Raw genomic sequence first — 56,670 nt, 5'->3', positions numbered from 1 at the left:
GATGATGCTGATATAACGCAGCTCAAGCTTCACAAGCTTCTCTACTACGCCAAAGGGCTGCATATGCGCAGTTCTGATGGCCTGCCGCTTTTTCCTGAGCGCATGGAAGCTTGGGCACACGGCCCAGTAGTCGTGGACGTTTATCATGACGTTAAACACTATGGAAAGCTTCCCATCGACCCCGATGAGTTCGTCTCGGATGATTTCGACTGGGATGATTACCGCGATGTTGAGCGGGATTTGATTGAGGTGTGGGACAAATATGGCCCCTACTCCGCATGGGCATTGCGGAATAAAACCCACACTGAATCTCCTTGGAAAAAGAACTTCGTCGAGGGTAAACGCGGGCTGGAAATAACGGATGCCGATCTGAAGAACTATTTCTGCTAGCCGTGGCAAGCGCGCTAGCTGGAAAGACGGGGAAGTATTTTATGTCCTCTGGATTGAGAAAGAGTACAACGATCTCTACGTGCATTAGCTCCTTTTCTAAGCCTTCGTGGCCCGCCAGCCAGGCGGCGCATTCCAAGGAATAGCTCCTTAATGCGAGAGTTTGCTCAGCACCCGATACGATGACCACCATGAGTGTTGTCGAGATGGACCCATTGATCGAGTCGCTGTACTACTGGTCCGACATCATTGGTGTCCTCCTCATGGGCATGATTGGCGGAACGATGGCGCGGCAGCGCGGCTATGACATCGTGGGCTTCTTCTTCATCGCGATGTTCTCTTCCCTCGGCGGCGGCATGATCCGTGACGTGCTCATCAACCGCGGAACCGTCGCCGCGATGAGCCAGCCGGAGTACCTCTACCTGGCGTTTACCGGAGCCATCATCGCCCGCTTCGTCTACTTCAAAGGCAAGACGTGGGACTATGTGCAGTCGCATGGTGATGCGGTGGTCTCGGCGCTGTGGGCGTCGACAGGCGCGCTCAAGGCTATTGCCTATGGCCTGCCGCTGATTCCCTGCATCATGATGGGTGTGTTCACGGCCACGGGCGGATCCATGATTCGTGATATCGCCATGGGCCGCGAGCCGGCCGTCTTCGGGGATAACACCCCCACCGTGATTCCCGCGGTGGCTTGTGCCCTGGTGGTGCTGGGCGCGGATTCGGCCGGCTACCTGGCCTGGGGAATCATCCTGGGCCCCATTGTCTCCTTCGTGATGACGATGCTGGGTATTTGGGCCGGGTGGCGCGTACCTGCCCGCCAAGAGTGGGCGCCGGTTAATGACACCGCAGCCTACGTCATGGTGATGGCGCGTAAGGCGGAGAGTAAGGGTAGGGCCGTGGGGCGTCGCCTAGAGCCCACGAAGCTGCGCTCCTGGCGCCACAACCAAATGGAAAAGGCACTGCAACGCCGTATTGAGCGCGAGGTACGAGCCGGCAAGCGGCGTGCGGAAGCGGCTATCGACGCCAACGAGTTCCTCGATTCTTTCAATGAGGAAGTCGCGGAGATGTCAGAGATGATTGAGCCTGCCACTGCGGAGGCAGAAACCTCCGACTTCGGTGTGGATCTGAGCGGTGACTCCTATGAAACCCCGAGCGCCGATGAGCCCTCACCGCGCGAGCTTCTGGATCGTATTTTGGCTGATGACCAGCTCACCGATGAACTGGTGGAAAGGCTCATGCGTCGCTATGAAAAGCGAGACGATTAGATGCTTTAAAGTATGGGTGAAAGTGAGGTGATGAACGCGTGACGTCGAGGCGTTCTTTTCTGGGGCTGCTGGGGGTGCTGGCTGTGTCGGGGGCAGTGGCACCTGCGGTGGTGAGCTGCGCTTCGGAACCGGACCGCATTGATACCTCAGGCTTAGACCTCATCACCACTGATATTTCAGAGCCGCAGCGCTCCCTCATCCCGGCTGATTCCAACGATGTGCCGGGACAGACCATCATCAACCTGGTGTATTCGGGATTAATGTATCTGGATGAAGACGGTGATACCCACTATGACATGGCGGAATCCATCACCCAGGTCGATGACACCACCTATGATGTGGTGATTCGTGAGGACGCGGTGTTCTCCGATGGCTCGAACGTTGCTGCTGAGGACTTCGTCGATACGTGGAATACCGCGGTAAACCAGTCGCTGCTGTCAGCGCACCATTTTGAACCGATCCTAGGTTTCCACGAGGGCGGCAAGACTATGCGTGGCCTGACGGTCACGGGGCAGAAGTCCTTCCGCATTCAGCTCTCTCGTCCCACGGCGGGATTCCTGGAGAGGCTGGGTTATTCGGTCTTTTTCCCCATGCGTTCCGAAGACCAAGACAAGTTGAGTGTGCGCGGAATGGAACCGATCGGCAGCGGGCCTTATGTGCTGGTTTCCTGGGAGCGTGAGAAAGCAATAACCCTCGTGCCGAACCCGCGCTATACAGGCCCGCGCAAGCCGCAAAACGAGGGAATCACGTTCGTGGTCTACTCCTCGGAAGAGAAGGCCTACCAGGATCTCGTCGAAGGCCGGTTGGACGTGCTCACGCGCATCCCGTCGGAGAGACTCGGCAGCTTCGAAAAGGAACTGGGGGAGCGTGCGCTGACTAAGCCAGGTGGCTCCATCATGGAAATCACCATCCCCGCCAATGACGCGAATTTCCGCGGTGAGGCTGGGCGCTTGCGCCGCCGCGCTATGTCCATGGCGGTGGACCGCGAAAAAATTGCTCAGGAAGTCTTCCACGACATGGTGGTTCCGGCCACCAGTTTCGTCGCGCCCCTCTTTGGCTCCACCCCGCCCGCCCCGGAAGGAGCCGACGTGCTGACCTACCAGCCGGACAAGGCCCGCGAGCTGTGGGCGCAGGCGGAAGAGCTAAAACCCTTCGAGGGCCCGTTCAGCATTGGCTATAACGTCGATGGCGGCCATAAGACGTGGATTGACGCGGTGGCGAAACAGCTGACGGATACCCTCGGCGTTCCCTCGGAGGGCCAAGAGTTTGGGACTTTGAAGGACCTGCGCAAAGAGGTTACTGCCCGCCACATCACCGGGGCCTTCCGCACGATCTGGCAGGCCGAGTTTCCAGAGGAATCGACCTTCTTGGTTCCCTTGTATGCTTCCTACTCCTCAGAGAATGAGTCAGGCTTTAGCAGCCGTGAATACGATAAGTTGCTGGAAAAGGCAGGTAAGGCACAAGACCACGAGGAAGCCCAGAAGTACTACACCGAAGCGCAGAGCTTGCTGCTGGAAAAGATGCCGGCCATCCCGCTGTGGACGACAAAGTCTTACACCGCTTACGGCGCAGATATCGTCCCCGCCGGCTTCACGTGGAAGCCCACCCCGAATTACTATCTCATCCACCGCGCTTAAAGTTCCAAGGGTTCTATCAGCCTGAAGGAGTAATCTCGGCGAAATGCTGAAGTACTACATGTTCGCCATCTGGCAGGCCATCGTGGACCATGGCTTGCCGCTGTTGGGAATGCTTCTGTTGGGCATTCTCATCCCGCGTATCGGCCGGCTGGCCGTGCGGGTGATTGAGTCCCGTTTGGATGAGAACCAAGAATCCACCAAAGCGCGCCTAGCGCTTGCCGGGGCGCTGGTCTATGTGGCGCAGGCGGTGGTGTACTTCCTGCTCGTGCTGGCTGCGCTGTCCAATCTTGGGGTGCCACCCCTCGGCGCGGCGATTCCGGCGACCGTCGTCTCGGCTGCCGTCGGTTTCGGTGCGCAGTCCATCATCGGTGATTTCCTCGCGGGTTTCTTCATCCTGTCGGAAAAGCAGTTCGGTGTGGGTGACTACGTCAGCTTCGACGGCGTGACGGGTGTGGAGGGCACCGTGGTATCGCTGACTCTGCGTACGACGACGGTGCGCACACCCACCGGCGAAGTCGTCATGGTGCCCAATGGTTCTGCCGGCGTGGTCACGAACTTCTCCCAAGAGTGGTCCCGTGCGGTGGTGGATATTGCCATCCCGGTTCATGAGGGCGATTCTTTGCCGGAGATCACCGAGCAGGTGGAAAAGATTTCTCAGCACGCCCTCGATGCCCCGGAAATCCGCGGGGATGTGGCTGGCGAGCTCGACGTCCTGCCCGCTACCGGGCTTACCGCACCCACTGCGGCTGGCCAGCCCTGGCAGGTACAGTATCGCGTCTTGGTGCAGGTGAACCCCGCCCGCCAGTGGGCGGTGGAGCGCGCTATTCGCTCAGCCCTGCTGTCCTCCTTCTGGGATCTCTACAAGCTGCCCACGGCGGAGGGCTTGCCGGGCGATGCCCTGCAGGTGCTTGGCGACGCCTCCGATACCACCACCCCCACCACCGTCATGCCGGCGGCAGGTACTGCTTCGATCTCGCAGCACAGTGCGACGTCGGATAGCGCGGCTGAGACGCAGACGGAGGTGATCACCACAGAGGCTGTGGCGGATGCCGGAGAGAAGCCTCAGGAGAACATGGATGACGGCCCAGGCCGCCCGGCGTTCTCCGATGAATCCGACGACGAGGAAGAGGACGACTACAAGGGCGGCATCTGGCGCGCCGATAAGCCGGAGACTAAGTGGCAGTATTTCTGGACGCTGGGCGGGCGCGTGCGCGCCTCCACTATGGGACTCTTCGCCTCGCTCGGCGTGGTGGGCCTGCTGCTCCTTTTCTCCGCCAACCCGGATGGGGTGGATGCCGGATGGCTATCGCCTTCGCGCTGGATGGGCGAATCAGAAGCAGCTTCTGAGTCCGCGGAACCGTCTGAGCCTTCGGCCGCACCGAATAGCACGCCGCAGGATGCCCCGGCTACTGAGCCCACGGGCCAAGAACCGACGGATGCAGGCCAGCCGGCGACGCCGACTGATAGCGCCCCGGACAGCGAGGCCACGCATGTCCCGGCGGATCCGCAGGCCCCTGCAACGCAGACCCCAGCGGAGCAATACTCCGAAACAGCTGCACCAACAGCTAATGAGCAGCCCACCGTGAACGCCACGGAGCCTTCCAGCGCGATGTAGGTCCTGTAGAAAGCCCAACAGGGTTGGAAGAGCGTCGCCGAGAGACAGCAACACCGTACAGCACTCAGGGGGCAGCACCGAGAGGTGCTGCCGGGAAACGCTTGGAGAGGCCGCACCAGAGATATGAGTGATAGGGAAGTGCAGCGGCGCAATGCGCTACACCTTATGTATCGCCAAGGCGGGGTCATTCGTTAACGAAGCGTGTGTCGGGGGGCAATCCAGCCCCAGCTCATTGCGTAATTTCCTGTGGGGAAGAACCACGGGCTATAACTTATCTTTATGACTAAGTTCTCTCGTGCGGTTCTCGCCGCCTCTGTCTCTGTTTCTCTTTGTTTATCCGCTGTTGTTCCTGCTCAGGCGGAGACTGCTGGTCAGGGAGTCGAGGCTCCTGCCGCTGACTCCTCCGCCGCTGATACTGGTGCAGATTGGTCCTCCGAGCAGGACGCTGCATCCTCCATCCAGGATGCTGAGTCCTCTGAGCAGAGCTCTGATTCTTCCAGCGAGGAAGATGATGCTGAGTTCCAGCAGTCCTCCCAGGGGGAGAAGATTGCTCTTGGCGTGGGCATTTCCGCAGCCATTCTCGCGGCAATTGCTGGCGGCGTCTACTGGGCCGTGCAGCAGCGCATCATCCCGAATCCGCTTCCAGGTCTGATTCCTTCGCCGCCGGCCCCTGCGCCGGCCCCGGCTCCCGCACCAGCGCCTGCTCCGGCACCACAGCCAGCTCCCGCGCCCGCACCAGCTCCTGCTCCGAAGCCTGCGGCCAAGCCCGCTCCCGCCCCGGCACCGAAGCCGGCTCCGGCATACTTCACTCGTTGTGCTGATGTGTGGAACGCGCTCGGCCGCCCGATCTATGCGGGTGAGCCGGGTTTCCGCTCCAAGTTCGACCGCGATGGTGATGGCGTAGGCTGCGAGCGCGATCCTCGTTAAGCTGGAGCGCATGAGCGCTTTTTCTTCTCTTGAGTCCTGGCCAGTCGATACCGTTGCTGCCGCCCTGCTGCACCGCGGCGAGGTGGTAGAGCAGCTGGGAGATACCTCCCGCCGCTTCCCGGTGGCGTCTGTGACCAAGTTGGTGGCCGCCTATGGGGTGATGGTGGCCGTCGAAGAAGGGGCGGTGGAGCTGGATCAGCCTGCAGGCCCTGACGGCTCCACGCTGCGCCATCTTTTGGCCCATGCCTCGGGGGTGGGCTTTGATACTCGTGAGCAACAAAAACCAGTCGGCGAGCGCCGCATCTACTCCTCAGCCGGCTATGAGTGGGCCGCCGAGGAAGTGGAAAAGGCCACCGATATTCCCTTTGCTGAATACCTTGCTGAAGGCGTGTGTGCCCCGCTCGGCATGCAGGCGACGATCCTGGAAGGTTCGGCCGGGCACGGCTTGGTTTCTAGCGTGGAGGACCTTGCTGCTTTTGCTGCCGAGGTACATTCGCCCAGCCTGCTCGATCCTTCGACGGTGGAGGAAATGCGCAGCGTTCAGTTCCCTGGGCTGCGCGGCATCGTTCCCGGCTATGGCAGCTTCAAGGACTGTACGTGGGGGCTGGGCTTTGAAATCCACGGCGAGAAGAAGCAATGGATGGGTGGCTTGCCGGCCGATACCGTGGGTCACTTCGGTATGAGCGGGACTTACCTGTGGGTGGCGGGTGATTGGGCCATGGTGGCGCTCACGGACCGTGACTTTGGTGAGTGGTGCAAGCCGCTGTGGGCTGAGTCCAACACGGCCATCTGGGAGGAGTGCCAGGCGCGCTAGGCACGGTTGTGCGAAGGTCCTGGACGTCGTCGCGGCGCCCTTCGGTGCGCCGCGACGGGGGTAGTGGGAGGGCTGTGATGACAACGCGCGCATGGTGCGTGCGTTAACTTGTGTGGTTCAAGTGATTTGTGGGGCGAATTTCGGGGTAGAAGTCTCAAGTCTTTGTTGAGGCTGTGGGGGCTTAAGTGCAGGTTGAGGGTTGTTGTGGCCCAAGTGGCAAGGGAAAATTGTGGTCACACAACGACGCACCGCGTGGCCACATACTGCGGCCACACCAGGCGGTGTTCGCGCCTCGGCGCGAGTGACGTGATGAAGACAAGTTCGTAGGGGAAGACGAAGCTCGTCTTGCGTCGGCGCATGCCGGCGTGCCATCACTCGCACGTCAAAGGAGTTTAAGGAGTGAATCAACGCGTTCACCCGCAGCTGGCCGGTGCCGCCGCGCCGGCCGCTTCAGCCACCCCACTTGGTAGCCCGGCGGATAGTTGGCCCAACCGTGCCTGCGGTGAGGTCTGCACAGCCGTGTTAGAGATCTCGGGCATGCCGCGCAGCCTGCGCCCCGCCATTGAGCGCGCCATGGCGCGCTGCATTCGCAGCGAAAGCGAATTCATCGTGCCCGGGGATGACCCGCTGACCGCCCAGTGGTGCACCCGCTGGCGTCGCGACCCACTGTGGGACGTTGTCAGCATGAATGCCGACAACACGATAACGACGGATACCGACAACGTAGTTAAAGGGGAAGCCGCCAACGCAGGTTGCACCGGAATCGGCTGCCAGCAAGTGCTCACCGGAACGCCCAGCGAATTGGAAGCGCTGGGCCGTGCGGTGGAGATGCTGGCGGGGGAGTATGGTTTCCGGGGCGTCGTCAAGCGCGCGGTCTAAGCCCTAGTCCGCGAAGGGATCGAGGATACGCTCCGGCAGATCCGCCACGGAATCAATGATGCGTGTTGGGCGGAAAGGATAGCGCTCGATGATGCGGTCATCGCTGATGCCGGAGCGCACCAGGATGCTGCGCATGCCGGCCTCCAGGCCAGACTTGACGTCGGTATCCATGCGGTCACCGATCATCACGGTGTTCTCCGAGTGCGCGCCAATGTTATTCAACGCACTGCGCATCATGACCGGATTGGGCTTGCCCACGTAATAAGGCTCGCGGTTGGTCGCTGCGGTGATGAGTGCCGCGACAGCGCCCGTGGCTGGCAGCACGCCCTGCGGGGCCGGGCCCGTAACATCCGGGTTGGTGGCAATGAACCGCGCGCCGTCGCGGATGAGATTGATTGCCGTGGTGATGGCTTCAAAAGAATACGTGCGGGTCTCACCCAAGACCACGAAGTCCGCGTCCCGGTCATTGAGAATCCAGCCGGCCTCGTGCAGGGCGGTGGTCAGACCAGACTCGCCCACGACATAAGCCGTGGACAGCCCCGCCTGGTTGGAGAGGAAAGCCGCCGTGGCCGTCGCGGAGGTCCAGATGCGCTCCGCCGGGATATCCAGGCCTGTGTTCTGAAGACGTGCTGACAGGTCCCGCGGGGTGGACATCGAGTTATTAGTCAGAACCATGTACTCGATGTTGTTATCCTTCAGCGCTTGGATGAATTTATCCGCGCCGGGAATCATCTCCCCTTCCTTGATGAGGACGCCGTCCATGTCCGAAAGATAAGAAATCACGAGTGTTCCTCCACATGCTCAGCAAGTTCGCCCACCGTGGTCACGGAGAGCATGGTTTCTTCATTAAGACGGACCCCGCAGGCTTCCTCGAGGCGCACGGCTAATTCGATGCGCTCGAGTGATTCAACCCCCAGGTCCTCCAACTTCGCTTCGCGCTCCAGGCCTTCCTCCACGCCGGTCACCTTTGTGATGAGGCGGGTGAGCTCACTATAGGCGTCGCCGGCGGGGGCAGAATCTTTCTCTTCTGCCGGCGCGGAGCCGAAGCGGGCTTGGAGTTGCGCTGAAAGGTCATTAGCCATGGGGCCCAGTCTAGTATTGAAATGTCATGGTTATTCGAGCACGTTCCTCCGCCATCGCCCGCAGCTGGTCGCGCCGGGTTCGCCCCCGCATGCGCGCCGTCGAGCACACCGTCCACAACGATCTGCATGATCTCACAACAAAGCCAGGGCTGACAGGAGTGAGCGACTCGGGCTTCGTGGATAACGACGGCGTGCGCGTGGCCTGGTATGAGGTGGGCCCTGAGGATGCGGAGGTCACCGCGGTTTTCATCCACGGCTATTGCCTGTCTGCTGAGAGCTTCTACTCCCAGGTCAACGACGTGCGCCGTAACTATCCAACGGTGCGCTGCCTGCTTGTCGATGTCCGCGGCCACGGCCAATCCACCCACGTCGCCCCCGCGCAGTGCACGGTGCGGGGCGCGGCCGATGACGTGCTGGCCGTGATTTCCGAGCGCGCCACCGAGGGGCCCTTGGTCCTCCTCGGGCATTCCATGGGCGGGATGATCGCGCTGAATTTATTGCGCCGCGCCCCGCGGGATGTCTTTGATCGCGTCGAAGGAATGGCGCTGGTGGCCACCTCGATGCAGCGTTTTGCCGCCGCTGGCGCGGCTCGCATCTTGGAATCGAAGACGCTGGGCATGGTCTACCGCGCTTGCCTGAAGCTGCCGAACCGGCTCAACCGCGTGCGCTTCGAGGCAGCAGCACTCATCGCCCCAGTGTTTGCGGCACTGTTGCAGGGCTTCCCGCAGATGGACAAGCTGCAATTCCACGTGGCGATGCTGCTGGATACTCCGATGTCGAGCTACGCGGGCTTCTTCGATGACTTGGTAGAGCACTCCGAGTACGGCGCAACGGCGCGGCTGCGCAGCGTGCCGGGGGAAATCGTGGTGGGCCAGCATGACATTGTGACCCCGCGCCGCCAATCGGAGGTCATTGCCCGCCACTGGCCGGACTCTACCCTGACCGTCATCGATGGCGCCGGCCACATGGTCATCCTGGAAGAGCCTAGCGAGGTCTCTAAGGCTTTGGGCAGGGTCCTCGATCGCGTGCTCGGCAACTAGTCCTCGCCGCTGATGGCTGCTGAGCCTTTTATCGGCGTTGGCTGAGCCTCCTGTGGTGGTCGAACTGCCCGTCCTGCCAAAGTTATAGCCTCTGATTCAAGATCTGGCCAGAACTTTGGCAACTAGGGCAGTTGCCCCTGGGCTGGAACATGAGTTGAGCATGAGAAAGCCCCTCCTGCTCAGGCAGAAGGGGCTAGAGCTGAAAAGCCTTAAGGCTTAGTCCTCATCGGAGGACGTGGAGACGGTGGCGGTCGGGTCGTCGAGCTTTAGCTCGCGGGCCGCCTTCTCTACGGTGCTGCGCTCCACCTTGCCCTCGCGGGCGAGGCCCTCGAGGACGCCGACGACGATGGACTCGGCGTCGATGTTGAAGTAGCGGCGAGCACCCTCACGGGTGTCGGAGAAGCCGAAGCCGTCTGCGCCCAGGACGATGTACTCACCCGGGACGTAGGGGCGAATCTGCTCCTGCAGGTCCGTGGCAAAGTCGGAGACACCGACGAACGGTCCCTCGAAGCCCTTGAGCTGGGAGGTAGCGAATGCCTCGGTCGGCTCCGTGCCCTTGCGCAGCGCCTCCTGGTTGCGGGCAGCACCGTCGCGAGCCAGCTTGACCCAGGACGTGACGGAGAACAGCGAAGCCTTGACGTCGTAGTTCTCAGCCAGGATCTCCTGGGCGCGCAGAGCCTCGTACATACCCACACCGGAGGCCAGGATGTTGGCAGGGATGGAGCCGGACTCAGCGGTGTTGTAGTGGTAGATGCCCTTGTGCAGGCCCTCGACATCGAGGTTCTCCGGCTCGGCAGGCTGCTTGACCGGCTCGTTGTACACGGTGATGTAGTACATGATTGGCTCGTTGTCCTCGCCGTACATGCGCTCGATACCGCGGGGGACCAAGTGCGCAATCTCGTAGCCGAAGGCTGGGTCGTAGACCTCCACAGCCGGGTTGGTCGACGCCAAGATTGGGGAGTGGCCGTCCATGTGCTGCAGGCCCTCACCGGTCAGGGTGGTGCGGCCGGCGGTAGCGCCGATGATGAAGCCGCGGCCCAGCTGGTCGCCAGCAGCCCAGAAGGCATCACCGGTGCGCTGGAAGCCGAACATCGAGTAGAAGATGTACAGCGGGATCATCGCCTCGCCCTGGGTGGCGTAGGAAGTAGCCGCCGCAGTGAAGGACGCTGCGGCACCGGCCTCAGAAATGCCCTCGTGCAGAATCTGGCCGTCCGTGGCCTCGCGGTAGGAGAGCATGAGGTCGTGGTCCACCGGAACGTAGTTCTGGCCGCGCGGGTTCCAGATCTTCAGGGTGGGGAACCACGAGTCCATACCGAAGGTGCGGGCCTCATCCGGGATGATCGGCACGACGCGCTTGCCCAGCTCCTTGTCGCGCATGAGCTCCTTGAAGGTACGCACCAGCGCCATGGTCGTGGCCACGTCCTGCTTGCCGGAACCCTTGCGTACCGAGCGCAGCTTGGACAGGTCTGGGGTTGACAGAGTCTCGAAGTTCTCACGGCGCTCCGGCAGGAAGCCGCCCAGCTCTTTACGACGCTCCAGCATGTACTTGATCTCCGGAGCATCTTTGCCCGGGTGGTAGTACGGCGGCAGGTACGGATCGGCCTCGAGCTGCTCATCGCTGATCGGGATGCCCTGCTTATCGCGGAAGAGCTTGAGATCCTCCAGCGTCAGCTTCTTCATCTGGTGGGTAGCATTGCGGCCCTCGAAGTTGTGGCCCAGGCCGTAGCCCTTAATGGTGTGGGCCAGGATGACCGTCGGGCGGCCGGTGCCCGCGTAGCTCAACGCCTTGTCGTAGGCAGCGTAGATCTTGCGGTAGTCGTGGCCACCGCGGCGTAGTGCCCAAATCTCATCATCGGACATGTCCTCCACCAGCTTGAGCGTGCGCTCATCGCGGCCGAAGAAGTGCTCGCGCACGTAGGCACCGTCGTTCGCCTTGAAGGTCTGGTAGTCACCATCGGAGGTGGTGTTCATGATGTTGACCAGGGCGCCGTCCTTATCGGCTTCTAGCAGCTTGTCCCAGCCACGGCCCCAGACAATCTTTATGACGGACCAGCCGGCACCGCGGAAGAAGGACTCCAGCTCCTGAATGATCTGGGTGTTACCGCGCACTGGGCCGTCAAGGCGCTGCAGGTTGCAATTGACCACGAAGGTCAGGTTATCCAGCTCATAGAGGGAAGCCATCTGCAGCAGACCGCGGGACTCCGGCTCATCCATCTCGCCGTCACCCAGGAAGGCCCAGACGTGCTGCTTGGAAGTGTCCTTAATGCCGCGCTTCTCCAGGTACTTGTTGAAGCGTGCCTGGTAAATGGCGTTGATCGGGCCAAGGCCCATGGACACAGTGGGGAATTCCCAGAAGTCCGGCATCAGGCGCGGGTGCGGGTAAGAAGGCAGGCCATTGCCCTCGCCGCGGGAGTGCTCCTGGCGGAAGCCGTCGAGGTCCTCCTCGCTCAGGCGGCCCTCCATGAAGGCGCGGGCGTAGACACCCGGGGAAGCGTGACCCTGGAAGAAAACTTGGTCACCGCCGGAGGGATCGTCCTTGCCCTTGAAGAAGTGGTTCAGACCCACCTCATACAGCGGGGCAGCGCCTGCGTAGGTCGAGATGTGTCCGCCGACGCCAATGCCTGGGCGCTGCGCGCGGTGTACCATGATGGCCGCGTTCCAGCGGATCCAGCGGCGGTAGCGCTTCTCCAATTCCTCATCGCCCGGGAACTCCGGCTCGAGGGAGGTGGGGATGGTGTTAACAAAATCCGAGGACGTCAGGGACGGCAACGGCACGCGCTTAGCGGTAGCGCGCTCAAGAAGACGCAGCATGAGGTAGCGGGCGCGCTCCGGATCGGAAGAATCTAGAAGACCATCGAGGGAGTCCATCCACTCGCGGGTCTCCTCCGGGTCGGAGTCATGCAGGTATGCTGCCACGCCATCGCGAACGATGGGAAAGTTGGAGTCGCCGTTGTGGGCGTCCAAGTCGGCCATTAAATCCTCCTGGGTCGTAGTACACAGATCTTGCTCTAGGATACGCGCCTCGTTCACGGTGGGGCACTCGGAGGCCCCCACGGGTGGTTTTATGAGGGAAAATGTCCACCTTGGGGCAAGAATGGGGGAGGTTTGACGCGAAAAAGTGCACCGTAGACGTTAAAATACTCTGCATGACATCAACTACTTCATCGGAAGGAACTCAGCGAGTGACGGGATTTGCAGCCAAGCTCGGCGTCGAGGAGGGCCAGATTGCCCTGGAACTTGGCTGGGACGAGGACTGTGACTCCACGATTTCTGAGTCCATCGAGGACGTGTTGGGGGAGGACTTCCTCGAGGAAGAGACCGACGAACTGTGTGACCTCGTGCTGCTGTGGTGGCGCGCGGAGGACGGCGACTTGGTCGATGGGCTGGTGGATGCCACCCGTCCCCTGGGTGATTCCGGCCGTATCTGGCTGCTGACCCCGGGTGCTGGAAAGCCGGGCAACCTGGAGCCGGGCGAGATCTCCGAATCCGCACAGCTGGCCGGCCTCGTACAGACCAAGGCCGAGCGCCTCGGTGAGTGGCAGGGTTCCTGCCTCGTGGCCCGCGGATACACCAAGAAGCCCTAAGGGAAATCGCAGGATTTCCCTGCTCACGCGGCATCCGCAGCGTCGAATCACACCCCGATTTGTTGCTGCGGCTGCCCATGGGCTAATCTTGTTCGAGCACACCAAGTGCACTGCGGCTTTAGCTCAGCTGGAAGAGCAACTGGTTTACACCCAGTAGGTCGGGGGTTCGATCCCCTCAGGCCGCACCAAATGAAACCCCTTTCCGTTAAGTCGGAGAGGGGTTTCGTCGTGCTCGGCGGTTGCCCGCGGGTGCTCTAGGGCGAAGGCCGCTTTGGCGGTCGGCGTAGATGCGGACTGCTCCGGCTGCTTTGAGTTGGGTGTGTTGGCGTTCGGGGGTTTGGTCAGGGTTTAACCCTAGCGAACACTTGGTATGGTTCCGGAATTAGTGTTCGGTTAGGGTATACCTCAAATGTGAAGCTTCCTAGAACAATGGCCGAACGATGTAATCCGGGTGGGGGAGACTACTAACCACACAAACCCGCGCTAAAACAGCAAACATGTATTGAGGAGGATGGCATTGACGCGTAAACAGAAAAGCGCAGCCTACTGGTCGAGCGTTACTGTCGTTGTAGTGCTGTTCATCGCAACGCTTGTAATCAATTATCTAGCAGGACTAAGTGCTGATGAATCATACTTTGGAGCACATTGGTGGCATCGTCTGGCGTGGGTTACGCCACTGTTGTTCTTGGCTTCTTTGATTTGGGCCTGGTTCGAGCACAGGAAGGTGCATCGGTATCCGCATTGACCCATATTTAGTAGGGTCGCGCGTGAATGAGAAGGAAGCCTTTGCGCTTGGGTGAAAGATGCTTTTTGCTCTAGTGGGGAGTGTCGATCGGGCCTAACCCCCGACGTGTCTACTTTCCGGGGTCAGGCCCATGTCTTCGCCCCAGTTGGGAATGCAGTTCTCAGCGGTGCAGCCAGCGGCTTCAAGAATACTGTCGGCAATCTCCATGTTTAGAAAGCCGGCAATCTCGGAAATCTCGGTTTCGGTCGCTTCTCACGTCCACGCAATCGCGTTCATGATCGTCCCCTTTGGGGGCCGAGGCTAGAAGCGTTCCTGACCGCGCTCGCGGATCTTCTCGTAGAAGTCCGGCTTGGCGGAGCCATAGCGCGAGCGGGAGCGGCGGGAAGGCTGCGTTCCAGCCGCCGGTCTTGGTCCTGAGGCAGAAGGCGCTGTGGCTTCGGGGTGCTCGCTCGCAGGCTCCTCGTGCTCGGAGATATCGACGTCTGCGGACGCATCGGGGGAGCCAGCACTGGTGGCGGCCGCGGTGGCCTCAGCCATCAGGGTCTCCTCGTCGCGGGCGCGGCGGCGCTCCCGAATCTCAGACCACACGAAGTAAGCAAAGCCCAGCGGCGCCATCACGCCGAAGGCAATCCACTGGTAGCCGTAGGAGAGGTGATTGCCACGGTCCAACTTCGGCACCGGCAGTGCATTCAGCTCACCTGGTTGCTCGGGGGAGAGTTGGAGGTAGTCGTGGGCGAGGGGGACGTCGACAAGCTCTGCTATCTGCTCCGTATTGATGGAATAGACCTGCGTGTAGCCCTGCTCCTCAATGGGGGCGGAGGAGTGCTCGCGCTCGTTGTAGCGCGCCATGCCCACGATGGTCACCTTGTCCGTGGGCGCCGGGTCGATGTGGGGCACGGAATTGCCCTCATCCGTGGGCATCCAGCCGCGGTTGACCAGGAAGGTCTCGCCGGATTCGGTTTCAAAGGGGACCAGTGACTGGAAGCCCGGGGCGGACTCCACCGGGCGCAAGCGCAGGAGAACCTCATCCTCCGGGAGGTAGTGGCCAGTTAGCTCCGCGCGCTCCCACTCCTTGTGCAAGGAACCATCCGCCGAAAAAACCTCGGTGACCGGTTGGGGGTCGGCCTCATAGGCCTCCTCAATGAGGTGGTTGCGCTCCACAATCTGATCGTCCTTATTTAGCTGCCACGGTGCCAGCACCGTGAAAGAGAAATAGGAAAAGGCGACGACGAAGATGAGAAAGAGCACCCACCCAGGCTTGAGGAATGTCTTGAGCATGATGATCAGTCTAGTAGCCGCAAAGAATTATCTAGCCGTGGTTCGTCTTAATCCACTCGAGTAGGCCGGGAACGGCGGCATCAATCTCCTCGCGGGTGCGGGCGAAATCCTCCTCCGTGCCGTAGAAAGGATCCTCTACGCTGGCATCCTCCGGGGAATTCGGATCGAAGCTGCGCATGAGGCGCACCTTCTCCTGTGGGATGCCGCGATCTAGGAGGGCATCGCGGTGGCCGGTGTCCATGGCCACGAAGAGATCCGCGTCCATGTGCTCTTCGCCCAGCTGGGCAGCCTGGTGGCCGGCACCATCGTGGCCGCCGCGGCGCAGCTCCGCCACGGCGCGCTCATCCGCGCCCTGGCCCACGTGCCAGCCGCCGAGGCCGCAGGAGTCCACGCGCGCGAGGAGATCGAGCATGTCGGTCTCCATGGCATCGCGGGTAATGATTTCCGCCATTGGTGAGCGGCAAATATTGCCCGTGCACACGAAGACGATGTGGAGCTGGTTGTTGTTCTCCGGAGGCGTCATGCAAAGGCTCCTTAAGCTAGAGGGGTGCGCTGACGAACGAAAGCTAGGATATAGCAGCGACGCGATTGACGTGAAACCTCAAGCCGTATAAGGAGCATAGGAGATGGCAGAACACACGACCGTTGGCGAGATCCGCCGCGTTATCCACGAGGCCTACCCGCCGCAGCTGGCCGAGCCCTGGGATGCCGTTGGCCTGGTATGCGGCGACCCCACGGATGAGGTGAGCACCGTGGCTTTCGCTCTGGACTGCACCCAGGAGGTGGCAGACAAAGCTGTGGAACTCGGCGCGCAGATGCTCGTGGTGCATCACCCGCTGCTTCTGCGCGGGGTGACCTCGGTGGCGGTGGATACCCCGAAGGGCAAGGTCATTCACACTCTCATCCGCAACGGCGTGGCCCTGTTGGCCGCGCATACCAACGCGGATAAAGCACGCCCGGGTGTCAACGACAAGCTGGCTGAGCTCGTCGGAATCAAGCCTGGGCGCCCCATCGTCCCGGTGGAGCCCTATGAGAACCTCGACGAGGCCTTGGGGCTAGGGCGCGTGGGCGAGCTGGAGGAGCCAGTGACTCTGCGCGAATTCACCCAGCGCGTGGCCGATGCCCTCCCGGAAACCGAGTGGGGAGTGCGCGCGGCCGGTGACCCGGATCGCCTGATTAAACGCGTGGCCGTCTCCAGCGGCTCGGGGGACTCTTTCCTGGACCAGGCGGCCGCGCTCGGAGTGGACGTCTACGTCACCTCCGATTTGCGCCACCACCCGGTGGATGAGCACCTGCGCGCCGCACACTTGGCGGAGCCGGAGGGCCCAGCCGTGGTGGATACTGCTCACTGGGCCAGCGAGTTTCCCTGGACTGCCCAGGCGCGCGATATTGTGGAGGACGCATTGCGCGTGAACACCGAGATCATCGATGTCCGCACCGACCCATGGACGATTTCTGCGCATAAGGAGAACTAAATGAAACTGCCACAGGACCTGCAGAACATCCTGCTGGAGCTGGCCACCCTCGAGCGCTCCCAGGCGCACGGTGGAACTCCCACCATCCCGGAGCAAGAGGAATACGAGAAGGCTCAGGCCGCACACGCCCGGCTTGTCGACGCCTCCGGCTCCGCCCAGCTCGCCGTTGATGACATGGAGATGGAGATCCTGCGCATCCAGGCTGATGAGCGCAAGCTGCGCCAGCGCGAGCGCGATGACAAGGCACAGCTCGGCGCCGCGACCGACCCGGAGACCCGCAAGGATCTGGAGCACGATCTCTACGCGGCCAAGTCCCGTATCGCGGATCTCATGAGCGAGCTGCAGGAAGCCCACAACGAAATCCACGCCCTGCGTGCCAACCTGGACGTCCACGGCGCAAAGGTCTCCGATTCGGAGCGCAAGCTCGAAGTCCTCAAGCGCGCGGCCGAGGCCGCCCAGGAGGCTGCGGCGAACCGCCCCGACCCACAGGTGCGCATCGGCCAGCTGCGCGAGCAGCTGCCCGCGGATGTCCTGGAAGAATACGAAACCGTGCGCGAAGAAAACGGTGTGGGGGCCGCGGCCTTCACCGGCCGCGCTTGCGGCGGCTGCTTCATCGTGTTGCCGCCGGCCGAGCAGAACGCAGTGCGCAACGCGGCGGCCGACGAGCTTCCGCAGTGCTCCGATTGCGGCTCCTACCTGGTGCGCCCGGCCTCATGAAGCTAGTCATCTTCGCTGATGGCGGCTCCCGCGGAAACCCCGGGATAGCCGGTTCTGGCACGGCGGTGTACAACGAGGACCGCTCGCAGCTGCTCAGGGAAATCGCCTACGTCGTGGGCCAGAAGTCCACCAATAACGTGGCCGAATACCACGGCCTGCTGCGTGGCCTTGAGGCCGCGGTGGAGCTGGGCGCCGACGAGGTGGAGTTTTATATGGACTCCAAGCTCGTGGTGGAGCAGATGAACGGGCGCTGGAAGATCAAGCACCCGGACATGCAAAAGCTCGCCATCGAGGCGCGCCGCCTGCTCAACCAGATTCCGCGCTTCAGCCTCGAGTGGGTACCGCGCGCCAAGAACTCGGTGGCCGATGAGCTGTCCAACGTCGCCATGGATGCCGCCGCGAAGGGCGAGCCCGTGGGCATCCTCGACATGGGTGCCGGCGACGCCATTGAAGCGGACGCTGCTCTCGATGCTGCGGGCAGTGGGGAGGCAGGGGAGACGTCGCCAAGCACTGCGTCCTCAACCGCGGCCGACTGGCGCCCCGAGCGTGGCCCAGCCACCCGCTTCATCCTGCTGCGCCACGGGCAGACGGCGATGTCCGCCGCCAAGCAATACTCCGGGCGCGCGAACCCCGAGTTGACTGAGTTGGGCAAGAAGCAAGCGCTCGCCGCTGCCCAAGCCTTGGCCGATACCCACATCGATGCCGTGGTGTGCTCGCCGTTGCGCCGCTGCCAGCAGACGGCCGCGGCCGTGGTTAAGGGCCGTGACCTGCGTGTGGAAACCGTCGAGGACCTCATTGAGGTGGACTTTGGACGCTGGGAGGGCAAGACCTTTGCTGAAGCCGACGCCGCCGACCCCGAGCTTCACGCGCGCTGGCTGAAGGATACGTCCGTGGCCTGCCCGGGCGGGGAGTCCCTGCGCGTCGTGCACCGCCGCGTCAGTGCTGCGCGCCGTAAGTTGCAGCAGCGCTACGCGGGGCAGACCGTTCTCGTGGTTTCCCACGTCAACCCCATCAAGTCCTTCGTGCGCCAGGCGCTTGATTCCGGACCGCAAACACCCAACCACCTCTTCTTAGAGCTGGCTTCTGTGAGTGAGGTTGAATTCTTCGACGGCGGCAGCACTCTGCACCGTTTCAACGATGTGGGGCATCTGGGCGCGCTGCGATAAACTAACAGGCGCGAATGAGCCGACCGGGCAAACGCGTTCCGTCGAACCGGTTCCGTTATGGGACTAGGCGCGGGCCGAGGAAAGTCCGGACTCCACAGAGCACGGTGGTTGCTAACAGCAACCCGGGGTGACCCGCGGGAAAGTGCAACAGAAAGTAGACCGCCGCGCCCTTCGCTTCGCTCCGGCGCGGCGTGGGGTAAGCGGTAAGGGTGAAAGGGTGCGGTAAGAGCGCACCAGCACCGTCAGCGATGGCGGTGGCTGGGTAAACCCCACTGGGAGCAAGGCATCACGGCCCGCCACGCTAGCGGGCCCGATCAGGCGTTAGTAGGTTGCTCGCCGAAGCCTGAAGGTAGCTGCTTGAGTCAACTGGCAACGGTTGGCCTGGATGGATGTTTGCCACCGCGCCACGCGCGCGGCACAGAATCCGGCTTATAGGTTGGCTCATTCGCGCCCTACACTTTTATTTTTTGGAACAATGGGGCGGCATGAAACTGTATGCCGCGCCCTTGGACTTTCGGCCCATCGCTGAGGAGTTTTCTGTTCCTACCGACTTCCCAGAGGAGGTCACCGCACAGGCCGCGTCCGCGCAGGACCGCTATGCCGAGCAGCGCCGCGATGCCCGGGACATCCCGTTGGTGACCATTGACCCGGCTGGCTCCAAGGATCTGGACCAGGCCGTCTTCATTGAGGCGCGCGATGGCGGCTACCGCGTGCTCTATGCCATCGCGGATGTTGCCGCTTTCATTGAACCGGGCTCCGCACTCGAGACCGAGTCCCTCAAGCGCGGCCAGACTATCTACCTGCCTGATGAGCCAGCGCGGCTGCACCCGCCGGAGCTCTCCGAAGATAGGGCTTCGCTGCTTGCCGACGTCGACCGCCCCGCCGTCCTCTGGACCTTCGACCTTGACTCCGCGGGTGAGGTGGAGGACTTCTCGGTGGAGCGCGCGCTCGTGCGCAGCCGCGCGCGGCTGGACTATGACCAGGTCCATGAGGACTTGGAGAATGGTGCGCTGCATTCCTCCATCGCCTTGCTGCCGGAAGTAGGAAAGCTACGCCAGGCCTCCGCGCTGCGCCGCGAGGCGATCAACCTGCGCCTTCCTTCGCAGCGCGTATCTGAAAGCAGCGATGGGGAAGAAGGGCACTACGAGCTGGTGATGGAGCCGCGTCACGAGGTGATGGACTATAACTCGGAGATTTCCTTGCTTACCGGAATGTGTGCGGGGCGGTTGATGGAAGAACACGGAGTTGGTTTCCTGCGCACCCTATCTGCGGCCACCCCGGAGGCCGAGGCAGCTTTTCGCTCGGAAGCGGAGGCGCTGGGCTTCGAGCTGGGGGAGCGCAGCATCTCGGAATTCCTCCATTCCGTGGATGCGGATTCACCGCGCGGGATGGCGGTGATGCGTGAGGCCCAGCGGCTTTTGCGGGGTGCGGACTACGTGTGGCTCGAAGATGGCCAAGCGGACGTGCACGCGGGAATCGGCGGCTACTATGCGCACGTGACCGCCCCGCTGCGGAGGCTTGTCGACCGCTTCGCCACGGAGGTCTGCTTGGCGCTGAGCGGTGGCTACGAGGTTCCGCAGTGGGTGCGCGAGCGCGCCGGGGATGTCATGTCCACGATGCGCTCAACATCGCAGTTGGCCTCCCAGGTGGATAAGGCGTGCTTGAACCTCACGGAGGCGACCGTCTTGGCGCCGTGGGTAGGCACCAACTTCGAAGCCGTCGTGGTTGATGGTGGGCCAAAGCGCGAGAAAGCACGGCTCTTCGTGCTGGACCCACCGGTGATTGGGCAGGCCGTAGGCCACCCAGAGACCGGCAAGGAAACGATGGTGTCCTTGGTGAAGGCCGACGTTGCGGAGCGCGATGTGCTCTTTGCCTGGCCGGCAGATTAGTCCTCGGTGATTGCAGGGCTTCCGGCAGAAAGCGGAATGACCAGCAGGCCGTCCTCGGCCAAGTCGGCCGCGAAGTTTGTGGCCCTAGCGCTCGGCACGTAGGCGATGACGGCGGAGGATGTGCCGGCGTGAGCAGAGCGTGAGGCGACGGCACCGCGGGCGGTGGCCAGCTGCGCGAGTTTTTCTGCGGAGTTGAAACCATAGACGGTGGCCAAGGCAGACTGCGACTGTGTGAGCAGCGGGAAGAGCTCGGTGCCGCGGCGGGAGCGCAAAGCACGAGCAATGCCTTCGGCGCGCTCAGTTTCCTCCGAGTAGAAGGTCAGCCATGCCGTGGCTTCGGCGATGGTCGGCTGGTTCTCGGTGCCGTGCACCTTGTGGACCGCGGCCAGCCACTCAAGGACGCGCTGGGGCGCATCCGGCAACAAGCGCAGCGACGGCGTGCCGAAGGCGCGGCAGGCGGCGTCGATGAATCGCTCGCGGGCGCGAATCTCCGTCACGGCCTCAGCGGAATCCACGTCTCCGGGCACGGCCAAGGCGAAGGCTGCAATGTCCTTGTTGATCATGTGGGGTGCCTGGGTCACGGAGCCATCGGCGTAGTCGATGATGGTGATGGAATCACCTGCGCCGCGCAGGGCAGCGGAGTGACGAGCGCGCAGTGCAGGGAATCGCGCGAAGGTGCCAACCGCTTGGGAACAGACCTCTGCGATACGGGCGCGCAGCGGGGCGCCATGCAGATCATCCGCCGTGCCGAGCAACGCCAAAGCGGTGGCGATGTCGATGGCTGCTGCGGCGCCGAATCCAGTTGAATCGGGGATGTCGTTGACCACGGTGATATCGGCACCAGCGGTTTCGCGGGTAAGGAGCTGGCGGTTAATCATGGTGTAGATGATGCCGCCGAGGCGCGCCGCGATAGCGCCTTCGGGTGCTGGGGGTTCGATGGGCTGGCCTTCAGAATCCACGCTGGGCTGCTGTTGTGCAGCGAGGGCAGAAACCTGTTCGAGGGAGATCTCGTCTTCAACGGTCTCGCCATTGGTGTACTCGAGGTGAACCTTGACGAGTCCGTCGCTGCGGGGGCTGACAGCTGCTGCCGCGCGGATATCTGCAAGCCCCATGATGGCGATGCCGCCGTAGTGGTCGATGTGCTCGCCAATGAGTGCCCAAGTGGCGGGGGCGCTGGCGACGTGTGCTGATTCAGCGCCCACGTTCTCGCGGTGTGCGGCGCGAACGCGGTCGACGGCCGGGGTCGAAGGGGCAGTCCACAGGGGCATCGGGAAGGTTCTCCTTTGCTGGTGGCGATATCCTGCCAAAGAAGTAGCAGCAGGACTAAGTGACCTATCTATTCTAACGGGCATGGTACGTAGGCGGTCTGTAGTGTGGGGTGCACTGAGTGAGAGATGAAGAGAATGGAGAAAATTATGGCTGAGGCCGATAACAAGTGGTTCTATGACCCGTCCACCGGTGAGGTATCCCAGGGCAAGGTGTCCGGTTGGGAGAACCGCATGGGACCTTATGATTCCCGTGAGGAGGCTGAGCGCGCCATCGAAATCGCGCAAGCACGCACCGCTGCAGCTGATGCTGAGGACGCCGCCGAGGACGATTACTAAAGCACCACACCGCCGAGAACGGCACGGCTGATTAAGAAACCCACTTAAGAAGTCCGCTCAACAGAAGCGGCCCACACCACCGCACGGGAGCGAAGGTGTGGGCCGCTTCGGCTTGTTGCCTCGCAGCGCAGGAAGACTAGAGGAGGAAAGCCAGCCGGCTAGCGCAGTTTCTTGCGCAGCGGCTTGAAGGCAGACTTGATGGCCTTGAAGCTATCCGAGTAGGCGTTGAGTGCTTCCAATCCGATGATGCGCTCACGCTGGTAGAGAAGGCCATAGCCGAAGGCGTCCTCACCACGGCGGCGTGCGCTTTCTGCCAACTCGAGCAGCTTATCGCGGGAGGTCACCGAATCCTGGAAGTCTCCCAAGACAGATTGCATCTGCTTGCAGGCCTTGTAGAGGTTCTTCGTCTTCAGCGTGGTAGCGGACCCAGCAGCTTCCGCGGCATAGCGCAGCTTCTTCGCTGCCTTGCGCATATCGTGGAAGTACTCCTCACGCTCGTGCAGCGTCAGCTCGGTGTTATCCCAGTTGGAGACGGCTTTCTTGTGGCGTTTGACCAGCTTGTCATAAGCCTGCTTGAGGTGCAGGGCCATCACCGTGTCGAGATCGTGGGGCTCGGCTTCCTCATCAGACTTGGCGTGCTTCGGCTCGTAGTCTTGTGCTGCTTCTTGTTCCTGAGCGGAATCAGTGGATGCCGACTCGGCGCTTTCAGAGTCTTCCGCTCCGCTATCCGCGGATGAGCTGTCTGAGTCAGCGGAGGTGTCTTCCCCGGCAACCGGCGGGTTGGCGAGGAAAGCGTCCAGTGCATCGAGCAGAGCCAGGTATTGGTCCGAATCGAGCGCGGCGATGACTCGGCGATGCGCACGGCGGTAGGCACGGCCCATGTCATGCGCAATGTGCTCGCGGGTAGCGTCATCGAGAACATCGGAGTCCTCGGATGCGAGCAGATTCTGCCAACGTTCTTCCACAACCTCGGCATCACGGGCAACGCCCAGCATGGCCGCAAGCTCCTTGAGATCTGACTCGATGCGCTTGATCTCAGGGCCCACCACAATGCCGTGGAAGGTCTGCAAGTGGCTGCGCAATTCACGGGTAGCCACACGCATTTGGTGCACCGAATCCCACTCATCCCGGCGAACCCGCGGATCGAATTCGACGAGCTTGTCCCGATTAGCCTTCAGTGCCTCCACGACTGCCGCCGCGGGGGAGCCCGGCTCCACAGTGGACGCGACGAGGGCCGGAGGCAGCTCGACGTTGTTGATGGAGTCTCCCAATGCAGACTTCAGCTTGGACGGCGAGGAGGAAACCCGAGCTCCAGAACCGATCAATAGGGAAGTGGCGTGCCGCAGCAGTTTGCTGCCTGCTTTGCTTCCTGGCAGGTCCCCGGCGAGCTCTACTTCCCACTCGCGCCATGTGCTCTGCGAACCACCCGGCAGGAAGGAGAACGCGGTGACATGGTCATCGCAGAACTCAGCAACTGGCTGTTCGTCTGCGTCAATGAGGAGCAACTCGGTGCGGTTGTTATCCACCTGTGCGATCGGCTCAAGAGGCTGGTTGCGCACGACCGATCGGACCTGGTGGAGCAACTCGTCCGGAACCTCGTATTTGCCGTCGATGGGCTCACCGAGTTCCGCGCGGATCTCAGTGCGACCTTCCGCACCGGGAATCTTGATGTGCCAGCCATCATCATTTCCGCCGGTGCGACGTCGCAGCGTGATCTTCGCGTGGGTAAGGCGGAGGTCCTCGGTGTCGTAGTAAATCGCGGACAACGAGTGGTGGCGGGTTTCTGCAACACGGGAAACCTCATCGAGGTGGGTGAGATCCGGCATGGGGGTGGTCTCATCCACGGCGAACTTGGCTTCGATTTCAAGGAACGTCTTTGGAGACATGTACACACCTTCGTCGGGGAGCGAATTGATAAAAAGGAGGCATCAAACCTCGGTACCGCCTTCTAGGTTACCTGGCTAGTAACACAAATGTGCCTGCCATTAATCGTCCTTAGCAGGTGAGTTGGCGGCGTCCGTTAAGCCCCGAGGAATCACCTCCCAAGTGGGACTTTTCTGCAGCTGATGCGCCGGCGGATACTCCTGCGTGGCTTCTCACCGCCAGGGAGACGGTGCGCGCATTGGGGTAGATTCGATCAGTCACTGCTTCGGCGTTGCGGCGGCGTTCTTCGACTGCCGATAGCGATTGCTGAGCCAGGGTAATTTCGTCTTGCCGAGTGCTGGGGCCGCTTGGTGCCGAAGCAGTCCCTTCTACGTCGTGGGAGAACAGCTTTGAATTTGCTTCCTCCAATAACTCACCGATACGGGTGGCATAAGACAGAATGAAGCTTCGGCGGAAAGACGCCACATTGCCAAGCTGGCGCGCACTCTCGGCGTGTTCGCCGTGGTGCATATGCCATTCACATTGCCGTAGAAGTGAGGCGAAAAGATCAGTAACGTGGTGAACGTCCTCTTCAGCGCCAATGACGGTGACAATCCCTTTGGGATGCAGCCTGAGGGCGGTGCATCCGTTCCGATCCGCAATGACGCTGAGCAGAGTGTTTTGTGGTTGATATAGGGAGCGCTGATATGGATGCGTGTGGATACCACCGTGTCCGAGGAACTAGTCAGTGTCTCCTCGAGGCGGTGCCGTTGTTGCAGGCTCTGCGCTTTGGCGATGAGCGCGCTGGCTTCTTCTTCATAGGGAGTGGATTCTGCTTTTCGCAAAAGATGAGAGATTTTGGCGCGGATCCTATCTTCCTTGCTGTCGCGGGATGCCCGAGAGTCGGTTCGTTGGGCCGCTAGCACTTCAACGTCCCGAAGGGGTGGCAGGAAAGTGATTGCTTCAATAAGTCGCATGAGGTCATCGGTAGACATGGTCATCGAGGCAGGCGGGGTGATGCTCAACCATTCCTTGCGCAGCGCAGTGGAACTAATCTGTGCGGGAACATGAGGGGCGGCGCGATAAATGAGTGGGTGGCAAAAACTACCCAGGACATGGAGCAGGTCTTTAGGCGACCATCCTTGCTGGGCTGCTTGGCTAATGAGCTCGATTCCTCGCTGGCTCAGGGTTGCGTGTTGTGCGTTCATGGCTGTTCCTCATCCTTCTTTATGGGTACATCTGTTCGGTTGTGTGGCCATTCAAGCATGTGAAGCCGACAGGGGACAGAGGAGTCGAAAAAATTTGCCCCCGAGATACTCTTGCCAACTGGGTTAATACATGTCGGTGCGGGGGCAAAAGAAGAAACTCTCTCCGTGGCTTCGGCGCGCGGCGGTAGGGTTTAAAGCATGAACAGCCAACACGAATTCGTCCTTCGTACAGTTGAAGAACGCGATATCCGCTTCATTCGCCTCTGGTTCACTGACATCTTGGGGGCGCTGAAATCGGTGGTAATGAGCCCCTCAGAGTTGGAATCCGCCTTCGAGGAAGGTGTTGGCTTCGACGGCTCTTCAGTGGAAGGGTTCTCCCGCATTTCGGAGGCCGACACCATCGCGATGCCGGACCCTTCAACCTTTCAGATCATGCCCTTTGACAAGGAAGAGCCCGAGCTTCTCTCGGCGCGCATGTTCTGTGACATTACTCAGCCCGATGGGCAACCTTCGTTGGTGGACCCGCGCCACATCCTGCGCCGTCAGGTAACCGAGGCGGCCAATGAGGGATTCACGTGCAAGGCGTCTCCTGAGATTGAGTTTTATCTCCTTGAGGACGCGCACGATATCAACAGGCTTGTTGCCACCGATAACGGCGGCTATTTCGACCAAGCCACGCATGATAACGCCCCGAGCTTCCGGCGCCGGTCAATGTACGCGTTGGAATCAATGGGCATCGCCACGGAGTTCAGCCACCATGAGACCTCACCTGGCCAGCAGGAGATCGACCTCCGCCATGCTGACGTATTGTCGATGGCGGACCACATCATGACCTTCCGCTACCTCATCAAAGAGGTTGCCTCCCAGCAAGGAGTGCACGCGACGTTCATGCCCAAGCCTTTCGAGGACCGCTCAGGCTCGGGCATGCATACTCACTTGAGCCTTTTCGAGGGAGATTCCAACGCCTTCCACGACCCCGATGATGAGATTTCGCTGTCCAGCACAGGACGGCAGTTCATCGCCGGCATTCTTGAACACGCAGTGGAGATGACAGCGATCACCAACCAGTGGACCAACTCCTATAAGCGCCTGATGTTTGGCAGCGAGGCTCCAGGGTCAGTGACATGGGGAATCTCTAATCGTTCTGCGCTGGTGCGAGTTCCCACCTACCGCCTTTCCAAGGAAATGTCGCGCCGAGTTGAAATCCGCTCGCTGGATTCAGCGATGAACCCTTACCTGGGTTACGCGGTGCTCCTTGCTGCTGGTTTGCGCGGAATCAGAGAAGGCTATGAGCTAGGGGATCCGGCCGAGGATGACGTCCACCAGCTGACCCGCCGCGAGCGCCGTGCGATGGGGTACAAGGATCTGCCGAGCAGCCTGGACCAAGCCCTCCGAGAATTTGAGCGCTCCGAGTTTATGGCGGAGGTCCTCGGTGAACACGTCTTTGAGTACTTCCTGCGCTCAAAGTGGGATGAGTGGCACGAATACCAGCAGCAGATCACCGCATTCGAATTGCGCAACAACCTGAATTTCTAGGAGAAGTATGCGTCCAGCATCAGTACCGTCCCCAGCTACTCTTGGTCTGACCCGGCCAACTGCTGCGGAGGATCTATCCCGCCTCGGGTGGGATAATCCGGAGTCCCTAGAACTGTTGTGGACACTGGCCGGAGCAGGCGATCCCGATATGGCCCTCAACACGTTGATGAGGATCGTCGAGGGGGCGCCTGAGATTGGCCCGGCGATGCGCGAGGACGAAACATTCCGGGTGCGACTCATCGCCCTGCTGGGCGGCTCTTCGGCATTCGGTGATCATCTCGCTGCACACCCAGAAACCTGGCACGAGCTGCAGCGGGCGCTGCCGACTCCTACCGAAATGCTGCACACGCTGCTCACAGAGGTCGGGGCGGAACCTGCGACATACGTTGAGCAACCAGACCGGCCTGACACCGCGAGCCCCGACCTGACGTCTCCCGGCACCTACCGGGCAGCACCGGGGGACCACAAAGCATCACTCAAAGTGGCCTACCGAACGCTGATGATGCGCATTGCCGCCCATGACCTCGCAGGTACATTTCACTCGCGCAAGGGCCAGTCACGCCCCCAGCCGCGAGTTGGTTTCCGGGAGGTCACTAGGCTGACCACAGCCCTCGCAGATGCCGCCTTGACGGCAGCACTCGCCGGTGCGGTCCGGGTGGTCTATGGGGATGAAGCACTCGATGCGCAGCTGGCCGTCATCGCGATGGGCAAGTGCGGCGCGGGCGAATTGAACTACATCTCCGACGTGGACGTGGTCTTCGTAGGCTCCGAGGCGACACCACGGATCACCCGCCTAGCGTCGGAGTTCAACCGGATTGGCTCGGCCTGCTTCTTCGAGGTTGACGCCAACCTGCGTCCGGAAGGCAAATCCGGTGCCTTGGTTCGAACGCTGGATTCGCACGTGGCCTACTACAAGCGGTGGGCAGAAACCTGGGAGTTCCAAGCGCTGCTGAAGGCACGGCCGCAAACCGGCTATCTGCCCTTAGGCACGGACTACCTGGAACAGATCGGGCCGATGGTGTGGACGGCCTCGCAGCGGGAGTCCTTCGTGGAAGACGTTCAAGCTATGCGCCGCCGCGTGCTGGATAATGTCCCCGAGGAGATGCGTCTTCGAGAGCTCAAGCTGGGGGAGGGCGGCCTGCGTGACGTGGAGTTCGCCGTCCAGTTGCTGCAGTTGGTGCATGGGCGCTCGGATGAATCGCTGCGCACACTCGCCACGGTTGATGCACTGGCAGCGCTCGTGCGCGCCGGGTACGTCGGGCGTGAAGACGGCACCCAGCTCATCGAGGCCTACGAGTTTCTGCGTTTGCTTGAGCACCGCCTTCAGCTGGAGCGTTTCCGCCGTACTCACACCTTGCCGGAGAAGGACGACAACAAGGCGCTCACGTGGCTGGCCATCAATTCAGGCTTTCACCCACAGGGGCATCAGTCGGCAGCGGACCAGATGAATACCCAGCTGCGGAAGGTTCGTCTGCTTATCTCTGAGCTCCACTCGCGCTTGTTCTACCGCCCGCTGCTCAATTCCGTGGCCTCGATGTCGGCGGATGAACTCAAGCTCTCCCGCGAAGCCGCACTCTTGCAGCTGGCGGCACTGGGCTATCGCCATCCGGACCGAGCTTTTGAGCACCTCACCTCCCTCGCCGCGGGGCAATCGCGCAAGGCGCGCATCCAGGCCATTCTGCTGCCGACGTTGATGGAGTGGCTCTCCAATACCGCTGACCCGGATATGGGCCTGCTGAATTACCGCAAGCTTTCTGAGGCAGCTTATGACCGGACGTGGTTCTTGCGCATGCTTCGTGACGAAGGCGTTGTCGGCCAACGCCTCATGAAGATTCTGGGCACCTCGCCCTTTACGGCGGAGCTCATTATTCGCGCCCCGGACGTCGTCAAGCAGCTCTCCGATGGCGCGGCAGGGCCCAAGCTGTTGGAAACCAAGCCCGAGCAAGTGTCTTCCGCATTAATCAATTCCACCAAGCGCCACGCGGACCCAGACAAGGCAGTATCGGTTGCCAGATCCCTCCGCCGCGCAGAGCTAGCGCGGATTGCCGCTGCTGATTTATTGGGCTTCTTGCCGGTTCAACAAGTGTGTTTTGAACTGTCCACCATCTGGAATGCTGTGCTGGAAGCCGCGCTGCGCGCCGAGGTCAGGGCGTGGAGGCTGAGCCACGAGGATGCCGAACCACCCGCCCGCATCGCCGTGATTGGCATGGGGCGGCTCGGTGGTATGGAGCTGGGCTTTGGTTCAGATGCCGATGTCATCGTGGTGGCGGAGCCAACAGGAGATAATGCCGAAGAAGAAGCTCTGCCATGGGCCATCGGCATCATTGAGAAACTGCGCCGCCGTCTGGCAAAGCCTTCCGGGGATCCGCCCTTGGACGTGGACTTGGGCCTGCGGCCAGAGGGGCGCTCGGGAGCGGTCGTGCGCTCGATCGAATCCTATGAGCGCTATTACTCGCAGTGGGGCGAGCCTTGGGAGATGCAGGCTTTGCTCCGCGCGGCCTTCGTGGCAGGAGATGAGGAGGTCGGTACACGTTTCCTCACCATGGTGGATGCCTTCCGCTATCCGCCGAAGGGTGTGAGTGAGAAGACGATTCGTGATATCCGCCGAATGAAGGCGCGCGTTGATAACGAACGCCTCCCGCGCGGTGCTGACCGCAATACCCACACCAAGCTGGGGCGCGGTGGGCTAACGGATATCGAATGGACCGTTCAGCTGCTCCAGATGATGCACGCCCACGAGGTTCCGGCGCTGCATGATCCGTCCACCCTGCGGGTGCTCGATGCCCTCGAGGACGATGAGGTTATCCCTGTCGAGCAAGTGCAGGAGTTGCGGGAGGCTTGGCTCTTGGCCACCGATGCCCGCAATGCGCTCGTGCTGGTGCGCGGCAAGCGCGTGGACCAGCTTCCGGCACCGGGCCCGCAGCTGGCGCAGGTGGCCGGCGCGGCCGGGTGGGAGCCCGAGCGTAATCAGCAATTCCTGGAGCATTACCTCAAAGTGACCAGGCACGCGCGGAAGATAGTGGATGAGGTGTTCTGGGGTGAAGCAGAATCCTTCGAGCATGACTAGCAGAAGGCAGTTGCTCCGCCCCTGACCCGAACCCTGAGCTCACCCGGATCTTTCCCTGACTTTGGAGCAAGCCCCTGTTCTATCAGGTGATCAGCCGATAGCCTTAGGTGGCAGTGAACAGTCATTATCCCCGCGCCGCACAAAGGAGCACACCATGAGCCTGAACCTGTCCCTCGACCTCAACGATGCCACTCTTGCTGATCTCGACGCCTTCCTCTCCGCTGCCCGCGCGGCTGGGTGCGACCCCGCCGCTGCGCTGAGCGTGGAGGGGACGGTGATGAGGTTGGACGTCGACAAGCCGCGCGTGGTCCCGACTGAGCCGAAGCCTGAGGGCCCGCGCCGCAACAGCCTGGATCGCTCCGTGGCGGAGTCCACCATCCGCTCCATCATCGATGCGCTGTCCGAGCGCCTCGATTCGCCACACCCGCCGCATGGAAATTCTTTTGGCACCTTTGGCCCCCGCGCGGATTAAGCCGCAAATGTGAGAGAAGTCTAAAATTGTGGCCGTGAAGTCCAAGCAGATTATCGCCGTATGGGTCCTCGTGGTGGTGGCAGTCATCACCGCCGTCGGCGCGGGCTGGTGGGCTACGGAGCGGTACCAAGTGCCGGAGGGGGCATTGACGGTGGAGCAGGTGGTCGACGGCGGCGTCCCACAAGATCCGTCGGTAGGCGCCGAGCTTGACCCGGCTGAAAAGGATCGCATTGTCTCGCTGGCGGAAGCACTGGGGATTCCATCGGAGTCAGTGCCACGCGGACTTCTGTCGGTGGCGTCGGATAGGTACCGCTCCCGTCAGATGCTTGAGGCTGATTTGGAGAAGGCCGTCGAGGCAGGCGCCATCACGAAAGATGATGCGAAAGGTGTCCTCGCCGCCTTCGATGCCGGTGTTGTCGCCCCGGTGGAAAGTCCGATCTACGTAGAGTCGACCCCCGCAGAATAAGTCTGCCCGCCACTCTCGTTGAGTGCGCTGCCATGGAGACCACAGGGACTGGCAGGTGATGCGCAGTCAATGAGGATTTGCCTTGCAGCCGTAGCTCTTAAGCTCACACGCACAGATAACGAAACGATAAAGGTTGGTGCGTTGAGGTGGAGAAACGACGAAAATTACGCGAGCTGCTCAGGACCGCAGTGGGGGTGAGCATCGCCGTTCTCGTCCCCATCGGCGGCGGGATCGGGGTCTTTGAAGTGGCCAATGGGCTGCCCCTTGAGGCGCCGTTGAGCGCCTTGGCCTTTCAGTAATTCAGCCCTTTACTAACCCACTTGCACGATTCTGGCGTGCGGCCCTTCCTCCTCGCCCCGGCTGCGCAGGATGTGGGTGATGAGAACACCCACGATGCCAATGCACCACACGCCAAAGACAGCCCAGGCGGCAAGCCGGAAATCATGGAAGGGATAGTCCGGCCCATTGCCCAAGTGATCGAGAACCATGCCGACGAGCTGGGCACCAAAGACGGTAGCGGTGAATGCTCCCATGTTGCCCAGGCCAGTCGCCGTCGCGACGACGCGGCGATCCAGGTTTTCACGGACAATGTCGAATCCATAATTTGCCACCGGTGTGCACAGGGACACCACGCTGATGAGGATGAACAGTGAGAGGTAGCTGCCGCCAAAGAGGAAGAACAGGACCCACATCGCGCAGTGGATAGCCACAAACCCCAAGGCCAGCCAGGGACGGAAACCCCTAGCCCGGGAGGATAACCGGCCGTGCAAGGGACCAACCAGCACCATGCACACGCTAAACCACGTCAGGACCCAGCCGGCGCTAGTCTTAGAAAAATCCATGCCCGCGGTCATCAGGGGCACTCCCCACAGCATGACAAACACGTTGGTGGCCCCCAGACCAATCCAGTGAATGAAGAATGCCTGCCAGGCTACGGGGGAGAGGAAAACGGTAGATAACAGTGCGGCAGTGCTCTCCGGCTTCGCGTTCGGTTTTTCCTTTGGCTTGGGCACGATGCCGAGTGATTCTGGGGAATCCGCAACCGCCACCGCGGCCGCAACGGCGATGAGAATGCCCACCGCACCCAAGGTAACGAAGGCCATGGTCCACCCGCCCCAGCCCAGCAGAATGGCAAAAGGCAAGGCAGACATGAACTGACCCAGCTGCCCCAGCGACGAGGTGACCTGGGTGAACATGGGGGTCCGGTGCAGCGGGAACCAATAGGGCAGGATGCGCATCACGGAGAGGAAGGCGGTGGCATCGCCCGCGCCAATGAGCAGCCGGGCGGCGATGGCTACCCAATAATTACTGGTGAAACCGAGGACCACCTGGCCTATGCCCATGATGACGGAGCCAATGACCAGCAAGCGGCGGGGTCCGAACCTATCAATGAGCATGCCCGTAGGGATCTGCGCCAGTGAATAAATACCCAGCTGCACAGAGGTGAAAACAGCAATGCGGGAGGCATCGACGTCGAAGCGATCGATGGCTTCAAGCCCCGCTACGCCAAAAGATGTGCGGCCGGTAATTGCCACGATGTAGACCAACACCGCAGCTACCCACACGGAGAGAGCCTTAGTGGTAATTACATTGCGAGGATGAGGGACCGACATGGCTGATACTTTACGCGGCACCAACTAAGATGCAGGGGGTGAAGTACATTTCGACCCGCGATACCGACCGCCAGCCCGCCTCCTTTACGGATATCCTCCTCGGAGGTCTGGCCCCCGATGGCGGCCTCTACCTGCCGGACACCTACCCCCACATCGATGACGCCACTCTGACTAACTGGCGCCAGACCTTGGCGGAGGGTGGCTACGCGGCCTTGGCCGCCGAAGTGCTCAAGCTTTTTGTGGATGATATTCCCGCCGAAGACCTCGAAGGAATTGCCCAGCGCGCCTACACTTACCCCAAGTTTGACCACGAGGAGATCGTCCCCGTCAGCGAACTGGGGGAGGGCCTTTACATTGGCCACCTCTCTGAGGGGCCGACGGCCGCCTTCAAGGACATGGCCATGCAGATGTTGGGCGAGCTCTTCGAATACGAGCTGGCCCGTCGCGGCGAAACCCTCAATATTCTGGGCGCTACCTCTGGCGATACCGGTTCCTCGGCGGAGTACGCCATGCGCGGGCGCAAGGGCATCCGTGTCTTCATGCTGACCCCGGCTGGGCGCATGACTCCCTTCCAGCAGGCCCAGATGTTCGGGCTGGATGACCCGAATATCTGCAATATCGCCCTCGATGGCGTCTTTGATGATTGCCAGGACGTGGTCAAGGCTGTTTCGGCCGACGCTAATTTCAAGGCAGAGAACCGCATCGGCGCGGTCAACTCCATTAACTGGGCTCGCCTCATGGCGCAGGTGGTCTACTACATCAATTGCTACCTCAAGATCACCACAGAAAACACCGAGAAGGTCTCCTTCAGCGTCCCGACTGGCAACTTTGGGGATATCTGCGCCGGCCACATCGCCCGCCAGATGGGCCTGCCCATCGACAAACTCATCGTCGCGACCAATGAAAACGACGTGCTCGATGAGTTCTTCCGCACCGGCAGCTACCGCCCGCGTTCCTCGGAGCAGACGTACAAAACCTCCTCGCCGTCGATGGATATTTCCCGCGCCTCCAACTTTGAGCGCTTCGCTTTTGATCTGCTGGGCCGCGATGCCGCACAGACTAAGGAGCTTTTCGGGACAAAGGTGAAGGAAGGCGGGTTTAACGTCGACAAGCAGGCACTTGACGCCGCCCACGCGGAGTACGGTTTCTTGTCCGGTTCCTCCACCCACGCGGACCGCCTCGCCACCATTAAGGATGTCCACGAGCGCTACGACGTGCTGGTGGATCCGCACACGGCCGACGGCATCAAGGTCGCCCGCGCGGTACAGGAAGAGTATGGGGTCGATACCCCAATCATCTGTCTGGAGACCGCCCTGCCGGTGAAGTTTGCGGAGACCATCAAGGAAGCCATTGGCAGCGAGCCGGAGGTGCCGGAGCGTTTCGCCGGTATCTTGGACGCCGAGCGCCACGTCACCGACCTGCCAAACGATGCCGCGGCGGTGAAGGATTACATCACGCAGTACATCAAGAGCACGGAGGTTTAAGCCAATGGCACAGGAACAGTTCTCGGGCCCGGAGTATTTCACCGAATTTGACCCAGAAAAGTTCATCCGTGACATGAAGCAGGTCGCGGAGATGGAGAAGGAAAATAAGGAGAATAAGGCGGACTCGGGTGAGGCTGCACCAGAAGAGGATGCCTAGGTTTCTCCTGCTTGGGGTACTCAACACAGCAGCTCTGGCGGCGGCTGGGTGCACGGTGCACACGGGCGTTGAACCCGTTCCCGAGGCCGCCTCACATCCGTTCGAGAACACCACGATTGAGCCGCCCCCGCCGCAAACACACACTCCGGGTGCGTCTCCGGTGCCGCCGGGGGCAGCATTGGATATCTCTAGCATGCAGCCCGTTCCCGGCGAAGCCTTCGACTTCAACCTCTGCACAGTGGCGTGGAGCTTTGTGCTTGACGACGGCCGCACCATCGCCGTTACCGCCTCCCACTGCGGTGAGCCCGGGGATACGGTGTGGGCGGGTGCCGCGGACGGGGAATTTATATACCCGGCCGAGCCCGTTGGCAGCATCATCTACTCCGACCTCAGCGCACCGGACACGCACCAGCTTGATTTCGCCTTGGTGGAGATAACGCGGCAGGCTGAGTTCTATGTTCCCCAGGACATGCCCACCAGCGTGGTCGCGGCCGAGCAGGAGGAACTTCCCGATGAGGTGTGCAAGCTGGGGCGCATCACTGGTGAGACCTGCGGCCCGCTCACACACGGAGAGGGGAACGGGAAACTCCAGTTTGGTGAGCGCACTGTGGATACTATCTCTGCGCGCGCCCACGTCTGCTCCACACACGGTGATTCCGGCGCACCGGTCTTTGGCGCGCCGGGCAGCCCCTATGAAGGCGTGATTGTGGGAGTTCTGTCCGGTACGACGGAAGCGGCCGCGGGTAGCGAGGGGTGCGTGCACGGCTCGGAGGCAGAGATGTCTTTTACTCCCGCCTCTGACATTGAGGCGCTCCTGCCGGAGATTCTGGCGCAGCTCTAAGACGCTAAGATAAAGCCCATGCCCACTCCTGATTATATTGTGTCCCTGCGTGAGAAAATCGGCCACGAGCAGCTCTTTTTACCCGGCGTGACCGCGGTTATTGTGCGGGCCGTGCCTACCGGCTCCGCGATCTGGGAGCTGCCATCGGTCCTGCTTGCTCAGCGTGCCGATACTGGTGCGTGGGGTCCTATCTCCGGTATCTGTGAGCCGGGTGAGGAGATTACGGCGACCGCACTGCGTGAAGTTAAAGAAGAGATTGGTCTTGACGGGCGCATCGAAGCGCTTCTTGGGGTGGGGCAGGTGGGCCCAGTGACTTACCCCAATGGGGACAATTGCATGTTCATGGATACCGCCATTCGCGTTTCCGTGCCGGATGATGCAGAGCCGGTCATCTCCGACGAAGAAAACCTTGCCGCGCAGTGGTTCTCCGTGGCGCAGATGCCGACGTCCGTCAGCGCCCGCCACCGCATGATCATCGGGGATGCAGTGGCGCAGATGAAGCACCCGCAGGGCTTCCGCCCGCGGATGGGCTACGTTAAGCGCACTTAAACTCCAGCGCAGTGCCGTTTTCTGAGGAGCTTGCCTGTGGGTTTAGAGTGTTGGAGTTGCCGTAAAATATCATCAGAAACGCATGATATGGGTTGATGCTGCCGGTGATGCTCGATAGCTTCGGAGCCATGATTTCACGCACACTGAAGAAAGTAACCACTGCAACCGCGTTCGTCGCTCTCGCCGGCGGCGTCCTGGGTGCCGGTACCGCCGGTGCGCAAGAGATGTCCTCCGTCGACTCCGTGAAGAACAGTCAGATTCAGGAGCTGAGCTCGCGTCTGTTCGGTGACTCCTTCTCCTCCTCCAAGGATTCGGAAGCACCGGAAGGCTCTGGCTTGATTGAGAAGTACGAAGACGTTGACGGCCTGCAGGAGAAGCTGCCGGCTGACGAGGCCCAGAAGGTTCTCAACGGTACTTTCACCGCAAAGAAGAACCCGGATATCTCCGTGACCTTCAATGAGGATGGCACGCTGAACTTCAACGATGGCTGCAATTCCGGTGGTGGTAGCTACACGCTGGATCAGACCGATGCCATCGTGGTGGAGAACCTGAATTCTACGATGCGTGCCTGCGGCCCGGATGAGATGGCTGATGCCGATGCGCTCAACGCCATCCTCTCCGCCAAGCCAGTGGTCATCCCCGTAGAGGGCAATACCTTTGCGCTGGGCAGCCAGGGCCAGGTCATTCAGTTTGAGAAGACCGAGAACTAAGGCTTCCTAAGCATCCAGATTTTCGCGTGGCGGGGCTAGTCCGAGACTGGGCTGGCCCCGCTTCGCTGTGCGCGCCGGCCTTCGATGAGCCAGCTAATGAAGCGGCAGGAGCAGGCAGACCAGTGCGTGATGAGGAGTACCGGGATGCTGAGCGCGATGAGGTCTAGGAGCTCAGAGCCATTCACCAGCGCTACCTGGTGCCCGCCCATGCTGATTGTTCCCGGTGGGAAGGTGCACGCCCACCACGCGGGCGAGTAGTCCACCCAGCGAGCAACATTGGGATAGAAGGTGACCATGGCATAGAACGCGAGGGGAATGGCGATCACCATGGCGGTCAGCCCGTAATAGACAGAGAAGCTACCGGGATAGAGGATCTGCATCGCGGTAGTGGATTGGCCCACCACGCCCAGCGGAACCCAGGCCGTCGCGGAGTTGGCGCCGGTGAGATTGACCTTGCCCTGCCAGGCGGCCCAGTACACGCGGATGAAGATGGGGACCGCCGTAGAAAGCGACATGACAAAAAGAACCGTGCCCATGACGTGGTATGCATGGCCATAGTCCAAGGCGAGGAAGCCGGCTACGGAGGAGGAAATCATGGGGCCAACCAGCGGCAGGCCCCAGGTAAACCGCGGCTGGCCGTCGAAGCGGGTGAGCTGAATAGCCCAGGTGATGGCGGTGACGGGGCCGCCTATCCAAAAGCCGACTAGGCGGAAGGTTCCGATATCCGTCAAACCCGACAGTGCTGCGCCGAGCGCCAGGATGCCGATGAAGTACATGGACCATTCCGCCATGGAGGTCCGGGCAAAGCTGGGCTGGCGGTAGACCGCGAAACCTACTGTCAGCATGAGGAGGATGACGCAGGACAGTGCTGCGAAGATAGCAGAACCTGTCAGCATGCCTTCCTCAACGAGCAGCCGGGAGACGATGGAGGTGCCCATGAGGCTGCCGCCCCACGCGGGGCCGGGCGGTGGCAGTTGGCGGAATTTCTCAGTCACAGCTGGCATGGTAGCTGCATCCACCAACTACTGTCCTTTTGCTGTGCTGAACTTTGCGGAATCGGTCTCTTGTGGGGTGGGCAACCTGCCCGTATATGCCTGCTAGCTTTGAGGATCGGGCTCGCGGGGTTACGGAAGCTTGGGTTTGTTATAGGTTTGAGTCAGGTCCTTCAGGCACATCCGCGCGTCGGGCCTGTATAGCCGGCATGTACCACGTTACAGCGGCTGCCAGGATAGCCACTGTGGAAGCGCTCCATGTGAGAAACTCATCTGGGGTAAACCACCATGCGGTTACAGCGAGTACACCGAGCACGAGCCATAAAGCGGGGATAAGGGGGCTAGGGTTTTCCGCCCATGGTTCTTGGGGGAACCGGCTACGCGCTTCGGTACGGATGCGCCGGGGAGTTTTTCGGGAAAGCGCCCAAACGCAGCCGACAACAAACACCAGCCCTGCGCCAGCGATGAGTAGGTCTCCCTTCACTCCGCCGAACATGAAAACGCCGACCGCGAATGCTAAAGCCACGCGTTCCGACAAGGTAGGGGGGAACTTTTGGGTCGGATCTACGTCTGGGTAGATGCTCCTGAAGATAGCTGTGTGGGGGTGGCTGTGCATGCTGTTTTCTCCCGTTTGGTTGATTTGTTGACAAACCTGTTACTTTAGGCCAGGATTACCTAACCAAGGTAAGCCTAGCCTATAGCTTTATCTGGATGAAACAAGGTTCTCAACATGATTCGCAATCTCTGGCGCTCAGCATGCGGTGTGATAATCGCAGCTCCCCTCGCTCTCGGTGCCGTTCCATTTTTTAACACTGTCCCAGTAGCCCACGCAGAGACTTCCTGCACGTGGAACTGGGGGATCAAGCAATCCTTCCGAAGCTACATCAAGGGCAATATCGCCCGCGGCGGCTGGGGAGCCAGCGGTATCGGCTTTAGCGGTGATGAAAAAGGCAACGGTGCTTTTGTGTTCCAAGCAAGCGCGCCCACGTCCTCTGGCGGTACAGTCACCATCCCGTTCCAAGGCACGCTGAACTTCACAGGACATGACGGGGTTCTCGACATGACAATGTCGGACTTCAAGGTCATTGCTTCCGGTGACCAAGCAAAAGTGACGGTTGATTACGTTTCTTATGAACTGAACCGAAGCAACTACACCCGCGGGGCCCAGATTCAAGGCGACGATGAGGTCATCGCCACCATTAATCTGCAGGAGCCTGTCAAAGACAACGGCTCGGCAGTGAACCTGGCAGGAACCACGTCCCTTAGTGCCGGGGGAGTCAAGCTTTTCACGGGCTTCTATGAGCAGGGTGAAAAACTCGATCCTTCCTCAGGCACCATTGCGTTGGATGGATCCTGCTCTGGTTCTGGCGGCTCAGGCGGCAATGGATCTGGCTCGAAACGGAAGCTGAACTCTATTACCGGCACCTTTACGGGCTTCAACAAGGAAGCCATGGCTATTTTGTCCGAAACCAATGACACCATGAACGGTATCACCACGTTTATGGGCAATACTCAGGCTTTCTTGGATGAGTTGGACTCATTCAAGAAGCGGGGCGACACCAACTCGGCGGCTTCCGGAGCGTCGGCTAGCGCATCATCTGGAACCTCCACCACTGGTAGCACCACTACTTCGGGCCTCAGCGGCAACGACCTTCCAGAAACAGTGGCAGCTGGCAGCGGAAACAGTAGTGGAGCATCAACAGCTGGCGCGTCGAACTCCGGCGCTACGGGTGCGACGGGCTCGGCGGACTCTTCGTCTGGAGCATCCGGTGCAGCCAACGAAACCTGCCAAGCCACCGGTGTGACCCAAGCTACGGCGCAGTGGGGAGTGAAGAAGTCATTCCAGTCCTATATCACCGGCTCCATTGCGCAAGGAAAATGGGAACTCTCGGGAGTCGGATACAGCAATAGTAGATTCCAGTTTTCCGGCAACTCAGGCGCAGTTAAGGACGGCGCGGGTTCCGTGCGCTACGGCGGAAGCATCCAGTTCACCGGCCACCACGGCAAGCTCGACCTCAATATTGCGAACCTAGAAATCTCCTTCAACGGTAAAACCGGAAAACTAATCGGCGACGTGCGCTCCTCCAACATGGAAGGCGAGAAGAAGGACTTCGGACGCACCGCCATCGCCGACTTGAATTTCACGTCTCTGGATGTGGGAACAGATGCCGTATCGGGTGAAGCAACAGTATCCCTGACTGACGTTGGCTCCAAGGCATTCGCCGAATTCTATGAGCCTGGAACCCAGCTCGATCCGCTAAGTTTCAACGCCAGCCTGGGCGGAAACGCTGATTGCAACGACGCTAACGGCAGCACTAGCAGCGGAGGCTCGTCCAGCGCGGGAGATAGTGCCGGCTCTGGGGCGAAGAGCAACGGTGGCGTCAACTCCGACGCTGTGGAAAACGCACTAGCCAGTGACTCCTCGCAGGGCTATGAAGATGGCTCAAAGAAATTCCAGATCAAGTCCGCGAGCTCCGCGAACGGCACCACAGATGACCCAGTTACCTACCTCCTCCTGTTCATCGCCGGGCTCATTATCGCCGGAGGCTCCACCAGCCGCCTCATTATGAACAACTCCTAGAAAGATGGCCGTGAAACTACTCCTACGTTTCCTTATCCCGCTTCTGTGCATCGTGGGCTTGACTGCCTGTGGCGTGCAAGGAAGCTATACAGACCAGCTACCGGACCCGCAGGACCTCTCCGACCCGCGCTCCTTCGAAGGTGTTACCGAGGTCAGTGACTTCGCCGATATCGAGCCCGTAAGCTCTAAAGTCCAGCCTGCACTTCCAGTGGAACTTACTGACGCTGATGGTTATGACGTCTCCGTCACGGACGTCTCGCGGATTCTGGCGCTGGATATTTATGGGACCTACACCAAAACGCTGAGTGGATTGGGGCTCGCGGACAATATCGTTGGTCGCACCGTCTCTTCCACTGAGCCGAATCTGGCGGACCGTCCCGTCGTGACTGAAGGCGGCCACAATATCAATGTTGAAGCAGTTCTAGAGCTTAATCCGACGCTCGTTATCGTGGACCACTCCATTGGGCCCCGTGATGCGATCGATCAGATCCGTGAAGCAGGTGTGACAACTGTGGTCATGGAACCGCAGCGGACCATTGACTCGGTGGGCGAAGACATCATCACGCTGGGTGACACCCTGGGGCTCCCAGATGAAGCACGCAAGCTGGCGGAGCGCTCCATCAAGGAAATTGATGAGTCGAAGGAAGCCATTAAGACCATTGCCCCTGAGGAACCAATGCGTATGGCCTTCCTCTACGCCCGTGGAAACGGCGGCGTGTTCTTCATCATGGGGGAGGGGACCGGTGCCCAGGACCTCATCGAAGGAATTGGAGGAGTCGACCTCGCTGCGGAGAACCACCTTTCTTATGCCGAACCTGCTAATGCAGAAGCGCTGGCCCGCATCAACCCGGAGGTCATCATCATGATGACCGATGGATTGAAATCCACAGGGGGAATTGACGGTCTGCTGGAACGCCCTGGTGTGGCTCAGACCATCGCTGGCCAAAAGCAGCGCATCGTCACCATCCCCGACGGTCAATCCTTGGCCTTCGGCCCTATGACCGGTCAGACGTTGGTCAAACTCGCAAAGGCTGTCTATGACCCAGATAATGCATAGCGACGTCTTCACACGGCGCCGTACTCAGCGGATATCAGTTTTCATACTTTTAGCAGTGCTTGCTGTTCTAGCAGGGCTCATCTCGATCGTCCTCGGACAGTACTACATCTCGCTTTCGGATCTGTTCCCGATTCTCGCTTTTGGGCCGAGCCAAGAGTCCCTCACAGCCAGCGTGGTCTGGAGTATTCGCCTACCGCGGTTAGTTCTGGGGCTACTCGTAGGTGCTGCTCTAGGCGTCGCGGGCACATTGATGCAAGCCATCTTTGCCAATCCTTTGGCGGAGCCATCCATCATCGGTGTGACCTCCGGTGCAGGTGTGGGGGCGGCTGTAGCGATCGTCTTCAACCTCACCTTCGCGGGAACTTTCACTGCGCCAGCGTTGGCTTTCTTAAGTGCGTTACTAGTTACCTTCATCATCTACCAGCTTGCACGCCACAATGGCCGCGTCACGGTGGTTAACCTGATCCTCACGGGTATCGCCATTAATGCCGTGTGCAATGCCATCATCTCCTTCATGGTGTACCTAGCACCGACCGCCAACCGGGAAGCCATCATTTTCTGGCAGATGGGTTCCTTCAACGGCTCCCAGTGGAAGCACGTATGGGTAGTTCTTCCCGTCGTCCTCGTTGGTCTTGCGGTAGCCCTGTGTTTAGGAAGGCAGCTTGACATTCTTGCGCTGGGCGAACGCGCCGCTGCACACACTGGAGTAGATGTGCCTATGTTGCGCATAGTGGCAATTGTGACATCCGCAGTGCTTACCGCAGCGGCTGTCTCCTTCGCTGGTCTCATCGGCTTTGTCGGGCTCATCGTTCCCCATTTGTTGCGCAGCATCGTGGGACCGCAAAACCATATCCTTATTCCTGCATCCGCCCTAGGCGGCGCGGTGCTCATCGGCTTTGCGGATGTGGCAGCACGAACCTTGATTCCCTTTGCAGACCTCCCAATCGGTATTTTTACCGCTCTCGTTGGTGGACCGACCTTCTTTGTCTTGTTGCGGCGCATGATGCGAAAGGGGGTGCACTGATGCTGAGCGTAGACAACCTCACTGTCCACGTGGATGGACATACCCTCGTTGACAGCGTGACCTTTAAAGCCCAACCAGGCGAGGTTACCGGTCTGATTGGCCCGAATGGTGCAGGGAAGTCAACGGTCCTCGGTGCGGTCGCGGGTGATATCGACTTCTCCGGTGAAATTCGCATCGGTGGTCTGTCGCCTAAAGCCCCACCCCGTGAGCTTGCACGTCAACGTGCGGTGATGCTTCAGGATGTCGCGGTGTCCTTCGAATTTCTGGTACGCGATGTCGTAGCGATGGGGCGACGCCCGTGGGGCGGAACGCCCCAGGCCAAACTCGACGATCAGTTTATCGAAGCCGCCCTCGAAACAGCGGGCGTTGCTCATCTTGCAGGAAGAGATATCAGCACGCTTTCCGGTGGTGAACGCGCGCGGGTGGCCTTTGCACGTGTCCTTGCGCAGAATGCACCGATAGTTCTGTTGGATGAACCGACAGCGGCCCTCGACATCCGCCACCAAGAACAGCTCCTGGGCTCTGTAAAAGCCCTGTCCCGTGAGGCAGGAGTAACCGCAGTTGTGGTGCTCCATGACCTGAACGCGGCAGCTGCATATTGCGATCACATCGTGTGCGTCTCATGCGGGGGGATCGCAGCTCAAGGGCGCGTGGCGGAGGTTTTTACCGGCGCCACCTTGTCTGAGGTGTACGGCTGGCCAATCTCCGTCAACGAGCTGCAGGTGCAACCGCAGCGCGCCACGCCCACAATCAATCCACTTTTCTCGCATCAACTGGAGGACTTCCATGTTTAAAAAAATCCTGGTGACCGCTATCGCAGCGACGGCGATTACCGTGCCGCAGGCTACCGCGGCAGAAGCAGAATCCTGCACCATCGAATCCGGCAATTTCAATTGGGGTGTCAAACACTCCTGGCGCTCCTACATCAAGGGACGAATTGCTAACGGTGGCTGGGAGACGACCGGAGCGGTGAAGGAAAACGGAGACCCTACGGGCGGTGATTTCACCTTCGGTTTCGAAGTCGATCCGGAAGCGTCCACAGTCTCGGTGGACGAGGCAGGAAATGTGACTGCATCGAAGATCAAGGCTAAAGATTCTTCGATTACGTTCACTGGCCACCACGGAGCACTGTACTCCAAGATGACCAACCCATTCGTGCAGACCGAAGGCGATAAGGCCCAGCTCGGCTCCGGCTACGAGGCCTACTTTGTTGAAGGCAAGCACATGACGCAGTACACCCCGGAGGACCGCGTTGAGGCCAACAAGCGCACAGGTGAAGGGGCATTCGGTCACGGTAAGGCACAGTGGAACAAGGACGGGGATACTCTCACGCTTTCGGCTTCCGACGTTATGTACGAGCGGCAGCCCGGAACGAACGATTCTGGTGACGTCGAGGGCGTTGACTTCCTGTTCATGGGTATGTACAGCCATGACTACAACCCCGAGGTGGATAGCGCGCAGCTGACCCTCAAGCTCGCCCCGGGCTGTGGCCAGAAGAAGGACAATGGCAAGGATCCGTCCGACGGGGAGAAGCCGAATCCCCAGGTTCCGTCCGAGGGGGAGAAGCCGAAGCCCCAGACGCCTTCGGAAGATAAGAACCTTAGCTCGGGTGAGAGCTCCTCTTCTAGCTCGAAGACCACCAACTTCTGGAACTACTTCCTAGGCATTGCGGCTATCGGCAGCATGATCGCAATTCTGTGGCAAGCATTTGTTAAGTCCGGTGCTTTTGACAGTGCCCGTGCCTTCTTTCAGCGATAAGCGCTAAAGCACACCGCTGACAGTTCAAGAGCGACGTAACGGGTGTGGGGTGCCGATAAGAATTGGCGCCGCACACCCACGTCGGCCTAATCCCCTTAATTTTCGATTTTGAGTTTTTCTAACCTCAACTGATTTGTAGTTTTTAAATAACACCGTGGAGAAGAACAGTGAGTACCACTCTCAATAAACCTTTGTCCGTTGCGTTGCGTGAGGCGACTGCGCGTGCGCATGAGAATGCGGAGAATTCGGCATTCATGCAGCGTCTGTTGTCAGGGGAGCTCGACAAGTCAGCCGTGGCTGATTTGGCCGGCCAATTGTGGTTTGTATATGGAGCTCTCGAGAACGCCGTTCGCAGCGTGGCGACTACTCCCATTGCCGGTGCGGTAGCGGATCCACGGCTGGAACGTCGTCAAGCTCTGGAGGTAGATCTAAAGGTGCTCGTCGGCGAAACCTGGCGTGAGGAGATTCGCATTCTTCCAGCGACGAGGACTTATAGCGCGCGCTTAGAAGAAATTGTGGGCAAGCCAGTAGAAGTGGTAGCCCATCACTACGTGCGCTATCTCGGTGATATTTCCGGTGGGCAGGTGATTGCAGCGCGTTTGGGAGCCCATTACGGAGTTCCTCCTGAGGCACTGAACTTCTATGACTTCACTTCGATTGGAAAAATCCCGCCTTATCGTACGGGATACCGCGAGCGCGTGGATAGCCTGGAGCTAAACGTTGAACAGCGTGAAGCTATGCTCTCGGAGGCAGAGCGGGCTTTCAACTTTAATTCGGGTATCTTCGCTGAATTAGGGCGCCTTCATTAGTCGGTGGAACATTAGCCTGCGTAGCCGGTAGCCCCTGTAGTTAGTTTCAGAAGCTGTGCCATTGGGTTTCCGCGCGCTGGGCTCAACATGACACAACCCACGGAATCCGTGAAGGACACCGTGGGTTGTGTCTTTGCACTGAGTGCTAAAAGAATGGGGCAGATACCCACATATCCTTTAGCAGTCGTAGTACATCTCAAATTCCTGCGGAGTCGGGCGCAGGCGGACCGGTGCGATTTCGTTCTCACGCTTGTAGTTGATGTAGGTCTCGATGAGATCCTCGGAGAAGACATCGCCCTCAGTGAGGAACTCGTTGTCCTCCTCAAGCGCTGCGATGGAGGCCTCCAGGGAGGTCGGCGCCTGCGGGATGGACGCAGCTTCTGCCGGCGGCAGCTCGTAGAGGTCCTTATCCACCGGAGCGTGCGGCTCAATGCGGTTCTTGATGCCGTCGAGGCCTGCCATCATCATGGCAGCGAAGCCGAAGTAGGGGTTGCCCGACGGATCCGGCGCGCGGAACTCAATGCGCTTGGCCTTCGGGTTAGAACCGGTAATCGGGATACGGATAGCAGCCGAGCGGTTGCGCTGCGAGTACACCAGGTTGATTGGGGCCTCAAAGCCCGGGACCAGACGGTGGTAGGAGTTCAGAGTGGGGTTAGTGAACGCCAGCACAGCCGGTGCGTGGGTCAAGATGCCGCCGATGTAGTAACGCGCCATATCAGACAGACCGGCGTAGCCAGCCTCATCGTGGAAGAGCGGCTTGCCGTCCTGCCACAGGGACATGTGGGCGTGCATACCGGAACCATTATCGCCGGCCAGCGGCTTCGGCATGAAGGTTACGGACTTACCGAACTGCTCAGCGGTGTTCTTGATGATGTACTTGAAGGTCTGAATATCATCAGCCGCGTGCAGCAGGGAGTTGAAGCGGTAGTTGATCTCGTTCTGGCCGCTGCCCACCTCGTGGTGGAAGCGCTCGATAACAAAGCCTGCCTTCTGCAGCTGCTCCACCATGGCATCGCGGACCTCGCCGTGCTTGTCGACGGGCGCCGTAGGGAAGTAGCCGCCCTTCACGCGAGTCTTGAAACCGGTGTTCGGGGTGCCATCGAAGTTGGTCTCAGAACCGCGGTTCCACCAGCCCTCATCGGTATCAACCTCGTAGAAGCCGTTGTGTACGTCGGTGCCGTAGCGAACGGAGTCGAAGATGTAGAACTCAGCCTCGGCGCCGAAGTTACAGGTATCCGCGATGCCGGTGGAGGCGAGGTACTCCTCAGCCTTGCGCGCGATGTTGCGCGGGTCGCGGCTGAAAGGCTCCAGGGTAAACGGGTCGTGGACGAAGAACTTGATGTTCAGGGTCTTCGCGGTGCGGAAAGGATCCACGAAGGCGGTCTTCGGATCCGGCAGCAGCGTCATATCGGACTCATCGATGGTGGTGAATCCGCGGATGGAAGAACCATCAAAAGCGAGGCCTTCGGCAGCTGCGTCCTCAGTAAACTCCTCGGCCGGAATAGAGAAGTGGTGCTCAGTGCCGGGGACGTCCGTAAACCGGATGTCAACGAACTTGACGTCCTCTTCCTTGATGAATGTGATGACGTCCTGGATTGTCTCAAAGGACACGGTGGTCTCCTGTTGGTTGACGTGTAGTACTCCCGACTAGTTTACAGGTATTGGCTGCTTCACTGGGGTGCCTGGGGCACCTAGATGTAAATTTTCTGCTTCGCGGAGCCGACGGCTAGATTGGTGAACATGGCAGATAACAACGACGGCTTTGAGCACGGGCAGTGGCCTGGGCAAACAATGGGCTTGCCCAAGGAGGGGCCAGGTGCCCTGGCTTCTGTAATGCGGCGCACTCTTGGCGTGCTCATTGACTGGATCTTGGCGATGATCATTGCCAATCTTCTTGAGCTCTTTACGGATTCGCTCGGCGGCCCAGCCTTCTTGGGTTATGCAGTGTGGGTAGTCATGGGCATCGTGTGCGGATGGCTCTTCGCTCGCACCCCGGGAATGGCCATGCTGGGTATGGGCGTGGCCCGCCTCGACGTGCCGGGTACCTCTGTCGGTTTGTGGCGGGCCGCGGTCCGCACGCTGCTGACTGCTGTGCTCTTCCCCGCAGCGATGGTCGATGCCGACGGCCGCGGCCTCCACGACCGCGCCACCGGCACCGCCGTCATCATGGCCTAAAGCTTGTTCAGCGCCAGCCGGTCGTATCCACTACAAGCTTCGCGCAGGGTATGGGAGCGGATGGCTTTCAGCGAACGGTATCTGGCAAATGGCACCTGACAAAAGGCATCTGTTGTATGGCGTTTTTAGGATTAAAAACGCCATTTAGGCTGTGCAAATGGCGTTTTCAGGGCTGTAGATGCCTTTTGGGAGATGCCAAGTAGAAGGTGCTTGCTGAGCAGAAGATTTTGCTGTGGCCAATGCGGGGAACAAGGCCCAGGGACGTCCTTAAAGCCAATGAAAAAGGGGTCCCTTCCGAGAATCTCGGAAGGGACCCCCTTTGGTATGGAACGAGGTGGTTTATTTGCCGCCCTTGCGCTCCTGCATGCGGCGCATGCGGCGGTTCATGCCCGCCATGTTCTGAGCCTGGCGGGGCATCGGGCCCTTCGGCAGACCCGGAGTAGTACCCGGCAGATCATCCATGGCCTCGATGCGGCGAATGTTCTCGTAGGTCTCGTTTTTATTGTAGTTGCGCGGCAGCTTCATGATGTGAGTGCGCAGCTTGGACACCGGCACCTCATCCTCACCGCTGCCCACGAAGACCTCGTAGACCGGCACGCCGCCAGCTAGGCGGTCAACGCGCTTCTTCAAACGGTTGAGAGTAGGGGCGACGCGCTTGCGGTCACCTTCGACGACGAAGATGACGCCCGAGTTACCAATCACGCGGTGCACCAGATCCTGCTGGCGGGTCGCCGCCACGCCCGGCTTGACCTTCCACACCACGCCCACGGTGTTGCGCAGCTGTTGCTCCAAAGCCCAACCGGCGACACCAGGTTGGTCCTCCACCTTCTTGTACATGTCGCGCTCGAGGCGGCGAGTGAACAGGAACATAGCGAGCATTGCGCCAAGGCCCAAGCCGATGATGAGCATGAACCACTGGCCGTTGAAGAGCAGGCCGATAAGGAAGAAGAGCAAGCCCACACCCAAGAATGCAGCCAGCATGATGGGGATGAGAGCCTTGTCCTGCTTGCGCTGCATGTTGAACGCTTGCCACATCTGTGACCAGTTCTGCTTGCGCTGGGCGCGCTTGGCTGCCCGCTCTTGCTTCTTCGCTTCCTTGAGCGATGCCTTGTCGTCGTTAGCCATGGCTCCTACTTTAGAGGTCAGAGGGTGAAAAAGAGAATCGAACTAGCGAATGGTGGACGCCGCCGAGTTCCGGTTCGCTGCACCGGCTGGGGTCTTGACCATGCGGGTCGTCACTGGGGTCTCCTCGGAGGGGCCGTACTTCTCCAGCAGAGTGGAAGCTTCTTGGGCGGTAGCGCCCTGGGAAGTCTCCGCCAGGTGCTTCAGGTTCTCCGGAAGCTCGAGACCGCGTGCCTCCATGGCTTGCACGTAGAGGCGGCCAGCACGGTAGGAGGAGCGGACCAGCGGGCCAGACATGACGCCGCCGAATCCCAGCTCCTTGGCCAGCTTGGAGTGCTCCACGAACTCCTCCGGGCGCACCCAGCGCTCGATCGGGTGGAAACGCGGACCAGGGCGCAGGTACTGGGTAATCGTGATGATGTCGCAGCCTGCCGAGCGCAGGTCGCGCAGTGCTTCCTCGATTTCTTCGGCGGTTTCGCCCATACCCAGGATGAGGTTGGACTTGGTGATCAAACCAAAGTCGTGGGCCTGGCGGATGACGTCGAGCGAACGCTCATAGCGGAAGGCCGGGCGGATGCGCTTGAAGATGCGCGGCACGGTTTCCAGGTTGTGAGCGAAGACCTCGGGGCGGGCCTCAAAGACCTCCTGGAGCAGGTCCGGCTTACCTGAGAAGTCCGGGGTGAGGTTCTCCACGCCCGTGTGCGGGTTGAGCTCATGAATCTTGCGCACCACCTCGGCGTAGAGCCAGGCGCCCTCGTCGGGCAGATCATCGCGGGTAACACCCGTAATTGTGGTGTAGTTGAGATCCATTTCTTGGATGCTCTCTGCCACACGACGCGGCTCGTCGCGGTCCAATTCCGCCGGCTTGCCAGTAGCGATATCGCAGAAATCACAGCGGCGAGTGCACTTGTCGCCGCCGATGAGGAAGGTAGCCTCACGCGATTCCCAGCATTCATGAATATTGGGGCAGCCAGCCTCCTGACACACGGTGTGCAGGGAAGCACCAGACACGCGAGATTTCATGTCCTCATACCCAGGGCCGGTGCGAACCTGGTTGCGGATCCAACGCGGCTTCTGTTCGATGGGAGACTCCGCATTCTTCTTCTCAATGCGGAGCATCTTGCGTCCTTCAGGCTTAACAGTCACGAAACCTCACTTTAGGTGTTGAACTAGTTCTTTCTAATACAAGCCCCGCGGGTGGTTGCTTTATTCCACCGAGGGTAGCCGCTACTTTTCTTGCGCGGCTTTGCGGGCTTGGCGGGCCTTCTCGTTGGCCACTTTGATGGGATCAGGGGCCGAGGCAAAGGTGTGGTCGGCCACGGTGAGTTCGCCGGAAAGGGCTTTGAGGAGGGCATCGAGAAGCGGCGCTTCTGCCTCCTCCATAGTCACCGGGCGGCCCAGCTCCAGCGACAGCGTGGACACATCCGCATCATCGATGCCACAGGCCACGATGTGCTCGTAGTACTCCAAGGTGTTGGTGCAGTTGAGCGCTAGGCCGTGCATGGTCACGCCGCGGGTCACACGAATACCCAACGCACCGAGCTTACGGTCGCGCTTCGGGGCGGCTGGGTCGGCAGCCTGGGTGGTGGAAGGAACCCATACGCCAGAGCGTCCATCGATGCGCCCAGCGGTGCTCACACCGAGTTCGCGGACGGCTTGGATGATGGCCTCCTCAAGGCGGCGGACGTAATCGACAACGTCTACCGGCTCGGCCAGCTTGATAATGGGGTAGACCACCAACTGGCCCTCACCGTGCCAGGTGATGCGTCCTCCCCGGTCGACATCAATGACCGGCAGGCCATTATCAGGCATATCCTCCGGCTGCGTGCGCTTGCCGGCGGTGTAGACGTTGGGGTGCTCCACCACGAGGATGACATCACCCTGCGTACCCGCCGCCCGCGCCGCCGCGAGCTCAGCCTGCAGATCCCAGGCCTCTTGGTAGCCCATGCGGCCCAAGCGGCGGATCTCCAGTGGCTTATCGGACGCGCGGATGGAGCGATCCGCGGGAAAGAAAGGTTCGCGGGGAGCAGTCATGAACCCGATCCTAAACCCCGCGAGATATCAGCCCGAAAGGGGCTGAGTCTGCGCTGCTCAAGCGTTGTTTTAGTCAACGCCGTTGGCGGAGGCGTACTCGTCGGCGGTCATCAGCTCGCCGGCCTCGGTGACCTCTACCTCGAAGAGCCAGCCCTCACCGAAGGGATCGTTGTTGATGACTGCGTAGTCATCGTGCACGCCCTCATTGACGGCGGTCACGGTGCCGGTGACCGGGGAGTAGAGGTCAGACACGGACTTGGTGGACTCGACCTCGCCGCAGGTCTCGCCGTGCTCGACGGTATCGCCCACGGCAGGCAGCTCAGCGAAGACGACCTCCCCCAGGCGGTCGGTGGCCACGGAGGTGATGCCGATACGGACGGTAGAACCAACGACGGAGTCAGCGGTGGCGTTAATCCACTCGTGGTCCTCGGAGTAGGAGAAATCGGAAGGAAGATTAGCCATGAGAAGGGGTGTCCTTTCGGTAGTTGACTTCAGTAGTGGAGTTTACTTATCGCGCTTGTAGAAGGGCAGCGCGGAGACTTCGAAGGGGTAGCGCTTGCCGCGGATATCCACCTCGACGGCCGCACCCGGCTCGAGTCCAGCGGCGGTATCGATGAGCGCGAGTGCTACCGGGTGCCCCAGGGTGGGGGAGGGCTGACCAGATGTCACCGTGCCCACCTTGTTCTCACCCACGTAGACCTCGGAGCCGGCACGGGCGGCGCGGCGCTGGGAGGAGACAAGTCCGGTGATAACGGCCTGCGGGCCCTCCTCAGCGCGCTGGCGCAGCACCTCAGCGCCTACGAAGTCCTGCTCCTTCTTGGCAAAGGCGCGGGACATTCCGGCCTCCACTGGGGTGATATCGCGGGTGAGCTCGTTGCCGTAGAGCGGCATGCCAGCCTCCAAGCGCAGGGAGTCGCGCGCTGCCAAGCCGCAGGGCTTGATGCCGTATTCCTCGCCGGCCTTGAGCAGCTCTTCCCACAGCTCCGGGGCATCGGAGTTGTAGACGATGAGCTCGAAACCATCCTCGCCGGTGTAGCCGGTGCGGCAGATGAAGGCATACTTACGGGCCACCTTGCCGGTCATCGCGGCGTAGTAGGGCAGGTCCATCACGGCCTGCTGCTTGGTGTCCTCTACCAAAGGGACGAGGATCTCCAGCGCCTTCGGGCCCTGGACAGCAATCATGGCCACGTCGCGGGACTCGTTCTTCAGGTCCACGTCGAAGCCCTCGGCGCGCTGGTTAAGCGCCTCCCACACGGTGTCGGCGTTGCCGGCATTGGGCACGACGAGGAACTTGGTTTCCTCCAAGCGGTAGGTGATGAGGTCATCGATGATGCCACCATCCTCAGCACAGATCATGGAGTACTTTGCCTTGCCCTCCTTGAGGGTGGCGAGGTTGGAGATGAAGCAGTAGGACAAGAACTCGGCGGCGTCTGAGCCGTTGACCCAGATTTCACCCATGTGGGAGAGGTCGAAGAGACCAGCGGCATTACGCACCGCGCGGTGCTCCTCAAGCTCGTTGTCATACTTCAGCGGCATCTCCCACGGCCCGAAGGGCGTGAAGGTAGCGCCGAGCTTCTCGTGCTCGGCATGCAACGGGGAGTGCAGGTAGTCAGTCATTGATTAAACCTCCTGGTTGTCGTCGGAGTAGTCAAAAGCCTCTGGCGGCGGGCAGGTGCACACCAGGTTGCGGTCACCGTAAGCCTCGTCGATGCGGCGTACCGGCGGGAAGTACTTATTAGCGCGCAGGGAGGTCACCGGGTAGGCAGCCTGCTGGCGGCTAAAGGCATAGTTCCACTCGTCGGCAGCGACGGATTCGGCGTTGAACGGCGCGTGGTGGATGACGGAGTCCTCGTAGGCCACCTTGCCGTCGATGATCTCCTGGATTTCGGCGCGGATGGAACGCATGGCTTCGATGAAGCGGTCCAGCTCACCTAGGTCCTCGGACTCGGTCGGCTCCACCATGAGGGTGCCGGCCACCGGGAAGGACAGGGTCGGCGCGTGGAAGCCGTAGTCCACGAGGCGCTTGGCCACATCAGCGGCGGTGACGTCGGAGGCGTCGGTCAGCTCGCGCAGGTCAAAGATGCATTCATGCGCCACCAGGCCGGCATTACCCGTGTAGAGAACGGGGAAGGAATCCTTCAGGCTCTGCGCCAGGTAGTTCGCGCCGAGGATGGCATGGCTCGTGGCCTCCGTGAGCCCTTGCGAGCCCACCATGGCCAGATAAGACCAGGAAATTGGCAGCACGCCGGCCGAGCCGTAGCGCGATGCTGTGGACGGCACGCCGGTGCCCTCCACAGCCGGCTGCGCAGGATCCAGCTGGGGATCGTTGGCATCCGTCGGCAGGAAAGGTACCAAGTGCTTGGCGACGCCCACCGGGCCCACGCCCGGGCCACCTCCGCCGTGCGGGATGGTGAAAGTCTTGTGCAGGTTGAGGTGGGAGACATCGCCACCGAAAGCACCCGGACGGGCCCAACCGGCCAGCGCGTTCATGTTCGCGCCGTCGATGTAGACCTGGCCGCCGGCTGCGTGGACCTTGTCGCAGACCTCGCGTACTTCCGGGTCGAAGACGCCGTGGGTGGAGGGGTAGGTAATCATGATGCCGGCGACGTGCTCGCCGTGCTGCTCGAGCTTGGCGTCGAGGTCAGCAACATCAATGGAGCCGTCGTCAGCGGTCTTGACCACTACAACGCGCAGGTTGGCCAACGTCGCCGACGCGGCGTTGGTGCCGTGTGCCGAGGCAGGGATGAGGATGACATCGCGGCCATGGTCGCCGTTGGCCACGTGGTAGCGGCGGATGGCCAACAGGCCTGCCAGCTCGCCTTGGGAACCAGCATTTGGCTGGATGGAAACCTGCGCGTAGCCGGTGATTTCGGCGAGCCAGGACTCGAGCTCGTCGATCAGCGCGCGCCAGCCAGCGGTGGTTTCCTCCGGGGCATAGGGGTGAATGCCCGCGAACTCCGGCCAAGAGATGGGTTCCATGGCGGAGGTGGGGTTGAGCTTCATCGTGCACGAGCCCAGCGGGATCATCGTGCGGTCGAGTGCTAAGTCCTTATCCGCCAGGGTGCGCAGGTAGCGCAGCATCTGGGTCTCGGAGTGGATGGAGTTGAAGATCTCGTGCTGCAGCGGCTCCTCGGAGCGCTGGACGGAGGACGGAATCTCGAAAGAGGCGGCGGTCGCCGCAGCGGAGTCCGCGGCGTCGAAGGCAGCGGCCAAGGTGTTGACGTCCTCAAGGGTGGCGGACTCGCCGAAGGAAACAGAAACATTATCCGCTCCGATGACGCGCACCAGGTAGCCCTGTTCCTGCAGCTGGGTCTTGATAGCGGCGGCATCCACGCCGGTGACGGTGACGGTGTCGAAGAAGTCGCGGGAGACAATCTCCTTGCCTGCGCCGGTGACTGCCGCGGCGAAAGCAGAAGCGCGGTCATGCACGCGCTGGGCAATTTCCTTCAGCCCCTTCGGGCCATGGTAGACCGCGTACATGGAGGCCACGTTGGCCAGGAGGGCCTGGGCAGTACAGATATTGGAGGTGGCGCGCTCGCGGCGGATGTGCTGCTCGCGGGTCTGCAGCGCCAGGCGGTAAGCGGGGCGGCCGGCAGCGTCCTTGGACACGCCCACGATGCGGCCCGGCAGCTGGCGCTTGAGCTTATCCGTGACGGACATGAAGGCTGCGTGCGGGCCGCCGAAGAAGAGTGGGACACCGAAGCGCTGCGAGGAGCCGAGGACAACATCTGCCCCCATCGACCCCGGGGCTTCCAGAAGGAGCAGCGACAGCGGGTCAGCCACGACGGCAGCTAGGGCGCCGCGGGTGTGCAGCTCCTCGATGGCGGCGCGAGGGTCGACGATATCGCCCTCGGTTCCCGTGTAGGCCAGAACTGCACCGACGAGGTCTTCGCCGACGATGCCATCGCGGACATCAGCAATCTCGACCTCCAGCTCGATGGCCCGGGCGCGCTCGGCGGCCACGGCCAGCACCTGCGGGTGCAAGCGCGAATCCAACAGCACGCGGCGGCCCTTCTTGACCGCTCGGGCCATCAGGCCGACGGCTTCGGCGGTGGCAGAGGCTTCGTCGAGAAGCGAGGCGTTGGCGATAGGAAGGCCGGTCAGGGACTCAATCATGGTCTGGAAGTTCAGCAGGGCTTCGAGACGACCCTGCGAAATCTCCGGCTGGTAGGGCGTGTAGGCGGTGTACCAGCCGGCATCTTCCAGCAGACCGCGGCGAATGACCGCTGGGGTGAGGGTATCGGAGTAACCCTGGCCATAGAAGGACTTCAGCACGACGTTCTGGGAGGCGTACTCGCGCAGCTTCGCCTGCGCGTCATCTTCGCTCAAGGCCTCCGGAAGGTTCAGCGCCTCAGTGGCGCGGATAGAGGTAGGCAAGGCGGCATCGACCAGCGCGTCCACGCTGTCATAGCCCACTGCCTTGAGCATCGTCTCACGCTCGGCTGCATCCGGGCCGAGGTGACGAGAGATGAAATCCATATGGTGAATCTCCTTCGTGGCGTTAGTTTGTGTGACCTAAACTGCCCCAAGTATAAGGCGTATGCCATGACATTAACCCCGGTTACCCCTGATTCGGAGATGCAGCGGCACGGCAGTCAGCGCCGCGACCGCGAGTCCAATGATGAAGGCGGTGGAATAGCCTGTGATAGGGCCCAAAAGGGAGAGGATGAAGGGGGCAAAGAAGCCTAGATAAGTTAGCGAATAAAACACCCCCGTTGCTGCCCCGAGCTCCGCTGGGTCGGCGATGGCTTGGGTTTCTGCGAGCCCGCTGAGCATGCCAATTCCATAGGAGCTACCCATGATAATGGCTGCGAGAGGCAGGAGGAATACTGCCCAGCCGTGGTGTGCTGACACGACGACGATGAGACACAGCACCATGCCTAGTGCGGCCAGCACCATGCCGTGGAAGGCGTTAACCCGGATACGTCCCGCCAGCTGTTGGATGACCACGCCGCTGCCCATGGTGAGCAGCGCACACAATCCGGCGAAGAGAATGGGGTGGCGCAGATGCTCACTGAGCTGTGCGGGCAGGAACACGAAAGCGGTGGTGGCGGAGCCGAAGACCCACGGCGCGTAGGCCACGACGGGTAGGTAGCTAGGAGTAATCAGGCTTGTCGGTATGAAGGCGCGCCGCTGCGTCTGCGGTGTTCTGGTTCGCTTTTCGGGCACCGTCCACACGAGTGGGACCACGACGAGGGCAAGTGCGATGTGTAATAGATAAGGCAGGACGGTGGGCCAGGGAAGGAATTCCGCGGCGATGCCAGCGACTCCAGGCGCGGAGGCGAAGCCGGCCGACAGAGCGACGGATGAACGCTTGGCGCCCACGCTGAGGTGGGTGCTGAGCTCCTTGATCCACGCAGCGCCGGAAGACATGGCCAGTCCCACCGCAGCCCCGGCACACAGGCGGCCAATCAACAAGGGGAGGAAGGCGCCGCCTGCGCCAGCGAGGAAGACCAGTGAGCCAGCAGTGGTGGTGAGGACGGCTGGGCGCATGACGGCGCGGCGCCCCAGCGAATCCGAAAGCGGGCCGCCAATGAAGAGAGCCACCATGATGCCGAGGGCATAGATGCCGAAGAGGAAGGTCGTCTGCAGAACCCCCAGCGAGGTGGTGACTTGGTAGACCACGACCATAGGTGCGAAGAGATTGGCGCCGCAGGCGACGAGGAACATACCTAAAGCGGCACGGAACCACTTCTGAGAAACCATGCGCCACAGTCTAGTGTGCTGAGTCACAGTTAGGCATGGAAACGCAGCGGCGGGGCTCGGAAGGTGCCTATCTGCCAAAGTTATTGAACTCGCCGCAGGATCTGCGGCAAACTTCGTCAGGTAGGCGGGGTGCTGACATGAGAGCGCTTGTCGCTGGGCCGCCCTGGCCCGTTGTGCGGCGTTGGAGGAGAGAAACAGTGCGCGAAACGACGAAGCTCCCCCGCCGCAGTGGCGGGGGAGCAAGCCTCTTAAGAGTTGGAGTCTTGTAAAGACTTAGAGGTCAAGGTCGGCTTCGAAATCAGCGGTCTCGAGGCGGTCCTTGATGGTCGTGATGAAGCGACCAGCGTCGGCACCATCGACCACCTGGTGGTCGTAGGTGAACGGCAGGTAGCACATCTGGCGGATAGCAATCGCGTCCTGGCCGTCCTCGGTGACGACGACCGCGCGCTTGGTAATAGCGGCGGTGCCCAGGATGCCGGCCTGCGGCGGAACCAGAATCGGGGTATCCAGCAGGGCGCCCTCGGAGCCGATGTTGGTCACGGTGAAGGTTGCACCGGTCAGATCGTTCGGCTTGAGCTTGTTGTTGCGTGCCTTGTCAGCCAGCTCGGCGATCTTCTGGGCAATCTCCGGCAGCGTCAGCTCCTGAGCCTTGTGGATGACCGGGGTCAGCAGGCCGCGCGGAGTATCTACGGCGATGGCCACGTTGACGTCAGCGTGGTAGGTCATCTCCTTGGTCTCCGGGTTGTAGGACGCGTTGACGTTCGGGTGGGAGACCAGAGCCTCGACGGTTGCCTTCACGATGAACGGCAGGAAGGAGAGGTTGGCCTCGTACTTGTCAATGAACGCCTGCTTGGACTGCTTGCGCATATCCCAGATGGCGGTCATATCGACTTCCTGGACGTGGGTCAGCTGAGCGGAGATCTGGAGGGCCTCAACCATCTTGGACGCCGTGATCTCGCGGATACGGTTGACCTTCTGGGTGGTGCCGATGAGCTCCTGCTTCTCCGGATCCACGGACTTGGTGGACCAGCGAGCACGCGGGTTGCTGGAGGAAGCGCTAGCGGAGGAAGCCGGTGCCTCGCCCTCGCCAGCAGCGGCCAGGACGTCCTGCTTGCGGATGCGGCCACCGACGCCAGTGCCGGAGACGGTGGACAGGTCAACGCCGTGCTTCTCAGCCAGCTTGCGCACCAGCGGGGTCACGTACGGGACGTTATCGCCGTTGTTGACCTTGGTGGAAGTCTCAGAAGTCTTCGGCTCGGAGGACTGGGAAGCAGCAGGCTTCTTCTCTTCTGCCTTCGACGCTTCCTTCTTCTCTTCAGCCTTGGGTTCTTCCTTCTTTTCC

50 protein-coding genes, 1 tRNA gene and 1 other RNA gene (1 of these 52 only partly in view) are annotated in these 56,670 nt (G+C 60.9%); 32 read left to right on the top strand and 20 right to left on the bottom strand.

The genetic code is table 11. The annotated features are described in order from the left end of the window. The 7 genes from HMPREF2781_RS02175 to HMPREF2781_RS02145 all read left to right on the top strand — a co-directional run. Nucleotides 1-390 carry the 3' portion of a Panacea domain-containing protein gene (locus HMPREF2781_RS02175; RefSeq protein WP_070643994.1) on the top strand. 60 nt of this gene lie to the left of the window's left edge, so the window shows 390 of its 450 coding nt (coding positions 61-450); the start codon falls outside the window, past its left edge; the stop codon is at nucleotides 388-390. 188 nt (nucleotides 391-578) lie between these two features. Continuing rightward, the gene (locus tag HMPREF2781_RS02170) at nucleotides 579-1,652 is read left to right on the top strand and encodes a trimeric intracellular cation channel family protein (protein ID WP_070644062.1); all 1,074 of its coding nucleotides are present in this window, start codon (nucleotides 579-581) and stop codon (nucleotides 1,650-1,652) included. A gap of 38 nt (nucleotides 1,653-1,690) precedes the next feature. Next, complete coding sequence (locus HMPREF2781_RS02165; protein ID WP_070643992.1) at nucleotides 1,691-3,289, top strand: ABC transporter substrate-binding protein; 1,599 nt, start codon at nucleotides 1,691-1,693, stop codon at nucleotides 3,287-3,289. Nucleotides 3,290-3,332: 43 nt separating this feature from the next. After that, complete coding sequence (locus HMPREF2781_RS02160) at nucleotides 3,333-4,904, top strand: mechanosensitive ion channel family protein (RefSeq protein ID WP_070643989.1); 1,572 nt, start codon at nucleotides 3,333-3,335, stop codon at nucleotides 4,902-4,904. A 279-nt stretch (nucleotides 4,905-5,183) separates the two neighbouring features. After that, entirely contained in the window at nucleotides 5,184-5,831 is a 648-nt protein-coding gene (locus HMPREF2781_RS02155; protein ID WP_070643986.1) for an excalibur calcium-binding domain-containing protein, read from the top strand. Nucleotides 5,832-5,841: 10 nt separating this feature from the next. Next, nucleotides 5,842-6,645, top strand: coding sequence for a serine hydrolase domain-containing protein (locus tag HMPREF2781_RS02150; RefSeq protein WP_070643984.1), 804 nt, complete (start codon nucleotides 5,842-5,844; stop codon nucleotides 6,643-6,645). 399 nt (nucleotides 6,646-7,044) lie between these two features. Beyond that, the gene (locus tag HMPREF2781_RS02145) at nucleotides 7,045-7,524 is read left to right on the top strand and encodes a hypothetical protein (RefSeq protein ID WP_070643982.1); all 480 of its coding nucleotides are present in this window, start codon (nucleotides 7,045-7,047) and stop codon (nucleotides 7,522-7,524) included. A gap of 3 nt (nucleotides 7,525-7,527) precedes the next feature. On the opposite strand, the gene HMPREF2781_RS02140 is transcribed toward HMPREF2781_RS02145, so the two are convergent. After that, nucleotides 7,528-8,307, bottom strand: coding sequence for an HAD-IIA family hydrolase (locus HMPREF2781_RS02140; RefSeq protein WP_070643980.1), 780 nt, complete (start codon nucleotides 8,305-8,307; stop codon nucleotides 7,528-7,530). Continuing rightward, nucleotides 8,304-8,606: an acyl carrier protein gene (locus tag HMPREF2781_RS02135; RefSeq protein ID WP_070643978.1), complete on the bottom strand. Its 303-nt coding sequence runs from the start codon at nucleotides 8,604-8,606 to the stop codon at nucleotides 8,304-8,306. The genes HMPREF2781_RS02140 and HMPREF2781_RS02135 overlap by 4 nt, the downstream gene beginning before the upstream one ends. Nucleotides 8,607-8,632: 26 nt before the next feature. On the opposite strand from HMPREF2781_RS02135, the gene HMPREF2781_RS02130 reads away from it, so the two are divergent. Beyond that, nucleotides 8,633-9,646, top strand: a complete 1,014-nt coding sequence (locus HMPREF2781_RS02130; RefSeq protein ID WP_070643976.1) for an alpha/beta fold hydrolase — start codon at nucleotides 8,633-8,635, stop codon at nucleotides 9,644-9,646. Between the two features lie 216 nt (nucleotides 9,647-9,862). Here HMPREF2781_RS02130 and aceE read toward each other — a convergent pair whose 3' ends face one another. Continuing rightward, nucleotides 9,863-12,619, bottom strand: coding sequence for a pyruvate dehydrogenase (acetyl-transferring), homodimeric type (gene aceE, locus HMPREF2781_RS02125; protein ID WP_070643973.1), 2,757 nt, complete (start codon nucleotides 12,617-12,619; stop codon nucleotides 9,863-9,865). A 173-nt stretch (nucleotides 12,620-12,792) separates the two neighbouring features. Between aceE and HMPREF2781_RS02120 the strand changes: the two genes are divergently transcribed. Beyond that, a complete protein-coding gene (locus HMPREF2781_RS02120; protein ID WP_070643970.1) occupies nucleotides 12,793-13,230 on the top strand; it encodes a DUF3052 domain-containing protein in 438 nt (145 codons plus the stop codon). Nucleotides 13,231-13,342: 112 nt separating this feature from the next. Then, nucleotides 13,343-13,418 (top strand) — tRNA-Val (locus HMPREF2781_RS02115). 857 nt (nucleotides 13,419-14,275) lie between these two features. Here HMPREF2781_RS02115 and HMPREF2781_RS02110 read toward each other — a convergent pair. Beyond that, entirely contained in the window at nucleotides 14,276-15,253 is a 978-nt protein-coding gene (locus tag HMPREF2781_RS02110) for an SURF1 family cytochrome oxidase biogenesis protein (RefSeq protein ID WP_070643967.1), read from the bottom strand. Nucleotides 15,254-15,284: 31 nt separating this feature from the next. Continuing rightward, on the bottom strand, nucleotides 15,285-15,776 hold the full coding sequence (locus HMPREF2781_RS02105; RefSeq protein ID WP_070643965.1) for a low molecular weight protein-tyrosine-phosphatase: 492 nt from the start codon (nucleotides 15,774-15,776) through the stop codon (nucleotides 15,285-15,287). Nucleotides 15,777-15,879: 103 nt separating this feature from the next. Here HMPREF2781_RS02105 and HMPREF2781_RS02100 point away from each other — a divergent pair, with 103 nt between their 5' ends. The 5 genes from HMPREF2781_RS02100 to HMPREF2781_RS02080 all read left to right on the top strand — a co-directional run bounded on the left by HMPREF2781_RS02100 (nucleotide 15,880) and on the right by HMPREF2781_RS02080 (nucleotide 20,500). Further along, complete coding sequence (locus HMPREF2781_RS02100; RefSeq protein ID WP_070643962.1) at nucleotides 15,880-16,728, top strand: Nif3-like dinuclear metal center hexameric protein; 849 nt, start codon at nucleotides 15,880-15,882, stop codon at nucleotides 16,726-16,728. Beyond that, on the top strand, nucleotides 16,729-17,445 hold the full coding sequence (locus HMPREF2781_RS02095; RefSeq protein ID WP_070643960.1) for a zinc ribbon domain-containing protein: 717 nt from the start codon (nucleotides 16,729-16,731) through the stop codon (nucleotides 17,443-17,445). Beyond that, nucleotides 17,442-18,611 carry a bifunctional RNase H/acid phosphatase gene (locus HMPREF2781_RS02090; protein ID WP_070643957.1) on the top strand — a complete coding sequence of 390 codons (1,170 nt, stop codon included), beginning with the start codon at nucleotides 17,442-17,444 and terminating at the stop codon, nucleotides 18,609-18,611. The genes HMPREF2781_RS02095 and HMPREF2781_RS02090 overlap by 4 nt, the downstream gene beginning before the upstream one ends. Before the next feature lie 15 nt (nucleotides 18,612-18,626). Next, nucleotides 18,627-19,059, top strand: an RNA gene (gene rnpB / locus HMPREF2781_RS02085) — RNase P RNA component class A. Nucleotides 19,060-19,096: 37 nt separating this feature from the next. After that, a complete protein-coding gene (locus HMPREF2781_RS02080) occupies nucleotides 19,097-20,500 on the top strand; it encodes an RNB domain-containing ribonuclease (protein ID WP_070643955.1) in 1,404 nt (467 codons plus the stop codon). Here HMPREF2781_RS02080 and HMPREF2781_RS02075 read toward each other — a convergent pair. Continuing rightward, nucleotides 20,497-21,768: a galactokinase family protein gene (locus HMPREF2781_RS02075; RefSeq protein WP_070643952.1), complete on the bottom strand. Its 1,272-nt coding sequence runs from the start codon at nucleotides 21,766-21,768 to the stop codon at nucleotides 20,497-20,499. The two genes, HMPREF2781_RS02080 and HMPREF2781_RS02075, sit on opposite strands and share 4 nt — an antisense overlap. Before the next feature lie 147 nt (nucleotides 21,769-21,915). On the opposite strand from HMPREF2781_RS02075, the gene HMPREF2781_RS02070 reads away from it, so the two are divergent. Then, complete coding sequence (locus tag HMPREF2781_RS02070) at nucleotides 21,916-22,104, top strand: hypothetical protein (RefSeq protein WP_012715171.1); 189 nt, start codon at nucleotides 21,916-21,918, stop codon at nucleotides 22,102-22,104. A gap of 158 nt (nucleotides 22,105-22,262) precedes the next feature. Here the strand turns inward: HMPREF2781_RS02070 and HMPREF2781_RS02065 are convergent, their stop codons facing one another. From HMPREF2781_RS02065 to HMPREF2781_RS02060, 3 genes are all read right to left on the bottom strand, one after another. Continuing rightward, nucleotides 22,263-23,990 (bottom strand): CYTH and CHAD domain-containing protein, encoded by a 1,728-nt coding sequence (locus HMPREF2781_RS02065; protein WP_070643950.1) that lies wholly within the window; start codon nucleotides 23,988-23,990, stop codon nucleotides 22,263-22,265. A gap of 109 nt (nucleotides 23,991-24,099) precedes the next feature. Then, nucleotides 24,100-24,249, bottom strand: coding sequence for a hypothetical protein (locus tag HMPREF2781_RS12685; protein WP_246821751.1), 150 nt, complete (start codon nucleotides 24,247-24,249; stop codon nucleotides 24,100-24,102). 107 nt (nucleotides 24,250-24,356) lie between these two features. Then, nucleotides 24,357-25,175: a DUF2786 domain-containing protein gene (locus HMPREF2781_RS02060; protein ID WP_246821750.1), complete on the bottom strand. Its 819-nt coding sequence runs from the start codon at nucleotides 25,173-25,175 to the stop codon at nucleotides 24,357-24,359. 198 nt (nucleotides 25,176-25,373) lie between these two features. Between HMPREF2781_RS02060 and HMPREF2781_RS02055 the strand changes: the two genes are divergently transcribed. From HMPREF2781_RS02055 to HMPREF2781_RS02040, 4 genes are all read left to right on the top strand, one after another. Beyond that, nucleotides 25,374-26,711: a glutamine synthetase family protein gene (locus HMPREF2781_RS02055; protein WP_070643947.1), complete on the top strand. Its 1,338-nt coding sequence runs from the start codon at nucleotides 25,374-25,376 to the stop codon at nucleotides 26,709-26,711. Nucleotides 26,712-26,718: 7 nt separating this feature from the next. Next, the gene (locus tag HMPREF2781_RS02050) at nucleotides 26,719-29,778 is read left to right on the top strand and encodes a bifunctional [glutamine synthetase] adenylyltransferase/[glutamine synthetase]-adenylyl-L-tyrosine phosphorylase (RefSeq protein WP_070643944.1); all 3,060 of its coding nucleotides are present in this window, start codon (nucleotides 26,719-26,721) and stop codon (nucleotides 29,776-29,778) included. A 154-nt stretch (nucleotides 29,779-29,932) separates the two neighbouring features. Continuing rightward, nucleotides 29,933-30,250 (top strand): hypothetical protein, encoded by a 318-nt coding sequence (locus HMPREF2781_RS02045; protein WP_070643941.1) that lies wholly within the window; start codon nucleotides 29,933-29,935, stop codon nucleotides 30,248-30,250. A gap of 34 nt (nucleotides 30,251-30,284) precedes the next feature. Beyond that, nucleotides 30,285-30,716, top strand: a complete 432-nt coding sequence (locus tag HMPREF2781_RS02040) for a hypothetical protein (RefSeq protein ID WP_246821749.1) — start codon at nucleotides 30,285-30,287, stop codon at nucleotides 30,714-30,716. A gap of 311 nt (nucleotides 30,717-31,027) precedes the next feature. Here HMPREF2781_RS02040 and HMPREF2781_RS02035 read toward each other — a convergent pair whose 3' ends face one another. Further along, the gene (locus HMPREF2781_RS02035) at nucleotides 31,028-32,329 is read right to left on the bottom strand and encodes an MFS transporter (protein ID WP_070643936.1); all 1,302 of its coding nucleotides are present in this window, start codon (nucleotides 32,327-32,329) and stop codon (nucleotides 31,028-31,030) included. Between the two features lie 38 nt (nucleotides 32,330-32,367). Here HMPREF2781_RS02035 and thrC point away from each other — a divergent pair, with 38 nt between their 5' ends. The 5 genes from thrC to HMPREF2781_RS02015 all read left to right on the top strand — a co-directional run bounded on the left by thrC (nucleotide 32,368) and on the right by HMPREF2781_RS02015 (nucleotide 36,070). Next, complete coding sequence (thrC, locus tag HMPREF2781_RS02030) at nucleotides 32,368-33,813, top strand: threonine synthase (protein ID WP_070643933.1); 1,446 nt, start codon at nucleotides 32,368-32,370, stop codon at nucleotides 33,811-33,813. A gap of 4 nt (nucleotides 33,814-33,817) precedes the next feature. Further along, nucleotides 33,818-33,970 (top strand): hypothetical protein, encoded by a 153-nt coding sequence (locus tag HMPREF2781_RS12485; RefSeq protein ID WP_010190622.1) that lies wholly within the window; start codon nucleotides 33,818-33,820, stop codon nucleotides 33,968-33,970. Continuing rightward, entirely contained in the window at nucleotides 33,963-34,811 is an 849-nt protein-coding gene (locus HMPREF2781_RS02025) for a trypsin-like serine protease (protein WP_246821748.1), read from the top strand. Before HMPREF2781_RS12485 ends, HMPREF2781_RS02025 begins: the two co-directional genes overlap by 8 nt. A gap of 18 nt (nucleotides 34,812-34,829) precedes the next feature. Then, on the top strand, nucleotides 34,830-35,360 hold the full coding sequence (locus HMPREF2781_RS02020; protein ID WP_070643931.1) for an NUDIX hydrolase: 531 nt from the start codon (nucleotides 34,830-34,832) through the stop codon (nucleotides 35,358-35,360). Nucleotides 35,361-35,488: 128 nt separating this feature from the next. Then, nucleotides 35,489-36,070, top strand: a complete 582-nt coding sequence (locus tag HMPREF2781_RS02015) for an META domain-containing protein (protein WP_246815776.1) — start codon at nucleotides 35,489-35,491, stop codon at nucleotides 36,068-36,070. A gap of 35 nt (nucleotides 36,071-36,105) precedes the next feature. Here the strand turns inward: HMPREF2781_RS02015 and HMPREF2781_RS02010 are convergent, their stop codons facing one another. Continuing rightward, entirely contained in the window at nucleotides 36,106-37,074 is a 969-nt protein-coding gene (locus HMPREF2781_RS02010; RefSeq protein WP_083308505.1) for a TDT family transporter, read from the bottom strand. A gap of 718 nt (nucleotides 37,075-37,792) precedes the next feature. Here HMPREF2781_RS02010 and HMPREF2781_RS02000 point away from each other — a divergent pair. The 6 genes from HMPREF2781_RS02000 to HMPREF2781_RS01975 all read left to right on the top strand — a co-directional run bounded on the left by HMPREF2781_RS02000 (nucleotide 37,793) and on the right by HMPREF2781_RS01975 (nucleotide 44,291). Beyond that, nucleotides 37,793-39,643, top strand: coding sequence for an HtaA domain-containing protein (locus HMPREF2781_RS02000; protein ID WP_070643924.1), 1,851 nt, complete (start codon nucleotides 37,793-37,795; stop codon nucleotides 39,641-39,643). 10 nt (nucleotides 39,644-39,653) lie between these two features. Further along, nucleotides 39,654-40,700, top strand: a complete 1,047-nt coding sequence (locus HMPREF2781_RS01995) for a heme/hemin ABC transporter substrate-binding protein (RefSeq protein ID WP_070644054.1) — start codon at nucleotides 39,654-39,656, stop codon at nucleotides 40,698-40,700. After that, complete coding sequence (locus HMPREF2781_RS01990; RefSeq protein WP_070447423.1) at nucleotides 40,681-41,724, top strand: FecCD family ABC transporter permease; 1,044 nt, start codon at nucleotides 40,681-40,683, stop codon at nucleotides 41,722-41,724. The genes HMPREF2781_RS01995 and HMPREF2781_RS01990 overlap by 20 nt, the downstream gene beginning before the upstream one ends. After that, nucleotides 41,724-42,518, top strand: coding sequence for an ABC transporter ATP-binding protein (locus tag HMPREF2781_RS01985; RefSeq protein WP_070447420.1), 795 nt, complete (start codon nucleotides 41,724-41,726; stop codon nucleotides 42,516-42,518). The genes HMPREF2781_RS01990 and HMPREF2781_RS01985 overlap by 1 nt, the downstream gene beginning before the upstream one ends. Further along, nucleotides 42,511-43,482: an HtaA domain-containing protein gene (locus tag HMPREF2781_RS01980; protein WP_070447417.1), complete on the top strand. Its 972-nt coding sequence runs from the start codon at nucleotides 42,511-42,513 to the stop codon at nucleotides 43,480-43,482. The genes HMPREF2781_RS01985 and HMPREF2781_RS01980 overlap by 8 nt, the downstream gene beginning before the upstream one ends. Before the next feature lie 167 nt (nucleotides 43,483-43,649). Continuing rightward, nucleotides 43,650-44,291 (top strand): biliverdin-producing heme oxygenase, encoded by a 642-nt coding sequence (locus tag HMPREF2781_RS01975; RefSeq protein ID WP_070447415.1) that lies wholly within the window; start codon nucleotides 43,650-43,652, stop codon nucleotides 44,289-44,291. A 177-nt stretch (nucleotides 44,292-44,468) separates the two neighbouring features. Here HMPREF2781_RS01975 and glnA read toward each other — a convergent pair whose 3' ends face one another. Beyond that, nucleotides 44,469-45,902 carry a type I glutamate--ammonia ligase gene (gene glnA, locus HMPREF2781_RS01970; protein WP_070447412.1) on the bottom strand — a complete coding sequence of 478 codons (1,434 nt, stop codon included), beginning with the start codon at nucleotides 45,900-45,902 and terminating at the stop codon, nucleotides 44,469-44,471. A gap of 129 nt (nucleotides 45,903-46,031) precedes the next feature. Here glnA and HMPREF2781_RS01965 point away from each other — a divergent pair, with 129 nt between their 5' ends. Then, a complete protein-coding gene (locus HMPREF2781_RS01965) occupies nucleotides 46,032-46,466 on the top strand; it encodes an RDD family protein (RefSeq protein WP_070447409.1) in 435 nt (144 codons plus the stop codon). Between the two features lie 339 nt (nucleotides 46,467-46,805). On the opposite strand, the gene HMPREF2781_RS01960 is transcribed toward HMPREF2781_RS01965, so the two are convergent. The 8 genes from HMPREF2781_RS01960 to sucB all read right to left on the bottom strand — a co-directional run. Next, nucleotides 46,806-47,591 carry a DUF4191 domain-containing protein gene (locus HMPREF2781_RS01960; RefSeq protein WP_070643921.1) on the bottom strand — a complete coding sequence of 262 codons (786 nt, stop codon included), beginning with the start codon at nucleotides 47,589-47,591 and terminating at the stop codon, nucleotides 46,806-46,808. A 42-nt stretch (nucleotides 47,592-47,633) separates the two neighbouring features. Beyond that, nucleotides 47,634-48,707 carry a lipoyl synthase gene (lipA, locus tag HMPREF2781_RS01955; protein WP_070447403.1) on the bottom strand — a complete coding sequence of 358 codons (1,074 nt, stop codon included), beginning with the start codon at nucleotides 48,705-48,707 and terminating at the stop codon, nucleotides 47,634-47,636. Between the two features lie 108 nt (nucleotides 48,708-48,815). Further along, nucleotides 48,816-49,622, bottom strand: coding sequence for a lipoyl(octanoyl) transferase LipB (gene lipB, locus HMPREF2781_RS01950; protein ID WP_070447400.1), 807 nt, complete (start codon nucleotides 49,620-49,622; stop codon nucleotides 48,816-48,818). Between the two features lie 69 nt (nucleotides 49,623-49,691). Then, entirely contained in the window at nucleotides 49,692-50,084 is a 393-nt protein-coding gene (gene gcvH, locus HMPREF2781_RS01945) for a glycine cleavage system protein GcvH (protein WP_010190598.1), read from the bottom strand. Nucleotides 50,085-50,126: 42 nt separating this feature from the next. Next, nucleotides 50,127-51,239 (bottom strand): glycine cleavage system aminomethyltransferase GcvT, encoded by a 1,113-nt coding sequence (gene gcvT / locus HMPREF2781_RS01940; protein WP_070447397.1) that lies wholly within the window; start codon nucleotides 51,237-51,239, stop codon nucleotides 50,127-50,129. 3 nt (nucleotides 51,240-51,242) lie between these two features. Next, on the bottom strand, nucleotides 51,243-54,101 hold the full coding sequence (gcvP, locus tag HMPREF2781_RS01935) for an aminomethyl-transferring glycine dehydrogenase (protein WP_070447392.1): 2,859 nt from the start codon (nucleotides 54,099-54,101) through the stop codon (nucleotides 51,243-51,245). A gap of 72 nt (nucleotides 54,102-54,173) precedes the next feature. Then, complete coding sequence (locus tag HMPREF2781_RS01930) at nucleotides 54,174-55,328, bottom strand: MFS transporter (protein WP_070643919.1); 1,155 nt, start codon at nucleotides 55,326-55,328, stop codon at nucleotides 54,174-54,176. A 273-nt stretch (nucleotides 55,329-55,601) separates the two neighbouring features. After that, the coding region (gene sucB, locus HMPREF2781_RS01925) for a 2-oxoglutarate dehydrogenase, E2 component, dihydrolipoamide succinyltransferase (protein ID WP_070643916.1) at nucleotides 55,602-56,670 on the bottom strand (1,069 nt) is incomplete at its 5' end.

Origin of the sequence: Corynebacterium sp. HMSC062A03 (assembly GCF_001811145.1) — a bacterium.
Lineage (GTDB): Bacteria > Actinomycetota > Actinomycetes > Mycobacteriales > Mycobacteriaceae > Corynebacterium > Corynebacterium aurimucosum.
This window is presented reverse-complemented; position numbering and strand designations above follow the sequence as displayed.

Excerpts from the sequence above, each read along its gene's own strand:
- HMPREF2781_RS01960 (WP_070643921.1), bottom strand. The coding sequence starts at position 47,591 with ATGGCTAACGACGACAAGGCATCGCTCAAGGAAGCGAAGAAGCAAGAG.
- gcvT (WP_070447397.1), bottom strand. The coding sequence starts at position 51,239 with ATGACTGACTACCTGCACTCCCCGTTGCATGCCGAGCACGAGAAGCTC.
- gcvH (WP_010190598.1), bottom strand. The coding sequence starts at position 50,084 with ATGGCTAATCTTCCTTCCGATTTCTCCTACTCCGAGGACCACGAGTGG.
- HMPREF2781_RS02105 (WP_070643965.1), bottom strand. The coding sequence starts at position 15,776 with ATGACGCCTCCGGAGAACAACAACCAGCTCCACATCGTCTTCGTGTGC.
- HMPREF2781_RS02080 (WP_070643955.1), top strand. The coding sequence starts at position 19,097 with ATGAAACTGTATGCCGCGCCCTTGGACTTTCGGCCCATCGCTGAGGAG.
- HMPREF2781_RS01985 (WP_070447420.1), top strand. The coding sequence starts at position 41,724 with ATGCTGAGCGTAGACAACCTCACTGTCCACGTGGATGGACATACCCTC.
- HMPREF2781_RS02025 (WP_246821748.1), top strand. The coding sequence starts at position 33,963 with ATGCCTAGGTTTCTCCTGCTTGGGGTACTCAACACAGCAGCTCTGGCG.
- HMPREF2781_RS02095 (WP_070643960.1), top strand. The coding sequence starts at position 16,729 with ATGAAACTGCCACAGGACCTGCAGAACATCCTGCTGGAGCTGGCCACC.
- HMPREF2781_RS01990 (WP_070447423.1), top strand. The coding sequence starts at position 40,681 with ATGACCCAGATAATGCATAGCGACGTCTTCACACGGCGCCGTACTCAG.
- HMPREF2781_RS02100 (WP_070643962.1), top strand. The coding sequence starts at position 15,880 with ATGGCAGAACACACGACCGTTGGCGAGATCCGCCGCGTTATCCACGAG.
- gcvP (WP_070447392.1), bottom strand. The coding sequence starts at position 54,101 with ATGGATTTCATCTCTCGTCACCTCGGCCCGGATGCAGCCGAGCGTGAG.
- HMPREF2781_RS02045 (WP_070643941.1), top strand. The coding sequence starts at position 29,933 with ATGAGCCTGAACCTGTCCCTCGACCTCAACGATGCCACTCTTGCTGAT.
- HMPREF2781_RS12485 (WP_010190622.1), top strand. The coding sequence starts at position 33,818 with ATGGCACAGGAACAGTTCTCGGGCCCGGAGTATTTCACCGAATTTGAC.
- HMPREF2781_RS02035 (WP_070643936.1), bottom strand. The coding sequence starts at position 32,329 with ATGTCGGTCCCTCATCCTCGCAATGTAATTACCACTAAGGCTCTCTCC.
- HMPREF2781_RS02050 (WP_070643944.1), top strand. The coding sequence starts at position 26,719 with ATGCGTCCAGCATCAGTACCGTCCCCAGCTACTCTTGGTCTGACCCGG.
- HMPREF2781_RS02090 (WP_070643957.1), top strand. The coding sequence starts at position 17,442 with ATGAAGCTAGTCATCTTCGCTGATGGCGGCTCCCGCGGAAACCCCGGG.
- HMPREF2781_RS02070 (WP_012715171.1), top strand. The coding sequence starts at position 21,916 with ATGGCTGAGGCCGATAACAAGTGGTTCTATGACCCGTCCACCGGTGAG.
- HMPREF2781_RS02065 (WP_070643950.1), bottom strand. The coding sequence starts at position 23,990 with ATGTCTCCAAAGACGTTCCTTGAAATCGAAGCCAAGTTCGCCGTGGAT.
- aceE (WP_070643973.1), bottom strand. The coding sequence starts at position 12,619 with ATGGCCGACTTGGACGCCCACAACGGCGACTCCAACTTTCCCATCGTT.
- HMPREF2781_RS02110 (WP_070643967.1), bottom strand. The coding sequence starts at position 15,253 with ATGCTCAAGACATTCCTCAAGCCTGGGTGGGTGCTCTTTCTCATCTTC.
- HMPREF2781_RS02015 (WP_246815776.1), top strand. The coding sequence starts at position 35,489 with ATGATTTCACGCACACTGAAGAAAGTAACCACTGCAACCGCGTTCGTC.
- HMPREF2781_RS02000 (WP_070643924.1), top strand. The coding sequence starts at position 37,793 with ATGATTCGCAATCTCTGGCGCTCAGCATGCGGTGTGATAATCGCAGCT.
- lipA (WP_070447403.1), bottom strand. The coding sequence starts at position 48,707 with ATGCTCCGCATTGAGAAGAAGAATGCGGAGTCTCCCATCGAACAGAAG.
- HMPREF2781_RS02150 (WP_070643984.1), top strand. The coding sequence starts at position 5,842 with ATGAGCGCTTTTTCTTCTCTTGAGTCCTGGCCAGTCGATACCGTTGCT.
- HMPREF2781_RS02020 (WP_070643931.1), top strand. The coding sequence starts at position 34,830 with ATGCCCACTCCTGATTATATTGTGTCCCTGCGTGAGAAAATCGGCCAC.
- HMPREF2781_RS02135 (WP_070643978.1), bottom strand. The coding sequence starts at position 8,606 with ATGGCTAATGACCTTTCAGCGCAACTCCAAGCCCGCTTCGGCTCCGCG.
- HMPREF2781_RS02075 (WP_070643952.1), bottom strand. The coding sequence starts at position 21,768 with ATGCCCCTGTGGACTGCCCCTTCGACCCCGGCCGTCGACCGCGTTCGC.
- HMPREF2781_RS01965 (WP_070447409.1), top strand. The coding sequence starts at position 46,032 with ATGGCAGATAACAACGACGGCTTTGAGCACGGGCAGTGGCCTGGGCAA.
- HMPREF2781_RS02010 (WP_083308505.1), bottom strand. The coding sequence starts at position 37,074 with ATGCCAGCTGTGACTGAGAAATTCCGCCAACTGCCACCGCCCGGCCCC.
- HMPREF2781_RS02170 (WP_070644062.1), top strand. The coding sequence starts at position 579 with ATGAGTGTTGTCGAGATGGACCCATTGATCGAGTCGCTGTACTACTGG.
- lipB (WP_070447400.1), bottom strand. The coding sequence starts at position 49,622 with ATGACTGCTCCCCGCGAACCTTTCTTTCCCGCGGATCGCTCCATCCGC.
- HMPREF2781_RS02060 (WP_246821750.1), bottom strand. The coding sequence starts at position 25,175 with ATGAACGCACAACACGCAACCCTGAGCCAGCGAGGAATCGAGCTCATT.
- HMPREF2781_RS02160 (WP_070643989.1), top strand. The coding sequence starts at position 3,333 with ATGCTGAAGTACTACATGTTCGCCATCTGGCAGGCCATCGTGGACCAT.
- HMPREF2781_RS01930 (WP_070643919.1), bottom strand. The coding sequence starts at position 55,328 with ATGGTTTCTCAGAAGTGGTTCCGTGCCGCTTTAGGTATGTTCCTCGTC.
- HMPREF2781_RS01980 (WP_070447417.1), top strand. The coding sequence starts at position 42,511 with ATGTTTAAAAAAATCCTGGTGACCGCTATCGCAGCGACGGCGATTACC.
- HMPREF2781_RS02055 (WP_070643947.1), top strand. The coding sequence starts at position 25,374 with ATGAACAGCCAACACGAATTCGTCCTTCGTACAGTTGAAGAACGCGAT.
- HMPREF2781_RS02155 (WP_070643986.1), top strand. The coding sequence starts at position 5,184 with ATGACTAAGTTCTCTCGTGCGGTTCTCGCCGCCTCTGTCTCTGTTTCT.
- HMPREF2781_RS02120 (WP_070643970.1), top strand. The coding sequence starts at position 12,793 with ATGACATCAACTACTTCATCGGAAGGAACTCAGCGAGTGACGGGATTT.
- HMPREF2781_RS02130 (WP_070643976.1), top strand. The coding sequence starts at position 8,633 with ATGGTTATTCGAGCACGTTCCTCCGCCATCGCCCGCAGCTGGTCGCGC.